This is a genomic window from Thermaerobacter sp. PB12/4term (assembly GCF_003403315.2).
Taxonomy (GTDB): domain Bacteria; phylum Bacillota; class Sulfobacillia; order Thermaerobacterales; family Thermaerobacteraceae; genus Thermaerobacter.
Window position 1 is genome coordinate 1,152,130 of the sequence record NZ_CP048407.1, and the last position, 56,187, is coordinate 1,208,316.

Genomic DNA, 56,187 nt, shown 5'->3' on the forward strand with positions numbered 1-56,187 from the left:
TGGGTCCCGCCACGGCCGCCGTGCCGAACATGCCCACGGCCACGGCTCCTGCCATGAACAGCGGGTCGGCGGTGTTGCTGAAGCTCATGAGCCGCTCGGCCTCGGTCTTGCTGAGCAGCCCCTGCTGGCGCATCCGGGCCGTGATCACCGCGCCCAGGGGGTAGCCGCTGGCCAGGCCGACGGCGACGACGAAGGCTCCCGTGCCGGGAACGTTGAACAGCGGGCGCATGAAGGGCTCCATCAGCACGCCCATGAAATGGACCACGCCCAGGGCCATGAGGATCTGGGCGCCGATGAAGAAGGGCAGCAGGGCCGGGAAGACCACGTCCCACCAGACCTTGAGTCCGGCCACGGCGGCCGCGAAGGCCGTCTCGGGATACACCACCATGGCGACCACCAGGCCCACCACGGCGGCCACCAGCAAATGGGTAAGGGGTGACTGGCGCACGGGCACTCCCCCGTACCGGACCCGCCCCACTCCCTTGCGCACGGCCCCCCGGGAGCGGAACTGCCGCCGGCGGCCCCGCCGGCAGGACGGGACCGGGATGCCGGCCGGGCCGCCTGCGGGTTCCTCCGGCAACGGGCCCGGGCATGCCCTGAGGTGGGGCGCACCAGCATGTATATGGACGGCCCGGAGGCGGTATACCGGGGTGCCCGGGGGCCCGGCGCGGGACCGGCGAGGGATCCCCGGCGGCGCCGGCGGCCGCGCCTTCACGCCGTTCGGGCCTGCGGGACCGGCGGGCGGGGATCCCGGCCCGGGAAGGCAGGGCGCGGTACAGCCGGGCCGGCCTGGGGGGCCGGCGGGAGCGGGGGCACCGGCGCCGCTACAGACCGACTACAACCCGGATGGAGGAGACGGGCGCGACGGAGGCCACGGATGCAGACGGAGGCGACGGGTGCAGTGGACGGAAAGCCGGCGCCCGGGGGCCGCCCCCAGGGCGGGTCCGGCCGGCAACGGGACGGCGGCGGCCGGGAACCCGGCGGGCCTGCCGCGCTGCCTGGCGTCTCCGGCCCGGGGCCGGGCGGCCGCGGCGGGAGGCCGGTCGATCCCGGCGGCGGGCAGGGCCGTGCCGGTGGGGGAGAGGGCCTCACCGGCGGCCCGGCAGGCCACCCGGGGCCGGCGGCGGCCGGGCCCGGCCCGGCCGGGCCCGCGCCGGTGCCGCGGTTCGTCCCCAGGCTGGGGCGACTTCTGGCCGCCCTGGCCGTGGCCGGCCTGATGGGGTTTTTGGCCGCCCGCCTGCCCACCCCCTGGCTTCTGGTGGAGCCCGGCCTGGCCGTGCCGGTGCCCGTGCAAGTGGTGCGGCCCCCAGGCACGCGCCCGGTGGTGACGACCCCCTTCTGGCTGGTCACCGTGGCGGCCCGCCCGGCCCGGCTGGGCGACGCCTGGACGGTGCTGCGCGATCCCGGGCGCAGCCTGGTCACGGCCCGGGCCCTGGGCGGGGGTTCCCTGGACGAGGTGATGGCCGCCCAGCGCGCCGCCCTGGCCGCCAGCAAGGAGGCGGCCGCCGCTGCGGCCGCGGAGCTCATGGGGGTGGAACCCGGCGCCGTGGCCGGGTTCCCCCTCCCCCCGGCCATTGCCGGTCCCTCCGGAGGCCTGGCCATGGGCCTGGCGGCGGTGGACGCCCTTGCTCCCGGGGACCTGGCCGGCGGGCGGCGGGTGGGCGCCACGGGCACCCTATCTCCCGACGGCCGGGTGGGGCCCGTGGAAGGGGTGGAGCAGAAGTGGCGTGCGGCGGCCATGGCGGGCCTGGACGTGCTGTTCGTGCCGGCTCGGGGACCCGGCCCGGCGCCGGGCAGCGCGCCCATGGTGGTGCGGGTACCGAGCCTGGCGGCCGCCGTGGCCTGGCTTTGCCAGCAGGGGGGCCAGGGCCCGCCGTGTGACTGAAGGGCAAGCGAAACGCGATGAAGGGGGAACCAGGAGGGCCGGCCCCCACCCTGTGAACCGCGCACCCTGTGGACCGGCAGCACCGGGCGCACCGGCCTTTTGACACCCCTGCCGCGCCTTTCTATAATGATCCCGTTGTGTAGCGAGGGACGAGGAACATGGCCGATCCGCTGGTCATCGATGTGGAAGCCCTGACCCGCCAGCGCGGGCTGCAGTCGACGGGCACCGTGGTGGCGCCCATCGAGCCCATTCCCGTGCCGGGCGGCGACATCGCCGCCCATGGGCCCATCCGCTTGCAGTACCGGCTGACCCACACCGGCGAGGGCCGCATCTGGCTGGAAGCGGACCTGGCCGCCAGGGCCAGGCTGACCTGCGATCGCTGCCTGGACTCCTTCGAGGCGAACCTGCACACCCGCTACGAAGAGGAGTTCCTGCCCCGGCCGGCGGGTGCCGGCGCCGGGGAGGAACCCGAGGACGCGGGCGACACGCGGGTCGCCTACTACGACAACCACCAGGTGGACCTGCGGGAGGGGATCCGCCAGAACCTGATCCTGGCGGTGCCCGCCAAGCAGCTCTGCCGGTTGGGATGCCGCGGCCTCTGTCCCCGCTGCGGCAAGAACCTGAACGAAGGGCCCTGCGACTGCCGGGATGAGGATCTGGATCCCCGGCTGGCGGCCCTGGACCAGTGGTTGCGCGAGCACGGCAAGGGGGAGGAAGGGGACCATGGCGGTTCCGAAGCATAAGACGTCCAAGTCCCGCCGGGACAAGCGGCGGACCCACTGGAAGCTGCAGGCCCCGGCAGTGGTGGAGTGCCCGCAGTGCCACCAGCCGAAGCGGCCGCACCGGGTGTGCCCCAACTGCGGCTACTACGACGGCCGGGTGGCGGTGCAGAAGGAATCCTGACGCCGGACGGACCCAGGATCCTGACCGGAGCCGCAGGCGGCCTGGGCCCGGGCTTCCAGGGCCAAGCCGGATGGGCCGGTGGGTGCCATCCGGTTTTGTTTTTTCTTAAGGGTGGTCGTGACCGGGTGGTCGTTACCGGGTTGCCGCCGGGCGGCGCCGGCGCCTGGAAGCCATTTCCCGGCTTGGCATGGCCGGTGGCCTCGCGTATACTGGCGGTGGTTTTGTCCGGGTTATAAGGGCAGGTATTAAAACCGGAGGTTATGACCAGGTGCGAAACACGCGGCCGCCCCTCAGCTTGACGGTGCCCTCCGGTTCGTCCGGGTCCCCGCCGGAAACCCCGGCCGGGTCCCCGCGCCGCGGGCTGCCCGGATCCGCAGGCGGCCGCGACTCCCGCGCCACGCGGCAGGCCCGGCTGGTGCAGGTTCTTCAGGAGAACCCCTTTCTGACCGACGAGGAACTGGCCGAGCGCTTTCACGTCAGCGTGGCCACCATCCGCCTGGACCGCATGCGCCTGGGCATTCCCGCGGTCCGGGAGCGGGTTCGGGCGGTGGCGGAACGGGTCCACGGCCGGGTCCGCGCCCTGCCCCTCCAGGAGATCGTCGGCGAGCTGGTCGACCTGGAACTGGGCAAGTTCGGCATCTCCATCCTGCAGACCACCCCTGAGATGGCCTTTGCCCGCACCCGCCTGGTCCGCAGCCAGTACATCCTGGCCCAGGCCGATTCCCTTGCCCTGGCCGTGGTGGACGCCGAGCTGGCCTGCATCTCCGTCGCCAACATCAAATACAAAAAGCCCGTCCAGGTCGGCCAGCGCCTGGTCGCCAGGGCCGTGGTGCTGCGCCACCGGCGGGACGGGGAGCCGGTGGTGCTGGTGCAGACCCGGGCCGGGGACGAGACGGTCTTCCGAGGCAAGTTCGTCGTCCAGGTGCTGGCGGGTCCGGGGGCCGGGCCCCGCGCGGCCGGGCCCCAGAAGTCCGGGGAGGAACCTGCGGGCGGCGCCGCCACCGGTGACGGGCGAGGGGAGGTGGAGCCATGACGGGGACGGATCCGGGGATCCCGCGCCGGTGGCGGGTGGCCGTGGACGTCATGGGCGGCGACGGCGCGCCCTCGGTGCCCGTGGCGGCCGGCCTGGCGGCCGCAGCCCGGTGGCCGGTGGACATCCTCTGGCTGGGCCCCCAGGAGCGGGTGGCGGCGGAGCTGCGCCGCCAGGGCGCAGGCTCGCCACCGCCCGGCCGGATCGTCCACGCCTCCCAGGTGATCGAGGCCGGCGATTCGCCGGTGGCGGCCCTGCGGCGCAAGCAGGACTCGTCCATCGCCGTGGGCATGCGCCTGCTGCGGGAGGGGGAGGCCGACGCCTTCGTCTCGGCGGGCAGCACCGGTGCCCTGATGGCCGCCGGCAAGCTCATGCTGGGGACCCTGCCGCGGGTGGCACGCCCTGCCCTGGCGGCCGTGCTGCCCACCCTGGACGGCCGCGGTTTCCTCATGCTGGATCTGGGCGCCAGTGCGGAAGCCGATCCCGAGCAGCTGGTCCAGTACGCCGTCATGGGCGCCGTCTATGCGCGGGAGGTGCTGGAGCGGCCCTCCCCGCGGGTGGCCCTGCTGAACATCGGCAGCGAGGCCGGCAAGGGGAACCGGCTCTACCGCGAGACCTATGAGCGCCTGGCCTCCAGCGGGCTCCACTTCGCCGGCAACGTGGAGGCCCGCGAGCTCTTCGCTGGCAAGGCTGATGTGGTGGTTTGCGACGGTTTTACCGGCAACGTCGCCCTCAAGGCCATGGAGGGTGCAGGAGAGGCCTGCTGGAAGCTGCTCAAGGCCGAGGTGGCGCGCCGGCCTCTCGCCCGGGTCGCCGCCCTGCTGCTGCGCCCCGTCCTTCTGGGCGTGCGCCGGCGGCTGGATTACGGCGAGTACGGGGCGGCGCTCTTCCTGGGCCTTGACGGCCTGGTGTTCAAGTGTCACGGCTCGTCGGACACCCGGGCCTTTGCCAACGGCATCGGGGTGGCGGTGAAGGCGTGCCAGGGACGCCTGCTCCACCGCATCGGCGAGTCCATCGGCAAGGAGGACGGTGAAGCCCTTGGTCGCGGCCGGTAGAGGGGTGACCATCGCCGGCATCGGCGCCTGCGTGCCGCCGGTGGTGGTGACCAACGACCACCTGGCTGAGGTGGTGGAGACGGACGACGAATGGATCCGCACCCGCACGGGGATCCGCCAGCGGCGGGTGGCCGATCCGGACACCGCCACGTCCGACCTGGCGGAGGTGGCGGCCCGGCGGGCCCTGGAGGAGGCCCAGGTCCGCCCGGAGCAGGTGGACCTGATCATCGTCGCCACGGTGACGCCGGACATGCCCTTCCCGTCGACGGCCTGCCTGCTGCAGGACCGCCTGGGCGCCACGCGCGCCGCCGGGTTCGACCTGGAAGCGGCCTGCTCGGGATTCGTTTATGCCCTGGCGGCGGGAGCCCAGTTCGTGGCGGCGGGCCTCTACGACACCGTGCTGGTGGTGGGGGCCGAGACCCTGTCCAAGATCATCGACTGGAGCGACCGGCGCACCTGTGTGCTGCTGGGTGACGGCGCGGGCGCGGCGGTCTTGCGCCCGGCGGCTCCCGGCGAGGGCATCCTGGGCCTCTACCTGGGCGCCGACGGCTCGGGGGGAGACCTGCTCAAGCAGCCGGCCGGCGGGTCGCGCCTCCCGGCGTCGCCCGAGACGGTGGCCCGGGGCCTCCACTACGTGCAGATGAACGGCCGGGAGGTCTTCAAGTTCGCGGTCAAGACGATGGGCGACGCCGCCCAGGCCGCCCTGGCCCAGGCCGGCCTGCGCTTTGAGGACGTGGACCTGTACATACCCCACCAGGCCAACTACCGCATCATCGAATCGTCGGCCCGGCGGTTCGACCTTCCCCTGGACCGGGTGGTGGTGAACATCGACCGCTACGGCAACACCTCGGCGGCTTCCATCCCGGTGGCCCTGGACGAGGCCCTGTCCGCAGGCCGCGTGCGGGCGGGGCAGACGGTGCTGCTGGTCGCCTTCGGCGGCGGCCTGACCTGGGGGGCCGCCGTCGTCCGCTGGGGCTATGACCGGCCCGCGGCCCGGCCGCTGGAGATGCCGGGCCGGCAGCCCGAGTACGGCCTGCCCGCCTGGATTCGCGAGCAGGCGGCCCGGGGCCGGGCGCGGCTGGACGGGACGAACCCGGCCCGGCCGGCCGTCGCTCCACCGGCAGCCGGCGCAGCCCTGGACCCGGCGGCGGCCGCCGCCGGCGGGTCCGGGTTCCGACCGGCCCCGGGGGGTGAGCAGGCGCCATGAGCGGCACCGCCGTGGTGTTCCCCGGGCAGGGCGCCCAGTACGTGGGCATGGGCAAGGACCTCTACGAGCAGTTCCCCGAGGCCCGGGAGGTCTTCGCGGAGGCTTCGGCCGCCGCCGGCTTCGACGTGGCCCGTCTCTGCTTCGAAGGTCCGGAGGACCAGCTGCAGCTGACCGAGTTCCAGCAGCCCGCCCTGCTGGCGGTGGGCGTCGCCTGCTGGCGGGTGCTGGCCGCCCGCGGGCTGGAGCCCGCCATGGCGGCAGGCCTCTCCCTGGGCGAGTACGGGGCCCTGGTGGTGGCGGGGGTGCTGGAGCTGGCCGATGCGGCCCGGGTGGTGCGGCTGCGGGGCAAGTTCATGCAGGAGGCGGTCCCGCCGGGCGAAGGGGCCATGGCCGCCCTGCTGGGCCTGGAGGCCGGCACCGTGGAGGACATCTGCCGCCAGGTGATGGACGCGGGCGCCGGGGTGGTGGAACCCGCCAACTACAATTGCCCCGGCCAGATCGTGGTGGCCGGCCAGCGGGCCGCCGTGGAGGCGGCGCTGGAGCGGGCCCGGGCGGCCGGAGCCCGCCGGGCGGTGCTCCTGCCCGTCAGCGCGCCCTTCCACTGCCGGCTGATGGAACCGGCCGCCCGGCGGCTGGCCGGCGTCTTGGCCGAGGTGCCCTTCCGGCCGGCCCGCATCCCGGTGGTGGCCAACGTGACGGCCGAGCCGGTGACGGACCCGGAGCGGATCCGGGAGCTTTTGGTCCAGCAGGTTTACCACCCTGTGCGCTGGGAGCAGTCGGTGCGCCGGATGCAACGGGAAGGGATCACGCGGCTGGTGGAGATGGGGCCCGGCAAGACCCTGACGGGTTTCGCCCGGCGCATCGACAAGCACCTTGACGCCGTCGCCGCCGGCACTGCGGAGGAAATCCTGGCGCTGGTTGCCCGTCCGGAAGGGGGTTTGCTAGCATGAACCTTGATCGCCGGACGGCCCTGGTGACGGGTGGCTCCCGCGGCATCGGGCGGGCCATCGCGGAGGCGCTGGCCGCGGCGGGGGCCCGGGTCGCCCTCAACTACCGGTCCTCGGCGGCCGCCGCCGAGGAGGTGGTCGCCGCGATCCGGGACCGGGGCGGCGAAGCCGTGGCCTTCCAGGCGGACGTGGCCGACGGGGATCAGGCCACGCGCCTGGTGGAGCAGGCGGCCGATGCCTTCGGTGGGCGCCTGGACATCCTGGTCAACAACGCCGGCATCACCCGGGACGGCCTGATCCTGCGGATGAAGCCGGAACAGTGGGACGAGGTGCTGAACACCAACCTGCGCAGCCTGTTCTTCACCTGCAAGGCGGCGGCGCGGGTCATGCTGCGGCAGCGCTCGGGGCGGATCATCAACATCACGTCGGTGGTGGGCCTGACCGGCAACGCTGGCCAGGCCAATTACGTGGCGGCCAAGGCGGGGGTCGTGGGCCTGACCAAGGCCCTGGCCCGGGAGCTGGGGTCCCGCGGCATCACCGTCAACGCCATCGCCCCGGGCCTGATCGCCACCGACATGACGGGCGAGCTGGCGCCGGAGTACCGGGACGCCCTCGCCCAGCGCATCGCCCTGGGGCGGCTGGGCACGCCGGAAGACGTCGCTCACGCCGCCGTTTTTCTGGCTTCCGATGCGGCCGCCTATATCACCGGACAGGTGCTGGTGGTGGACGGCGGCCTGTCCCTGGGGTGAGCCGGCCGGGAGCCCTGCCCCGCGCACCGCGGCGCCGGCAGCGGCGCCCGTCCGGGCCGTCCCGCCGGGCTGCGGTGCCCCCGGCACCGGGGAGGGGAAAGGAGGTGGCAACATGGCGGACGAGGCCCTTTTCCAGCGGGTCAAGGCCATCATCGTGGAGCAGCTGGGGGTCGATGAAGCCAGCGTGACGCCCGAAGCCCGGTTCATCGAGGATCTGGGCGCGGACTCGCTGGACATCGTGGAGCTGATCATGGCCCTCGAAGAGGAGTTCGACCTGGAGATCCCCGACGAGGATGCCGAGAAGATCGCCACCGTGGGGGATGCGATCCAGTACATCGAGTCCCACAAGTGACCACGCCGGGTCGCATCCCCGCGGCGGCCGGTGCGCCCCGCCCTGCGCGGGCGGGGCGCCCGCCGGCCGGAAAGGAGTGGAGGAGCCTTTATGCGGCACCGCGTGGTGATCACCGGTGTCGGGGCCATCACGCCCCTGGGCGTCGGCGTGGAGGCCCTGTGGGAGGGGGTCCTGGCCGGCCGCTCCGGGATCCGGCGCATCAGCCGGTTCGACCCGTCCCCCTTCCCATCCCAGATTGCGGGCGAGGTGCCCGACTTCGATCCCACCGCCTTCATCGACCGCAAGGAAGCCCGGCGCATGGACCGCTTCACCCAGTTCGCCATGGCCAGTGTGGCCATGGCCCTGGCAGACGCCGGCATCGACCCGGCAGCCATGGACGGGCGGCGGCTGGGCGTGGTGATGGGGACGGGCATCGGCGGCATCGAGACCTTCGTGGAACAGGCCGCGGTGATGGCCGAGCGGGGCCCGGACCGGGTCAGCCCCTTCTTCATCCCCATGATGATCGCCAATATGGCGGCCGGCCAGGTGGCCATCCGCTACGGTGCCCGCGGGCCCAACAGCACCCTGGTGACGGCCTGTGCGGCCTCGGCCCACGCCGTGGGCGAGGCTTTCCGGATCCTCCAGCGGGGCGAGGCCGACGTGATGATCACCGGCGGTGCCGAGGCGGCCATCGTGCCCCTGGGACTGGCCGGGTTCTGCGCCATGAAGGCCCTCTCCACCCGCAACGATGCGCCGGAGGCCGCGTCCCGGCCCTTTGATCGCGGCCGCGACGGGTTCGTCATGGCGGAGGGGGCGGGGGCCCTGATCCTGGAAACCCTGGAGCATGCCCGGAAGCGGGGCGCCCGCATCTATGCCGAGATCATCGGTTACGGCACGACGGCCGACGCCCACCACATCACCCAGCCCGCCCCGGGCGGGGAAGGCGGGGCCCGGGCCATGGAGGCGGCCATGGCCGACGCCGGCGTCGACCCCGGGGACGTGGACTACATCAACGCCCACGGGACCTCCACGCCCCAGGGGGACGTGGCGGAGACCCAGGCCATCAAGCGGGTCTTTGGGGATCACGCCTACCGGCTGGCGGTCAGTTCCACCAAGTCCATGACGGGCCACCTTCTGGGCGCGGCGGGAGCGGTGGAGTCCATCCTCACCGTCCTGGCCCTGCGGGACGGCGTGCTGCCGCCCACCATCAACCTGGACGATCCTGACCCGGAGTGCGACCTGGACTACGTGCCCAACCGGGCCCGGCCCCGGGCCATCCGCGTGGCGCTGTCCAATTCCTTCGGCTTCGGGGGTCAGAACGCGTGCCTGGCCTTCCGGCGCTACGAGGCGGGGGCGGAGGAACGTGGCGCTTGATCGCCCGCAGGATGGGTCCACCGCCCCGGCCGGTGGGGCCGGTGCCCCTGTTGCCGGTTCGGCCGCGCCCGCCGGCGCTGCGGACGCCGGCCGGCCGGCCGGGACGGCGCGCGGCGGCGGGATGAACCCGGCCGGGCCGGCGCTGGCCGGCGAGCCCTTCCCTGGGGGAGGGCAGGCGCCCCCCGCGGGGGCGGCGCGGGCGGACGGCGGAGAGACCCGGTTCCCGCGGGCAGGAGACCCGGGCTGGGTGGAGGCCGTGGCCGCCTTGACGGGGGTGGCGCCGGCCCGGCCCGATCCCTTCCTGGAGGCGCTGACCCACGCCTCCTACCGGGCCGAGCATCCCGATACGGCCGGGCCCGACAACGAGCGGCTGGAATTCCTGGGGGACGCCGTGCTCAATCTTTGCGTGACGGACTACATCTTCCGCACCTACCCCCAGCGGCCAGAAGGGGAGCTCAGCAAGCTGCGGGCGGCGGTGGTCCGGGCCGAGACCCTGGCCGCCACGGCGCAGCGCCTGGGCCTGGGGGAACTGCTGCGCCTCGGGCGGGGCGAGGAGGCTACGGGAGGCCGGCAGCGGCCGTCGGTGCTGGCCGACGCCTACGAGGCCATGGTGGCCGCGGTCTACCTGCAGGAGGGGCTGGAGGGCGCCCGGGCCTTCATCCTGCGCACCCTGGGCGACGACATCCGGCGCCTGGCGGAGAGCTCAGGGGCTTGTGACGACCCCAAGACGGCCCTGCAGGAGCTGTCCCGCCGCCTGGGCCTGGGGGAACCGACCTACCGGGTCATCGGTGCGGCCGGCCCCGAGCACGACCCGCGCTACACCGTGGAAGTGCGGGTGGGCGGCCGGCCCCTGGCCCAGGCCGTCGGGCGGAGCAAGAAGGTGGCCGAGCGGGAAGCGGCCCGCATTGCCCTGGCCGGGCTGGAAGAGCCGGCCGGCCCCGGGGGCGCCGCCCCGGAGCCGGAGGGGACCGCCTGACCTCGAGCCGGCACCTGCGGTCCGGGACCGGGCACCGGCCGGAGTGCCCGCCGGTGGCGCCTGCGGCCCGCCTTCGGCCCCGAAGGAGGCAGGGCCGGGTTCCCGTGCGGCCCGGCGGGGTCGCCTGCCCCGCACCCGGCCGGCCCCGAACCACCGGAGTCAGGTGCCGGGCGGGACCCGGTACTGGTGGAGCGCCTTTCGGGCCCCTGCCGCCGGAGTGGCGGAAGGAACCCCCTCCCATCCCGCCGAAACATCCTCCGAGACCTGCCTGCGACGAGGGTCGCCTGCGTTGCATCCGTTCAAGCACAGCCGTTTCCATGGCTCACTCTGGGGGAGGAGTCGCCGTGGTGCAGGTGCTGAGGGTCTCGGCCAACTCGCGGCCCAAGGCGGTTGCCGGGGCGCTGGCCGCGGTGCTGCGGGAAGACGGTGCCGCGGAGGTGCAGGCTATCGGGGCGGGGGCCGTCAACCAGGCGGTCAAGGCCATCGCCATCACCCGGGGGTATGTGGCGCCCAACGGCATCGACCTCGTGGTGATCCCGGCCTTTGCCGACATCGAGATCGACGGCCAGCAGCGCACGGCCATCAAGTTCATCATCGAGCCCCGCTAGCTATCGCCCGGTGCCCCGGGGCCGCGCCCGGGGCCGGGTTCGTCCTACGACCTGCCCGTTGGACCCGGTGCCACGGCAGGTTTTTTTCTGTCGGGGAGGCGGCCATGTACCTGAAACGGCTGGAGCTTTACGGGTTCAAGTCCTTCGCCGACCGCACGCGGCTGGAGTTCGGCCCGGGGATCACGGCCATCGTCGGCCCCAACGGCAGCGGCAAGAGCAACCTGGTCGACGCCGTGCGCTGGGTCCTGGGGGAGCAGAGCGCCCGCCAGCTGCGCGGCAGCAAGATGGAGGACGTGATCTTCGCCGGCACGGCCACCCGCAAGGGAGTGGGGCTGGCCGAGGTGGTGCTCGTCCTGGACAACGAGGACGGCCGGCTGCCCATCGATTACACCGAGGTGACGGTGGCGCGGCGGGTCGACCGGGCCGGGGGCAGCGACTACCTGCTCAACGGCCAGCGGGTGCGCCTGCGGGACGTGCAGGAGCTGCTCTACGACACCGCCATCGGCCGGGAAGCCTACTCGGTGGTGGGGCAGGGCAAGATCGACGAGATCCTCAGCGCCCGGGACGAGGACCGCCGCGGGCTGCTGGAGGAGGCGGCGGGCATCACCCGCTTCAAGGTGCGCAAGAAGGAGGCGCTGCGCCGGCTGGAAGACGCCGAGCACCGCCTGCTCCGCCTGGGGGACATCCTGCGCGAGCTGGAAGACCGCCTGGACGGCCTGACAGAGCAGGCCCGGCGGGCCCACCTCTACCGGCAGTGGCGGGACGAGCTGGTCGACCTGGAGGCCCGCATGGTCACGGCCCAGGCCGTCCAGGCCCAGCGGCGCCTGGCGGAACATGCCCGGCGGCTGGAGGCCGTGCGGCAGCAGGTGGCCGGCGCCCGCCGGCGGCTGGAGGAGGCGGAGGCGGCCCGGGACGGCCTGCGCGCCCAGGCCCGGCACCAGGAGCAGCAGGTGGAGGCGGCCCAGGCGGCCCTGGCCGAGGCCGAGCGGGCCCTGGAGGCGGTGCGCACCCGCCTGGCCGTGCTGGATGAGCGGGCCGCCCAGCTGGCGAGCCGGGAGCAGGAGCTGGGCCGGCGGGCGGAGGAACTGGCGGCCCAGCGCCAGGCGGGGGCTGCGGGTGCCGAGGAGGCTGCTCGCCGCCACCAGGCTCTGCTGGCCGAGCTGGAGGCGGCACGGCAGGCGGAGCAGGAAGCCCGGGCCGCGGTGGCGGAAGCGGGGGCGGCCGTGGCCCGGGCGGAAGGGGCGCTGGCTGCGGCCCGGGAGGCGCACCTGGAGGCCTTGCAGGAACTCAGCCGGCTGCGCAACGAGCAGCAGGCCCGCCAGCGGGAACAGGCCCAGGCTGCCCAGCGGGCCGAGCGGCTGCGCCAGCGCCTGGAGGGGCTTGAGGCCGAGGCCCGGCGCCTGGCCGAGGAGGAGGCCGGCGTCGAGGCGGAGCTGGAGCGCCTGGCGGCGGCCGCCGCGGAGGCCGCCCGCCGGGAGGAGGTGGCGCGCCGCGCCCTGGAAGCGGCCCAGGCGGAGGCCCGGGCCGCCGGCCGGGAGGCCCAGCAACTGCGCCAGCAGGCGGGGGAGGCCTCGTCCCGGCTGCGGGTGCTGGAGGAGATGGAACGGGAGCACGAGGGGTTCTTCGCCGGCGTCCGGGCCGTGCTGGCCGGTCGGGATGGAGGCGATCCGGCTTACCGGGAGGTCATCGGCGCCGTCGCGGAGCTGATCCAGGTGGAGCCGCGCCTGGAGCGGGCGGTGGAGGTCGCCCTGGGGCCGGCCCTGCAGCACCTGATCACGCGGACGGCGGCGGGGGCCGAGGCGGCCATCGAGGCGCTGAAGCGCGCCCGGGCCGGGCGGGCCACCTTCCTGCCCCTGGACACCATCCGCCCCTCGGCCCCGGCCGACGCCGATCGCCAACTGGACCGCCAGCCGGGCGCTGTGGCCTGGGGCATCGACGCGGTCCGGTTCGACCCGGTCCTGCGCCCCGCCCTGGCCAACCTGCTGGGCCGGATCCTGATCGCGGAAGACCTGCCCGCAGCCCGGCGGCTGGCGGCAGCCAGCGGCTACCGGTACCGGATCGTCACCCTGGAAGGCGACGTGATCCATCCCGGCGGTGCCATGACCGGCGGCCATGACAGCCGCCGGCAGGAGTCCGCCGGCCTTCTGGCCCGGCGGCGTCAGGTGGAGGCCCTGCGGCAGCGGGTCCAGCAGCTGGCCGGCGCCCTGGCCCAGGTGGAAGACCGCCGGCGCAGGGCGGAGGACGCGGCCGCCCGGGCCGCTGCAGACCTGGAGGCCGCGCGCCAGCAGCGGCAGCAGGGGGCGGTAAGCCGGGCCCGGCTGGAGCAGCAGCGCCAGGCCGCCGCCCAGCAGCGGCAGCGGCTGGAGCGCACCATGGCCGACGTCCAGGACGAGCTGGAGGAACTGGCCGTCCCGGCAAGGGACGGTGACGGGCTGGCTCCGGAACAGGTGGAAGCGGCCGAGGCCCGGGCCCGGGAGGCCGCCGCGGCGGTGGCCGCAGCGGAAACGGCCCTTCAGCAGGCCCGGGCCCGGCGGGACCAGGTGACCGGCGACCTGGTCCGGGCCACGGCCCGGGTGGAGGGCCTTACCCGGGAAGGGAGGCTGCTGGCCGAGCAGCTGGAGCGGGCGCGCCAGGAGGCCCGGCGCCTGGAACTGGACGAAGACCGGCGCCGGGAGGAGGCGGCCCAGCTGGCCCGGGAACAGGCTGAGGTGGCCGCCCAGCGGCAACGGCTCCAGGCGGCGGTGGCGGAGGGCGAAGCCCGGGTGGCCGCCTGCCGCCAGGCGCTGGCCGAAGCCCGGGACGCCCGGGCCCGGCTGGCGGCCCGGCTGGACGCGGTGGAAGGGGAGTCGGTCGCCGCCCGGGCCGAGCTGGACCGGCTGTCGGACGAGCTGCGGCGGCTGGAGGTGGAGGCGGCCCGGCTGGAGAGCGAGCGGGACCGGCTGGTCGCCCGGCTGGCCGAGGACTTTGGCGTCCAGGAGGTGCCCGACGAACCCCCGGCGGGCTGGCAGGAAGGGGAGCGACGGGTGGCCGAGCTGCGCCGGCGCATGGCGGCCCTGGGCGAGGTCAACCTGGCGGCGGTGGAGGAACACGAGCGGGTTTGCCAGCGGTACGCCTTCCTGGAGCGCCAGTACCGCGACCTGCAGCAAGCCCGCGAGGCGCTGCGCGCCGTCCTGGCCGAGATGGACCGGGAGATGGAGCGCATCTTCCGGGTGACCTATGAGCGGCTGCGGGCGGAGTTCCGCCAGGTGTTCCGGGAGCTCTTCGGCGGTGGCCACGCCGACCTGATCCTGGGCGAGGGGGACGCCCTGGAGGCCGGGGTCCAGGTGGTGGCACAGCCGCCGGGCAAGAAGCTGCAGCACCTGTCGCTGCTCTCCGGCGGCGAGCGGGCCCTCACCGCCATCGCCCTCTTGCTGGCGCTGATCCGGGTGAAGCCCACGCCCTTCTGCCTTCTGGACGAGATCGACGCCGCCCTGGACGACCGCAACGTGGACCGGTTCGCCCGTTACCTGCGGCGGTTCACCGGCACGCAGTTCATCGTGATCACCCACCAGAAGGGGACCATGGCCGCTGCGGATACCCTCTATGGGGTGACCATGCCCGAGTCGGGGGTGTCGCGGGTGGTGTCGGTCCGCTTGGCCGAGGTGGCCGCCGCGGGCGAGGGCGAAGGGCGCGGGGCGGTTCCTGGTGCGGCCGGGAGCGAGAGGGAAGCCCGCCGGCCGCCCGGTGCCGAGGACCAGGCCGGCGGGACCGCCGCGGGCCGGGGGGAGGCGGGTCGAGGCCGGAGCCCCGCGGGTGCGGCCCGCCAGGAAGCCATGGAGGCCGCGGGGGATTGACCCTGGGAGACGGGGGACGCGAACCCCCACGGGGCCTGGAAGAACGCGTCTTCAGAGAGGAAGGTCGGACCGTGATCTGGAGCAAGCTCAAGGCGGGCCTGGCCCGGACCCGGGAGCAGCTGGCCGGCCGGATCCGGGCCGTGGTCCAGGGGGCGGCCCTGGATGAAGCCCTGTTTGAAGAGCTGGAGGCCGTGCTGATTACCGCCGACGTGGGGGTGGCCACCACCCAGCGGCTGCTGGAGCGGCTGCGGGAGCGGGTGCGGGCGGAGGGGGTGCGGGATGCCGCCGCCGTGCCGGGACTCCTGGCCGAGGAGATGCGGGGCATGCTGGAAGCGGTGGCCGCCCCGCCCGCGGCGCCGGGCCGTCGCGCCGGTCCCCTGGTGATCCTGGTAGTAGGGGTCAACGGCAGCGGCAAGACCACCACCGTGGGCAAGCTGGCGGCCCGTTATCGCCAGGAGGGGTGGAAGGTGGTGGTGGGAGCGGCCGACACCTTCCGCGCCGCGGCCATCGACCAGCTGGAGCGCTGGTGCCAGCGGGCGGGGGCCGACCTGGTGCGCCAGCACCCGGGAGCGGATCCGGCGGCGGTGGCCTTCGACGCCCTGCAGGCGGCCCAGGCCCGGGGTGCCGACGTGCTGCTGGTCGACACGGCCGGCCGGCTCCATACCCGGGTCAACCTGATGGAAGAACTCCGCAAGACGCAACGGGTCCTGCAGCGCCTGGATCCCACGGCGCCCCATGAGGTGCTGCTGGTGCTGGACGCCACCACGGGCCAGAACGCCCTGGCTCAGGCACGGCACTTCACCGAGGCCGTGGGCGTGACCGGCATCGTCCTGACCAAGCTGGACGGAACGGCGCGGGGCGGCATGGTGGTGGCCATCGCCGACCAGTTGCGGCTGCCGGTGAAGTGGGTGGGCACCGGTGAGGGGGCCGACGACCTGGCGCCCTTTGACCCGGCGGAGTTCACCCGGGCCCTCTTCGAGGGCACGCCGGCCGGCGCGGAGGCCTGAGGGCTCCAGGACAGCCCGGCAGGGGCGGCCTCACGGCCCGTCAGGCCTGTCGGGGGTGTGTCAAGGATTTTTGCTTGACGCGTCGCAGGGCGTGGCGTACCATGGCTGGCGGTGCAGCCACCGGTTCGGCCCAGGTCGACGAGGAGGCGCGATCATGCCCGACGCCAGGGCTCCGGGCCGCAGGCCCCGATCCACCGGCGGGACGAACCCGGCGGCCGCTGGGGGAGCAGGCTCGGCGGAGCCGGCGCCGCCAGCGGCGGGCCCGGCAGGGGCAGGCGCCGGTGAACGGGCCGGCTGCTGCGGGCCTTCACCGGGCGGAGCGGTAGCCGGTTCCCTGGAGCCCCTGGAGCGGACCTTGCGCCTGCACCGGCTCTACGACCTCTACCGCGGGCTGCTCACGCCGCGCCAGCAGGACGTCTTCGAGCTGTACCACTGGCAGGACCTCTCCCTGGGGGAGGTGGCCGAGCACCTGGGCATCTCCCGCCAGGCGGTGCACGACCTGTTGCGGCGCAGCGAGGCCCTGCTGGAGGAAACGGAAGGCGCCCTGGGGCTGGGAGTGTGGCGGGAGCGGGCGGCCGGCCACCTGGACCGCCTGGAGGCCGCTCTGGGTGCCGCCGCGGCGGCGGCTGGGGCGGGTGGACCGGCCGGGAGGCCTCTTGAGGAGGCGCTGGCCATCGTGAGGGCGCTGCGCCGCGAGCTGGAGGCGGGGCCGGCTCCTCCCGGTGCGAAACCGGGCGGGGCGGAACGGCCGGGGCCGGCACCGGCGAGGTGAGGTGTGATCATGGCCTTCGAGGGCCTGGCGGAAAAGCTGCAGGCGGTCTTCAAACGGCTGCGCGGCAAGGGGAAGCTGACCGAGGCCGACGTGGAGGCGGCCCTGCGGGAGGTACGCCTCGCCCTGCTGGAGGCCGACGTCAACTTCAAGGTGGTCAAGGACTTCATCGCCCGGGTGCGGGAACGGGCGGTGGGCCAGGAGGTCCTGGAAAGCCTCACCCCGGCCCAGCAGGTCATCAAGATCGTCCACGACGAGCTGACCCAGCTGATGGGCGGCCAGCACGCCCGGCTCGACCTGGGCGGCGAGCTGCCCGCCGTGGTGATGCTGGTCGGGCTGCAGGGGTCGGGCAAGACGACCACCGCCGCCAAGCTGGCCCGGCTCCTCACCCGCCAGGGACGCCAGCCCCTCCTGGTGGCCGCCGACGTCTACCGTCCTGCGGCGGTGGAGCAGCTGGTCACCCTGGGCCAGCAGGTCCAGGTGCCCGTCTACGCGCCGGGCACCGACCGCGATCCGGTGGACATCGCCCGGGAAGGGGTTGCCGAGGCCCGGCGCCGGGGCCGGGACGTGGTGCTGATCGATACCGCCGGCCGGCTGCACATCGACGACGCCCTGATGGACGAGCTGGAGCGCATCCGGCAGGCGGTGGCACCGCGGGAGATCCTGCTGGTGGTCGACGCCATGACCGGCCAGGATGCCGTCAACGTGGCCGAGACCTTCCACCGGCGCCTGGGCATCGATGGCGTCATCCTGACCAAGCTGGACGGCGACGCCCGGGGCGGTGCGGCCCTATCGGTGCGGGCGGTGACGGGGCGGCCGATCAAGTTCGTCGGGCTGGGGGAGCGGGTCGACCAGCTCGAACCCTTCCACCCGGAGCGCATGGCCTCCCGCATCCTGGGCATGGGCGACGTGCTCTCGCTGATCGAAAAGGCCCAGGCGGCCTTCGACGCCCAGCAGGCCCAGCGGCTGGAGCGCAAGCTGCGGGAGCAGACCTTCGACCTGGAGGACTTTCTCGAGCAGCTGCGCCAGGTGCGCAAGATGGGCCCGCTGGACCAGCTGCTGGCCATGATCCCGGGGCTGGGCGGCCGGCTCAAGGACGTGACGGTGGACGAGCGGGAGCTGCGCCGGATCGAGGCCATCATCCAGTCCATGACGCCCGAAGAGCGGCGGCGGCCCGAGATCATCAACGCCAGCCGCCGCCGGCGGATCGCCATGGGCAGCGGTACCCGGGTGCAGGACGTCAACCGCCTGCTCAAGCAGTTCGCCGAGACCCAGCGCCTGATGAAGCAGGTGGCGGGAGCCGCCCGGCGGGGCCGGCGCGGTCTGGGCAACCTGCCCTTCCCCCGCTAGCGGGTCCGGTGCCGCCGGGGCCGGGGACCGGGCCATGGCCCGTCCGGCCGGCTGCGCCGGGGCGCCGGAAGCTGCTCCCGTCCAACCGGCCCTGCCGGGGTGACGGAGCGAGCCGAATCCAAGCGTTGCTGCGAGGTGATGCTGCGTGGCGCTGCGCATGCGCCTGCGCCGGATGGGCGCCAAGAACAATCCCTTCTACCGCGTGGTGGTGGCCGACGCCCGCTCGCCGCGGGACGGCCGGTTCGTCGACGAGATCGGGTATTACAACCCCACCACCGATCCGGCCACCATCAAGATCAACGAGGAGAAGGCCATCGAGTGGCTGCGCAAGGGAGCTCAGCCCACGGACATGGTCCGGGTGCTCCTGAAGCGCACGGGCGTGCTGGAGAAGTGGCAGCAGCGGCGGGCCGGTGCCTGACAGGCGGATGCCGCCGGGCCGGCCGAAGGGCGCGGGCGCTCCAGGTGAGCTCCGGCAGCAGGGTTCATCCCCTGCGGCGGGGCGGCCAGGGCCCGGGAGGCGATCGAGGTGACGCAGGATGAAGGAACTGGTGGAGTTTCTCGTCCGCTCCCTGGTGGACGATCCCGACCAGGTACGGGTCAACGAGGTGGCGGGCGAGCAGACGGTGATCCTCGAGGTGCGGGTGGCCCCGGAGGACGTGGGCAAGATCATCGGCAAGCAGGGCCGTATCGCCCGCGCCATCCGCACGGTGGCCCGGGCCGTGGGCGCCCGCGCCGGCAAGCGGGTGGAAGTGGAGATCCTGGACGGGGACGGGCGGGGGACGGCCGCCCGGTAACCCTGGCCGCCATCCTGGCGCCCTGGGGCATCCGCGGCGAGGTCAAGGTCGACCTGCTGAGCGACGACCCCCAGCGCCTGCAACCCGGTTTGGAGGTGCTGGTGGCGCCGCCGGATGGCGGGCCGTTGCGGCCCGAGCGGGTGGAATGGGCACGGCCCCAGGGCCGGTTCTGGCGGGTGAAGCTGGCCGGCTGCCCCGATCGGACGGCGGCCGAGGCGTTGCGGGGCGGGCGGCTGCAGGTGCCGGAGGACCAGGTGCCGCCCCTTCCGCCCGGCCAGTATTACGTCTTCCAGCTGGTGGGGCTCGACGTGGTGGACCCCGGTGGCCGGAAGGTGGGCCAGGTGCGGGATGTGCTGCGCTATCCGGCCAACGACGTCATCGTGGTGGATGGGGACGGGGGACGGGAGTTTCTGATCCCCGCCATCCGCCAGGCCGTGGCGGCCGTCGACCTGGAGCGCGGGCGCCTGGTCTTGGGCGACCTGCCCGGCCTGCTGGACTAGCGAGAGTCCCGGCCCCGGCCATGCGGTCCCGGCACGGCAAGGAGGCGCGGCGTGCGCATCGACGTGCTCACCCTGTTCCCGGAGATGGTGCGGGCGCCCCTGGAGACCAGCATGATGCGCAAGGCCCGGGAGCGGGGCGCGGTGCGCCTGTTCGTCCATGACCTGCGGGACTGGGCGGAGGGCAAGCACCACGTCACCGACGACCGGCCCTTCGGGGGCGGCCCGGGGATGGTGCTGAAGCCCGAGCCCATCTTCAGGGCGGTGGACGACCTGCTGGGTCCCGGCGGGGCCCGCAGCCGCGGCCCGGGGGTGGAGTTCATCCTGCTGGCCCCCCAGGGCCGGACCTTGACCCAGCAGGTGGCGGCCGACCTGGCCCGGCGGCACTGGCTGGTCCTGCTCTGCGGCCACTACGAGGGCGTGGACGAGCGAGTGCGCCAGGCCCTGGTCACCGACGAGATCTCCATCGGCGATTACGTTCTGACCGGGGGCGAGCTGGCGGCGCTTGTGCTGATCGACGCCGTGGTCCGGTTGCTGCCCGGGGTGCTGGCGGAGGGTGCCGCGGAGCAGGACTCCTTCGCCAGCGGGCTGCTGGAGGGCCCCCAGTACACCCGCCCGCGGGTGTACCGGGGCATGGCGGTGCCCGACATCCTGCTGACGGGGGACCACGGGGCCGTGGCCCGCTGGCGGCGGGAGCAGGCGCTGCTGCGGACCCTGGAGCGCCGGCCCGACCTGCTGGAGAGGGCCGAGCTCACCTCCGAAGACCGGCGGTTTCTCGCCCAGGCGGCCGCGCGGCTGGGGAGGAACCGGCCGCCGGTGTGATATAATCCCGCCGTGATCGACGCCGCCGTGCCGGCGCTTGAGCGGCAGGGCGGCAGGTCCATGGACAGGGTGGCAGTTTCACAAGCGGGTGAAGGAGCGAGACGGGATGGACCTGATCAAGAGCCTGCAGCAGGAGTACATGAAGCAGGACGTGCCCGATTTCGGTCCGGGCGATACGGTGCGGGTGCATTTGAAGGTGAAGGAAGGCGGCCGCGAGCGGATCCAGGTCTTTGAGGGCACGGTGATCGCCCGGCGGGGGGGTGGGCTGGACGAGACCTTCACCGTCCGGCGCATCGCCTCCGGGGTCGGCGTGGAGCGGGTGTTCCCCCTGCACTCGCCGGCCATCGAGCGGATCGAGGTCACCCGGCGCGGCAAGGTGCGGCGGGCGCGGCTCAACTACCTGCGCCAGCTGCGGGGCAAGGCGGCGCGGATCAAGGAGAAGCGGTAACGGTCGCCGCGGCGGCCGGTTCATCCAGGGACTGGGTATCCAGTCCTTTTCTCATTTTTGACCGTCCAGGCTTGGCATCCCCCGGTGCAGGGTCGGGGGCGGGCGGAGAGGAGTGACCCCCCAGGTGGCGTCGCGGGGAGGCGCCGCCCGCGAGGTCGTGCAGACCTTGCTGGTGGCGCTGGTGCTGGCGCTGGTCATTCGCGGGTTCGTCATCGAATCCTTTCTGGTGGACGGCATCTCCATGGAGCCTACCCTGCACGACGGCGAGCGCCTGCTGGTGGACAAGTTGACCTACCGCTGGCACCCGCCCCAGCGCTTTGACATCGTCGTCTTCCGCTATCCGCTGGACCCGGCCCGGGATTTCGTCAAGCGGGTGATCGGCCTGCCGGGCGAGACGGTGGAGATCCGCCAGGGACAGGTCTACGTCGATGGGCGCCCGCTGGAGGAACCCTATCTGAAACAGGCGGGCGAGGATTTCTACCCGCCCACCACGGTGCCGCCGGGCCACGTCTTCGTGCTGGGGGACAACCGCCCCCATTCCGATGACAGCCGCAGCGGGTGGACGGTGCCCGTGCGGGATATCATCGGCCGGGCCTGGCTGGTGTACTGGCCGCCGGCGGAGGCGGGGCTGGTTCCCCACCCCTGAAGGGGGGTGCCCGACCTCCGGGGGCGCGGAGCGGCAGGTCTCCGGGCCGGCAGGCCCCTTGGAAACCGGCGGGGTCATGGCCCCCGCGGTAGGGACCGCGCCGGCCGGCGGGCCACCGGCACGCGCATGGGGGCCGCTCCCGGCACGGGCACGGGGTGCGCTGGACCGGCGAGGGGTACCCGGCGGTGGCAAGCCGCCACCGGGAGGGCGCTCGGACCCGAACGCGGGAGGGAGCCCTATGGGCGCTTCCTCCGGTCCCGGGAAGGGGGGGTTGGGGTGGCCGAGGGCGGTGCACTGAAGGGGCATATGGCCCGGGCGCTGCGCCAGGTACGGCGCTACCTGGAGGCGGTGGACGCCGTGGTCGAAGTGGCGGACGCCCGGGCTCCCTTTACCTCCCGTTCCCCCCAGCTGGCCGCCATGATGGAGGGCCGGCTGCACCTGCTGGTCCTGTCCCGGGGTGACCTGGCCGATCCCGCCACCACCCGGGCCTGGGTCGACTGGTTTTCGTCCCAGGGCATTGAACCCTACGTGGGCGAGGGGCCGGGCGACGCCCGGCTGGTGAGCCGGCTGCGCCGGCGGCTGGCCCGGGCGCCGGCGGCCTTCAAGCCGCGGGTGCTGGTGGCGGGCCTGCCCAACGTGGGCAAGTCGACCCTGCTCAACGGCCTGGCGGGGCGGCGGCGGGCGCGGGTGGGCGCCCAGCCGGGGGTGACCCGGGGCAAGCAATGGGTCGACCTGGGCTCCTTCTGGCTGATGGACACGCCCGGCGTGCTGCCGCCGCGCCTGGGCGGCACCCGGCGGCTGGTGCTGGGCGCCCTGGGGCTGGTCGGCCCCGAGCTGGCGGGGCCGGAAGAGGTCACCGCCTTCTTGCTGGAGCGCCTGGGCGGCGCGCCGGCGTTCCGGCAGGCTCTGGCCCGCTGGGGGGTGGAAAGTCCCCGGTCGCCGGCTGCCGGGCCTGGGCAGGTCCCAGGCGGCCCGGGGCAGAACGGGGAGTCGCCTGCCGCCGTGGCAGGGCCGGGCCCTGGGCGGCCCGCGGCCGGGCGCACCTCGGCCGCCGGCGGGGCGGCAACGGGCGCCGATGGGCGGGTTCTGGCCCAGGTGGTCCTTGAGCAGGTGGCGCGGCAGCGGGGCCTGCTGGGGCCGGGCGGGCAGCCCGATGTGCACCGCGCCGCCGCGGTGCTGGTGGCCGCCTTTCGCGCTGGGGAGTTGGGCCGGTTTTCCCTGGAGCACCCCAGGATGCTGGCCGGTACGGGACAGGGCCCGTGAAGGCAGTCCTCCGGGAACCGGGAGGCCGGCAGCCCGCCTCCCGCGGCTGGCAGCTGGACGCCTGCAGCCGGTGGTCGCCACCGCCGGAAAGGGGCGGGCGGCAGGATGGACCCATCGCCCGGCGAAGACTAGAATTGGATAAACATGGAGAACGTTGGATTCGGAATGGAATGCCCATGGCCTCGGGATGGCCATGCAGCGAACATGCAGCCAACGGGACGTGACGGGAGGTGGGGCGATGGGGAGGGCAAGCCCGGCGTGAGAGCTGGTAGCCAGGACCGCCGGCCGGTGCGCCACCCCGCGGCCGCGGAGGGCAGGGTGCCCCTGGCCCGGCTGGCGGCGCGGCTGGAGGAGCTGGAGGATGAGCAGTTGCCCGCCCTGATCCGCCAGCTGGAGTCCGACCCCCGGGCAGGGGCCCGGGTCCTGCTACACCGGGCCCGGCGACGGTGGCTGCGCTGGCAGCAGGCGCGGGCACGGTGGGCCGAGCTGGCGGCGGCCCAGGACCAGGTAGCCGGCGGCCTGCAGGTTGCGGGCGTAGACGAGGTGGGGCGCGGCTGCCTGGCGGGCCCGGTGGTGGCCGCCGCCGTGATCCTGCCTGCCGGTGCCCACCTGCCGGGCCTGGACGATTCCAAGCGCCTGACCGCCGCCGCCCGGGAGCAACTGGCCGCCCGCATCCGCCAGCAGGCCGTGGCCTGGGCCGTCGGACTGGCCACGCCCCACGAGATCGATGCCCTCAACATCTGGCATGCCACCCGCCTGGCCATGCGCCGGGCGCTGGACGCCCTGGCGGTGATGCCCCAGCGGGTGCTGGTCGACGGCCGCCGGCCGGGGGACCTGGGGTATCCCCTGGACGCCCTGGTCGACGGCGATGCGCGGTATGCGGCCATCGCCGCCGCCTCGGTGGTGGCCAAGGTTTACCGTGATGCCTGGATGAGCCGGCTTGACCGGGAATACCCCGCCTACGGGTTCGCCCAGCACAAGGGGTACGCCACCGCCGCCCACCGCCGGGCCCTGGCGCGGTTCGGCCCGTGTCCCGAACACCGCCGCAGCTTTCTGGGGGCGGCGGGACGATGACGGGGCCGGTTCGTCCGCCGGAAATGGGCGGGGTGCCCGGAAGGGACCGGGATCCCGGGGAAGCCGGTGGCCGTGGGGCCGTGGGGATGCCCGGGGAGGGCGGGGGGCCGGAAGGCCCGCCAAGGCCCGTGGCCGGCGGGCCGTGGCGCCCGGAAGGCGAAGCCGCGGCCCCGGACCTGGGGGCCGGCTGCGGGCGGCCCGTCCGGGGGCAGGCGCCGGGTGCGGCGCCTAGCGGCCGCCCGGTGCGGGAGAACCGCCGGGAACTGGGGCGCCGGGCCGAAGAGCTGGCGGCCCGGCACCTGGCCGCCCTGGGCTACCGGATTGTCGCCCGCAACGTGCGCTGCCCGGCGGGCGAGGCCGACTTGATCTGCCGGGAAGGGGGCGAGTGGGTGGTGGTGGAGGTGCGATCCCGCCGCCGCCCGGCCCGGGGCGAGCCGTCCTTCGGCACCCCTGCCCAATCGGTGGACGACCGCAAGTTCCGCCGGCTGGTAACGGCCGGCCAGTGGTTCCTCGCCCGGGCGGGCGTGCCCGAGGCGCCGTGGCGGATCGACCTGGTGGCCGTGACCTGGCCGAGTACGCCGCAAGCCGCGGAAGTCCCGGAGATCACCGTGTTCCGCCGGCTCGAGGGCGGCGCCCAGCGCTGATGCACCCGCAGGTCCCGGGAGGGTTCCGGGCGGGACTCCCGACGGGGCCGGGTGCCTGCGGCCGGTGGAGCAGGGTGAGGGCCGGTCCCGCCGGCCGGAGCCGGCCGGGCAGCCGGCCTGCCGGCACGGGGGCCACGGGGCCGGGCCGGGCCGGGCTTCACCATCCCGGTGGAAAGCGGAACTCCGCAGCCAGTTCGATATCACCCACCGTCACCTCGTCGCGGCCCTCCAGGTCCGCCGCGGTGCGGGCCACGCGGAGAACCTTGACCAGCCCCCGGCTGGAGAGGCCAAGGCTCGCATCCCGGTAGAGGGTGTCCAGCAGGCGCCGGGCCGCCGGTCCCATGGGGGCCCAGCGCGCCGCGTCGCCCGCTTCCAGCCAGCGGTTGACCGGCGGCTGTCCTGGCGGGTGGCTCAGACCCAGCCGGTGGAACCGGAGGGCCTGAAGCTGTCGCGCCGCCTCGACCCGCTCCCGCACGGTCTGGGAGTCCTCCCTCGGGGCGGCGGCCGTGGAGGGCAGGGCAGCACGCCGGACCCGGACCTGCAGGTCGATGCGGTCCAGCAGGGGGCCCGACAGGGCCTGCCGGTACCGGGCCAGCTGCCGCTCCGAGCAGTGGCAGCGGTCACCGGGCTGGCCGCAGGGGCAGGGGTTGGCCGTGGCGACCAGCTGGAAGGCGGCGGGGAAGCGCTCGGCCCCGGCCAGCCGAGCCACGGTGACATAGCCCGCCTCCAGCGGCTCCCGCAGAGCCTCCAGGGTCTCCCGGCGGAATTCGGCCAGTTCGTCCAGAAGCAGCACGCCCCGGTGGGCCAGGCTGGCTTCTCCGGGCCGGGGGACCTTGCCCCCGCCCACCATGGCGGCCACCGGAGTGGCATGATGGGGTGCGCGCAGCGGCGGGCGCTGGATCAGGCCGGCGCCGGGCGGGAGCTGGCCGGCCACCGAGTGGATGGCCGTCACCTCGATGGCCGCCTCGCCGTCCAGCGGCGGCAGCAGGCCGGGCAGGCAGGAGGCCAGCAGCGTCTTGCCGGCCCCGGGCGGGCCCAACAGCAGCAGGTGATGGCCACCGGCGGCGGCCAGTTCCAGGGCCCGGCGGGCGCAGGGCTGGCCCCGCACGGACGCCAGATCGGGCAGGGGCGCGGGTGGGCCTAGAGCGCCGGGATCGTCACCGGCTTCCGGTAGCGGTACCGGCGGAGGCAGGCCCGGGCCGGCCAGCCAGTCCAGCAGGTCGTCCAGGCGCCGGGCGGGCAACGGCCGGATCCCGGGCAAGAGGGCCACCTCCCTCGCGTTGGCGGCGGGGCAGACCAGGTGGGTCACGCCCTGCTGGCGGGCCGCCACGGCCATGGACAGGGCGCCCCGCACCGGCCGCACGGATCCATCCAGCCCCAGCTCGCCGAAGACGGCCCATCCCGGCGGGGGCGCCGGGGCCTGCCCGCTGGCCGCCAGCAGTCCCAGGGCGACGGCCAGGTCCAGGGACGTGCCTTCCTTGGGCAGGTCGGCGGGGCTCAGGCTGACGGTGATGCGGTGGAGGGGGAAGCGCCGGCCCGACGCGCGGACGGCAGCCCGGACCCTCTCTCGTGCCTCCCGCACCGCCGTCGAGGGCAACCCCACGACGACAAAGTGGGGAAGGCCGCGGTCGACCACGGTCTCGACCAGCACGGGCATGGCGCGCCAGCCGGTGCACACCAGACCCAGGATGGTGGATGCGCCACAGGCCCAAGACGACGGAGGGCCGCCGCCCTCCCCGGCCTCCGGCAACCGCCGGCTCTCTGGGGCGGGGAGCACCGCCTCCTCCGTATCCGGCACGGGCCTCACCTCCCCGTTGACCACGGTGCTCATGCGATGTAATTATATGGATTGAAGGTAAAAATTGTAAACCCAGGCGCGGTGGAAAGGGGCCGGGGCATGGGGAGGTACGGGAGGGCGTATACATGCCCCGGCGGCGGAGGTGGGATCCATGGCGCCGGGGCGCTGGCGGTGGACGCTGGCCATGGCGGTGGTACTGCTCTTTGCCCTGGCCTGGTGGGGCGGGGGCCCGGCCCAGCCCGCAGGCCGGCGGCCGCCCGGGCAGCCTGGCGGCCGCTGGGTGGAGAGCGTCCCTGCTCTGCCCGCCTCCCTCGATCCGGCCCGCGCCCGGTCCGAGGTGGAGGTCCGGGTGGCCTCCCTGCTCTATGAGGGCCTGGTCCGCCTGGGACCCGACGGGAAGATCCGGCCGGCCCTGGCGCGGCGCTGGGAAGTGCGCGACGGCGGCCGGCGGTACGTCTTCTGGCTTCGCCCCGGCCTGCGCTTCCACAACGGGAGACCGCTGACGGCGGCGGATGTGGTCTTCAGCCTGACACGGCTGGCCGATCCCAGGCATCCTGCGCCGCGGGCCTGGGTCCTGGAAGGGGTGGAGGGGGTTTCTGAATACCGGCTGGGGCAGGCTCCCGCCATCCGCGGCATCCGGGCGCTGGGGCCCGATCGGGTGGAAATCCGCCTCAGCGGGCCCCGGCCGGCCTTTCTCTACCGCCTGGCCACGCCGGGGGCCGCCGTCCTGGATGCCGAGATCGTCCGGGCGTCCGGCCGCGGTGCCTTCGCACCGGTGGGGGCGGGCCCCTTCCGGCTGGTGGCGCAGGAGGGCCGGGAGCTGCGGCTGGCGGCCTTTCCGGACTACTACAGGGGCCGGCCGTACCTGGACGAGGTGCGGCTGGTGGCCGGCGGTCCCCGTTCCCAGGTCCTCGGCGCCTTCGCCGCCGGCCGGCTCTCCGCCATCCGGCTGCTGCCCCACGAGGTGCGGGAGCTGGCGGCCCGCGGGTGGGCAGGACCCCAGTGGCCGGCAAACCTGCCGGCCACGGTCTGGATCGACGTCAACGGGACCCGGCCGCCCCTGGACCGGCCCGCTGTGCGGCAAGCCCTGGCTTATGCCACCGACCGCGAGACCCTGATCGCCGGCCTGGCTCCCGGAGGCTACCGCCTGGCCGAAGGCTGGCTGCCGCCCGGCTGGCCGGGATTCCGGCCCACGCCGGTGCTACCGCCCTACCGGGTTCTGGAGGCCCGGGCCGCCCTGGAGCGGGCCGGCCTGAAGCCCGGCACCACCCTGCGCTGGCTCCAGCCCGGCGATCCCTTCTGGGCGGCGGTGTCGGGGCGCCTGGACTACTTGCTGGGCCGGGTGGGCCTGGAACTGGATGTGGCCACCGTGGCCTACGCCGACTTTCCCCTGACCGGAGGCCGGCGGGCACCCTATCACCTGGCACCCCGGACCCTGTGGGCCGAGTATCCCGACCCGGAGGCCGTCTTCCTGCCCTGGCTGCTCGGGGCGGAGGGCGGGCCGGCCGCGGCGCAGGATCCGGCGGTCCGGCAGGCGCTGGGTGAGCTGCTGACGGCTTCGGGAGGCCGGCGGGGCGAAGCGGCTGCACGGCTCGACCGCGCCCTGCTGGAGGCGATAGCGGGCCTGCCCCTCTACCACCCCGTGGCGGTCTGGGCGGTGCAGCCGGGAGTGCGCGGGTTCGTCCCCTCGCCCTTCCCGCAGGGGGCCGATCTCTGGGCCGTCTCCCTGGAAGAACCGGCCCGGTAGCCGGAACGCACGCACCGGCGCCGGGGCGCAGGCCGGCCGCGGGGACAAGCCCCATGACACCCGGCCGGAAAGATCCGCCAACCCGGCAAGATCCGCCAGCCCGAGGAGGAATCGCCCGTGGACCCTGCCCACGCATGGATGGGCCTGCTGGCCCTGCCGGGTCTCGGCCGGCAGCGAGCCCGGCAGCTGGCTGCGGCGCTGGGCGGCCCGGTACCGGCCTGGGAGGCCCCCGATGCCGCCTGGCGCGAGGTGGGCGCCGCGCCGGCAGGCGTGCTGGAGCGGGCCCTGGAGGCCCGCCGGCGCATCGATCCCGAGGCGCTGGCCGGAAGTGCCCGAGCCATGGGCATTCACTGGCTTACCTGGGAGGATCCCGCCTATCCGCGGCGGCTACGCGAGGTGGCCGATCCGCCGCTCATCCTTTATTACAGGGGGCGGTTGCCCTCCCAGGCGGTGCCCTGGGTGGCCGTGGTGGGTTCGCGTAGGGCCTCGGCGTACGGGACCCAGGTGGCCTTCCGGCTGGCCGCCGACATGGCGGCGGCGGGCTGGGTGGTGGTGTCGGGCCTGGCCGTGGGCATCGACGGCGCTGCCCACCGGGGGGCCCTGGCCGGCGGCGGGGTGACGGTGGCCGTCCTGGGCCACGGACCCGACCGGGTCTATCCGGAGGAGCACCGCCCGCTGGCGGCCCAGGTGGCGGCCCGGGGCTGGCTGGTGTCGGAGTACCCGCCTGGGACACCGGCGGAGGCCTTCCGCTTCCCCGAGCGGAACCGCATCCTGGCCGGCCTGTGCGACGGCGTGGTGGTGGTGGAGGCCGCCCCGCGCAGCGGGGCCCTGGTGACCGCCGACCTGGCCCTCGATGCCGGCAGGGCGGTGATGGCCGTGCCGGGCCCCGTGACGCGGCGCCAGGGTCAGGGGATCCTGGAGCTGTTGCGGGCGGGGGCGCCGCCGGTGGCCGGCCTGGAGGATGTGAAGGCGGTGCTGGCCGGACAAGGCTGGCCGGACTCGCCTTGGATCGGGGGTGCCAGCTCGTCCTGAAGGCGTCACCAGGAAATGCCACTGCGCGTTGCCCCCCGTCCCGTGCCAGTGCTACACTAAGTTGCAACGCGCCATGGCGCCGGAGTGTGATCCCATTGCCCAGGACGCTGATCATCGTCGAGTCGCCGGCCAAGGCGAAGACGATCAAGAAGTTTGTCGGGCGCGACTATGCCGTCGAGGCCTCCATGGGCCATGTGCGGGATCTTCCCAAGAGCCAGCTCGGGGTGGACATTGACGACCACTTCACCCCCCACTACATCACCATCCGCGGCAAGGGCAAGCTCATCGAGCGGCTGCGGCAGCAGGCGCGCCAGGTGGACCGGGTCCTCCTGGCCACCGACCCCGACCGGGAAGGCGAAGCCATCTCCTGGCACCTCTGCCAGCTTCTTGACATCGACGAGAACTCCCCGTGCCGGATCGTGTTCCATGAGATCACGCGGGAGGCGGTGCGCCGCGCCCTGAAGGAGCCGCGCCCCATCGATGAGAACCTGGTGGACGCCCAGCAGGCGCGGCGGGTGCTGGACCGCCTGGTGGGCTACAAATTGAGCCCGCTGCTCTGGCGGAAGGTGCGGCGCGGCCTCTCCGCCGGCCGGGTTCAGTCGGTGGCCGTGCGCCTCATCGTCGATCGGGAGGAAGAGATCGAGGCCTTCACGCCCCAGGAATACTGGACCCTGGAGGCCGATCTGGAGCGGCTGCCGGGCGGGGAAGCCTTCACCGCCCGTTATTACGGCGACGCCGAGGGAAAGAAGGAACTGCCGGACCGGGCTGCCGTCGACCGCCTGCTGGCCGATCTGGAGGGGCGGCCGTTCTCCGTCCTGGGGGTCGAACGCAAGGAACGGAAACGCAACCCGGCGCCGCCTTTCACCACCTCGACCCTGCAGCAGGAAGCGGCCCGCAAGCTGGGGTTCACCGTGCGCCGCACCATGCGCATCGCCCAGGAACTGTACGAAGGGATCGAACTGCGGGGCGAGGGCGCCGTGGGTCTGGTGACCTACATCCGCACGGACTCGACCCGCATCGCCGACCAGGCCCTGGACGAGGCGGCCGCCTACATCGCCGAGCGCTTTGGCGCCGAATTCTCGGCGCCCCGCAAGCAGGCGGGGCGGCGGGCGGCTCAGGCCCAGGATGCCCATGAGGCCATCCGCCCCACGTCGGTGGCCCGGGAACCCGACGCCATCAAGGACGATCTGACGCCCGACCAGTACAAGCTGTACCGGCTGATCTGGGAGCGGTTCGTCGCCAGCCAGATGGCCCCGGCGGTGCTGGACACCGTCACCGCGGAGATCGGGGCCGGTCCCCACCGCTTCCGGGCGACCGGTTCGACCGTCAAGTTCCCGGGCTTCATGAAGCTCTACGTGGAGGGCCGGGACGAGGGGGGCGAAGGGGAAGGCGAGGAGGCGGAGGGCATGCTGCCCGACCTGGCCGAGGGCGATGCCCTGGCGCTCAAGCAGCTGCGGCCGGAGCAGCACTTCACCCAGCCTCCGCCGCGCTACACCGAGGCCATGCTGGTCCGGGCGCTGGAGGAAAAGGGCATCGGCCGGCCCAGCACCTACGCGCCCATCATCGAAACCATCCAGGAGCGGGGCTACGTGGTGAAGGAAGACCGGCGCTTCCGGCCCACCGAGCTGGGCCGGGTGGTCACCGCGTTGCTGAAGGAGCACTTTCCCGACATCGTGGACGTGGAGTTCACCGCCCGCATGGAGGCCGACCTGGACCGCATCGAAGAGGGCCAGCGGGAATGGGAGGACGTGGTCCGGGAGTTCTACGAGCCCTTCAGCGCCACCCTGGCCCGGGCGGAAAGGGAGATCCAGCGCGTTGCCCTGCCCGTGGAGGAGACGGACGAGATCTGCGAGAAGTGCGGCCGGCGCATGGTGATCAAGCACGGGCGCTACGGCCGCTTTCTGGCCTGCCCGGGCTTTCCCGAGTGCCGCAATACCCGGCCCCTGGTGGAAAAGACCGGCGCCCGCTGCCCGCGCTGCGGCGGGGAGATGGTGCAGCGCCGGTCCCGCAAGGGCCGGGTCTTCTACGGGTGCAGCAACTATCCGGAGTGCGACTTCACCACCTGGGACCGGCCGACGGCGGAAACCTGCCCCGAGTGCGGCACCTTCCTGGTGGAGAAGCGGTCCCGCCAGGGGGTGCGCCTGGTGTGCGCCAACCCCCAGTGCACCTACCAGCGGGAAGGGGCCGCCGAGACCGCCGGTGCCGGTGCCGGGGCGGGGAGGCGTTGAGCATGGCGGAACGAGTCACGGTCATCGGCGGCGGCCTGGCGGGCAGCGAAGCCGCGTGGCAGGTCGCCCGCCGGGGCATTCCGGTGCGGCTTTACGAAATGCGGCCGGTGAAATCCACCCCGGCCCACCACACGGGCCAGCTGGCCGAACTGGTCTGCAGCAACTCCCTGCGGGGGAACCAGCTGGACCAGGCGCCGGGGTTATTAAAGGAAGAAATGCGGCGGCTGGGCAGCCTGATCATGGCGGCGGCCGACGCCAGCGCCATTCCGGCAGGGAGTGCCCTGGCCGTCGACCGGGAGGAGTTCGCCCGGCGCGTCACGGAGGCCATCACCGCCCACCCGCTGATCGAGGTGGTGCGGGAAGAGGTGACGGAGCCGCCCGCGGAAGGTCCCGTGATCATCGCGACCGGACCCCTGACCTCCGACGCCCTCTCCGCGTGGATCCGGTCCTTCACCGGCGAGGAGTACCTGGCGTTCTTCGATGCCGCCGCGCCCATCGTCACCTACGAGTCGTTGGATCTGTCCAAGCTGTTCCGCGCGTCCCGTTACGGCAAGGGCAGCGGCGACGACTACCTGAACAGCCCCATGACCCGGGAGGAGTACGAGGCCTTCTGGCAGGCCCTGGTCGAAGCGGAAAAGCACGTGCCCCACGACTTCGAACAGGGCCTGTTCTTTGAAGGCTGCCTGCCCATCGAGGAGATGGCCCGCCGGGGTCCGGACACCCTCCGCTACGGGCCGTTGAAGCCCGTGGGCCTGGTCGACCCGCGCACGGGCAAGGAGCCCTACGCCGTCGTCCAGCTGCGCCGGGACAACCGCTACGGCACCCTGTACAACCTGGTGGGCTTTCAGACGAGCCTCAAGTGGGGCGAGCAGAAGCGGGTCTTCCGCATGATCCCGGGCCTGGAGAACGCCGAGTTCGCCCGGTACGGGGTGATGCACCGCAACACCTTCATCTGCTCGCCCAAGGCGCTCAAGCCCACCATGCAGGCGCGGAAGCGCCCCGACCTGTTCTTCGCCGGCCAGATCACGGGCGTGGAAGGGTACATCGAATCGGCCGCCACGGGCATCGTGGCCGGCATCAACGCGGCCCGGCTGGTGCGCGGGGAAGAACCCGTCGCCTTTCCGGCCGAGACGGCCCATGGGGCCCTGACCCGGTACATCACCGAAGCGCATCCCGACCACTTCCAGCCGATGAACATCGCCTTCGGCCTGTTGCCGCCCCTGGAGCGGCGGGTGCGGGACCCGCGGCGCCGCAAGCTGCTCATGGCCGAGAGGGCCCTGGCCGCGCTGGAGCGGTTTGCCCCCGCCCGGCTCCCCGAGACGGTACCGGGGCCGGCGGTCCCGGGCGGTGACCCGGCGCCTGTGCCCGGGCGGTGAGACCGTGACCCGGATCCCTGCCGGTTCCCGTCCGGCTGCCGACGTGGTGGAGGCCTACCTGGATCACCTGCGCCTGGAGCGGGGTCTTTCCCCCCGCACGGTGGAGGCGTACGCGGGGGACCTGGCAGGCTGGCTTGAGTTCCTGGGCCTGGAGCCGCCCGTCGGGGCGGCGGCCCTGGCGGGCGTCAGCGGCCGTGACCTGCGCCGCTGGCTGGCCCATCTGGAAGAACGCGGCCTGGCCCGGGCGTCTGTGGCCCGCAAGCTGGCGGCGGTGCGGGGCCTTTTCCGCTACGCCGTGCGGGAGGGCTGGCTGGCCGCCAGTCCCGCCGCCCGTCTGGCCACGCCGCGGGTCCGGCGCCGGCTGCCGCGGGTGTACACCTCGGAGGAAGCCCAGGCCCTGCTGGAGGCGGCGGCCTGTGGCCAGGGTCCGGCGGCCCTGCGGGACCGGGCCATCTTGGAACTCCTCTACGGCTGCGGCCTGCGAGTGGCCGAGCTCAGCGGGCTCGACCTGGACGACGTGGACCTGGAGGGCGGCTGGCTGCGGGTGTACGGCAAGGGCGGAAAGGAGCGGATTCTGCCGCTGGCCGGTCCGGTGGCGGCGGCCCTCCGGGCGTACCTGGAGGAAGGGCGCCCCGGGTTCCTGGAGGGCCGGCGACACCGTCCCTGCCGGCCGGCCGATGCCCAGGCCGTGTTCCTCAACCGGTGGGGCGGCCGGCTCTCGCCCCGCGGCATCCAGGCCATCGTGCGGCGGGTGGGGGCGGTGGTGGCGCGGCTGCAGGCCCACCCCCACCTGCTGCGCCACACCTTCGCCACCCACCTGCTGGACGGCGGCGCGGGGCTCAGGGCGGTCCAGGAGCTGCTCGGCCACGCCAGCCTGGCCGCAACCCAGGTGTACACCCACGTGTCCCGGGCGCGGCTCTGGGCGGTCTACCAGCAGGCCCATCCCCGGGCCCGGGCCCGCCCTGCCCCGGCTGCGCCCGCGCCGGGGGCTGCGGCGCCGGGGCCGGAAGGCCTGGACGCCCCGCCCTCGGCAGGCGCACCCGGTTCCCCCGCCGGGTACGGGCCGGCAGGGGGGCGCCAGGGGCCGCGGCCGGGATCGTCGCCGTCCGGGTAGTCCCCGTCGCCGGGGTTCCCGGCACCGCCCGGGCGGGGTGGTCGCCGCCCGCGGCGGGCAACGGATCCGCGCCCTTCGGCAGGGCGGACCGGCACCGTCACCAGGCCCCAGCGCGAGCCGGAAGGCCGGCGGGCCAGAGCGAGGGATCAGCGCATGGGCGAGGGGCAACCCCGCTTTCACGGCACCACCATCCTGGCCGTGCGCCGCAACGGCCGGGTGGCCATGGCCGGCGACGGCCAGGTGACCCTGCAGCAGCACATGGTGATGAAGCACCGGGCCCGCAAGGTGCGGCGGCTCTACCACGGGCGGGTGCTGGCCGGGTTCGCGGGCAGCGTGGCCGACGCCGTGGCCTTGATGGAGCGCTTCGAGGGGAAACTGGAGGAACACGGCGGCCAGCTGGTCCGGGCGGCGGTGGAACTGGCCAAGGACTGGCGCACCGACAGGCTGCTGCGCCGCCTGGAAGCCCTGCTGGTGGTGGCCGACGCCGACCACCTGCTGCTGGTGTCGGGGTCGGGGGAAGTGCTCGAGCCCGACGACGGGATCGTGGCCGTGGGTTCGGGCGGCGGTTTTGCCCTGGCGGCGGCCCGGGCCCTGGCCCGGCACACCGGCCTGGATGCCGCCGCCATCTGCCGGGAGGCGATGCGCATCGCCGCCGAGCTCTGCGTCTACACCAACGACCAGCTGGTGATTGAGGAGCTCTAGCCGTGCTCTCGCCGTACTCTCGCCGTACTCCAGCCGCACGGGCCCGGGCCGGGGGCCGGCCCGATCCGGGCGGCCACCCGCCAGGGGGAGGGACGACCGTGGAACGGGGAGCCGTCCAGGGCGCTGCGTGGGAACCCGACCGGCTGACCCCCCGCCAGATCGTGGCGGAGCTGGACCGGTACATCGTCGGCCAGGCGGAGGCCAAGCGGGCGGTGGCCATTGCCCTGCGCAACCGCTGGCGGCGGCAGCAGCTGCCGCCGCACCTGCGGGACGAGGTGGCGCCGAAGAACATCCTGATGATCGGCCCCACCGGGGTGGGCAAGACGGAGATCGCCCGGCGGCTGGCCCGGCTGACGGGAGCTCCCTTCATCAAGGTCGAGGCGACCAAGTTCACCGAAGTGGGCTATGTGGGCCGCGACGTGGAGTCCATCATCCGGGACCTCTTGGAGACGGCCATCCGCATGGTCAAGGCGGAGCGGGTGGCCGCCGTCGAGGACCGGGCCCGGGCGGCGGCCGACGACCGCCTGCTGGACGTGCTGGTTCCGCCGCCCCGGCGGCGCCCCCAGCGCGCCGGGTCGCCCTGGGAGATGCTGCTGGGGTCCCTGGGGGCCGGGATGCCGGGTCCGGCCGAGCCCGCCCGGCCCGAGGAAGAGGAGGACTGGCGCCGGCGCCGCCAGGAGGCGGCTGCGCGGCTGCGCAGCGGGCAACTGGAGGACCAGGTGGTCGAAATCGAGGTGGAAGACCAGGCGCCGCCCATGGTCGACATCCTGGGCGGGCCGGGTCTGGAAGAAGTCACCCTGAACGTGCAGGACCTGCTCAAGGACTGGCTGCCCCGGCGCAAGCGCCGGCGCCGCCTGCCGGTGCGGGAGGCCCGGGAGGTGCTGGCCCAGGAAGAGGCCCAGAAGCTGATCGACATGGACCAGGTGGTGGCCGAGGCCATCCGGCGCACGGAGCAGGCGGGCATCGTCTTCATCGACGAGATCGACAAGATCGCCGGCCGGGAGCGGGGCCACGGGCCCGACGTCTCCCGGGAAGGGGTGCAGCGGGACATCCTGCCCATCGTCGAGGGCTCCACGGTGATGACCCGGCACGGCCCGGTGCGCACGGACCACATCCTGTTCATCGCGGCGGGAGCCTTCCACATCGCCAGGCCCTCGGACCTGATCCCCGAGCTGCAGGGCCGGTTCCCCATCCGGGTGGAGCTCCAGCCCCTCACCCGGGACGATTTCAAGCGCATCCTGACCGAGCCGGACAATGCCCTGCTGCGCCAGTACCAGGCCCTGCTGGCCACCGACGGGGTGGAGCTGGAGTTCACCCCGGACGCGGTGGAGGCCCTGGCGGACATGGCGGCCCGGGCCAACCAGCAGGCGGAGAATATCGGTGCCCGGCGCCTGCACACCCTGCTGGAACGGCTGCTGGAGCCGGTGGCCTTCGACGCCCCGGACGCCCTCCAGGGCAAGGTGGTGGTGGATGCTGCGTTCGTCCGCCAGCGGCTGGAGGGAGTCCTCCAGGATCAGGATCTGAGCCGGTACATCCTCTGATGGGGCCTGCCCCCTGGTGGTGGCGCCGGGGGTCCCGGGGCCGGCCGGGGAGCCGGCCGGCGAGCTCCAGGCGGTCTGCGCGGGCGAAATCCTGACCGCCCACCGCCTGGGGGCGAGCGAAGGAGCCAGGGCAAGCGATGCCTGGCTGGCAAAACCCACCCTGTCGCAAGAGGGACCCAAAACCAGGACCCGGGTCCCAAATTTTTTGTCGCCGATAGAAGGAATGACCAGTTCCGGTGCAGAATCATGTCGACCAGTGCCGGCTGGAAAGCCGCTACAACTGGATAAGCTTCGGGGGTGAGCCGCGGTTTCTGTCCCGGTTGAAACGGCCAGAGCCCGGCCACCCCCCGCGGCAGCGACAAAGGCACCCCTGTCGAAAGGCAGGCTCGCAAAGTCACGGGTCTACGGCCCCGCTGGGGCGGGGCTATGACGGCCGGACTGCCGAACGCCGCACGGTTGAGTTTGCTCAACCCTGGCGTCCGCCCGTGGTGCCCCTGCGCGCCGCGGGCGCCTTTCTTTTCCAGCGGCGGGAGGGGGTGGACCCGTGTGGGGGCGCATCAACGATGAACTGGCTGCCGGGCTGGAGGTTCTGGCCCTCCGCCAGCGGCTGCTGGCCCAGAACGTAGCCAACGCCGAGACGCCCGGCTACAAGCGGTATGACCTGGACTTCGCCCGGGCCCTGGAGGCGGCGCTGACCGGCCGCGGGCCGGCGGGAGGCCAGGCCGCGGGGTGGGCAGCCGGGGCCGGTGAGGCCGGTGGGGCCGGCGGGGTAGAGCCGGCCGGGGCCGCCGCACCGGTCACCGGGGCCGGGGGGATGGGGGCCGCCGGCGCGGGCGGGGTGGCGGCCGGGCCCGCCGTGCCCGGTGGCCCGCTGCCCCTGGCCGTCACCCACCCGGGCCACCTGCCGGGCCGGTGGGCGTCGGGGGATCCGGCGGCGGCGGTGTACCGGGAGACCGGTTCCTCCCTGCGCAACGACGGCAACAACGTCGACCTGGACGTGGAGATGGCGCGGATGGCCGAAAACGGCGTTCACTACCAGGCCCTGGTGCGGCAACTGTCCGATCGCATCGCCCTGCTGCGCACGGTCATCGCCGAGGGGAGGCGGTAAGCGGTGCCGGGCGGGATGTTCAGCACCTTCGACATCGCGGCCAGCGGCATGACGGCCCAGCGGCTGCGCCTCGACCTGATCGCCAGCAACCTGGCCAACGTGGACTCCACCCGCACCCCCCAGGGCGGGCCCTACCGCCGGCTGGTGCCGGTCTTCCAGGAGCGGGCGACGCCCTTCGCCCGGATCCTCCGGGAACGGGGTGCGGTGCCGGGGCCGGTTCCGCAGGCGGGTGCCGCGGCCGGCTGGGCACGTCCCGCCGTGGCCGGCGTAGCGGGCGGGCCGGTGCCGGCCGTAGCCGGTCGGGGAGTGGCGGGTCCGGGCGGGACCGGAGCCGCCCCCGGCGGGGTCCAGGTGGCGGCAGTGGTCGCCGATCCCTCGCCGCCCCGGCTGGTGTACGACCCGGCCCATCCCGATGCGGGCCCGGATGGTTACGTGGCGTACCCCAACGTGGACCCCCTGGCGGAGATGGTCAACCTGCTGGCGGCCACCCGGGCCTACGAGGCCAATGTGGCGGTCTTCGCCGCGGCCCGCACCCTGGCCCTGCGGGCCCTGGACATTGGCCGCGGCTGAACGGCCTTGCGGCTACCGGACGCCCCTGGGGCCGCCAGGGTCCCGGCAACTCCGCGGCTTCGACGGAGGAGGTTTGAGCCATGAACCCATGGGGAGTCCAGCCCTCCGGCAACGCCGCCTGGCCCGGCCCATCCACGGCTACCGGCCTGGGCGGGACCGCCGGCTCGTCCGGAAGGGCGGCGGTTGCCGCCGCGGGCGACGGTACGGCGGCCGGTTCCACCGGGCCGGGTGGCGTGGGAGCCAGCTTTCTGCAGGAGCTGGCCCGAGCCCTCCAGCAGCTGGAGGGAGCGGCCGGCGAGGCCGACGCCATGGCCCGGCGCCTGGTGACGGGCCAGGTCCAGGACCTGTCCCAGGTCATGGTGGCCAGCGAGAAAGCCCGGCTGGCCATCGAACTGGCGGTGCAGCTGCGCAACAAGGCGCTCGAGGCCTACCAGGAGATCATGCGCATGCCCGTGTGACGGGCACGGCCCTGCGGCGGCAGGCGGGATGAGCGGAACGGGGCCGGAAGGCAGGGTCGCGGTCGGTCGAGGAGGCGGCGGAATCCTTCATGCCCCTGGCACAGGTGCGGCAGATTCCCCAGCAATTCATGGCCTGGTTCCGGCAGCTTAGGCCGGCAGCCCGGTGGGTGGTGGTCTCGGCGGCGGCTCTGGCCCTGGCCGGCCTGGTGGCGCTGGCCCTGGCAGGGCGCAGCGGGCCCCAGTGGGCCCCCCTCTTCACTCAGCTGGACCCCACCGACGCCGCGGCCATCGCCGGCCAGCTTGAGGAGCAAGGCATCCCCTTCCAGCTGGCCCAGGGCGGCCAGGCCATTCTGGTGCCGGCGGAACAGGTCGACCGGCTGCGCCTGGACCTGGCCGCCCAGGGACTGCCGCGCCAGGGGACGGTGGGCCTGGAGCTTCTGGAGAACATGCCGATGGGCGCCACGGAGTTCGAGCGGCAGGTGCAGTACTTGCGGGGGCTCCAGGGCGAGCTGGCCCGCACCATCGGCCGGCTGGAGGGGGTGGAGGCGGCGCGGGTGCATGTGGTGCTGCCCGAGCGCAGCCCCTTCGTCAGCCAGCAGCGGCCTGCCACCGCGGCGGTGCTGGTCCAGCTGAAACCAGGGGCAGAGCTCGAGCCGGAGCAGGTGCGGTCCATCATGCACCTGGTCGCCTCGGCGGTGGAAGGCCTGAAGCCCGAAGACGTGACGGTGGTGGATACCACCGGCCGCCTGCTCTCGGCCGGGGTCGAGCCGGCCCAGGAAGGGAGCGCCGTGGTGCCGGGTGACCGCTTCGAGGTGGAACGCCGCTTCGAGGCGGAGCTGCAGCGCAGCCTCCAGACCCTGCTGGAACAGGTCCTGGGTCCGGGCAACGTCATCGCCCGGGTCAATGCCGAGCTCAACTTCGACCAGCAGGTGGTGGAACGTCACCTCTTCGAGCCCCCGGCCGACGGCGGCCAGGGCATCCTGCGGTCCATCCAGGAGCTGCAGGAAACCTTCACCGGCCGGCCCGCACCGGGCGGGGTGCCGGGGGACAGCAACATCCCCACCTACCCCCAGGTGGGCGGCGGCACCGGCGACTACCAGCGCAGCGAGCGGACGGCCAACTACGAGGTCAACCAGGTGGTCGACCGGGTGCAGGTGGCCCCGGGCGCGGTAAGGCGCCTGTCGGTGGCCGTGGTGGTCAATGGCGATCTCACCCCCGAGCGGCGGCAGGCCCTCCAGCAGGCGGTGGCCGCGGCCATCGGCAGCGACCCCCAGCGCCAGGACCAGGTCGAGGTGGTGGCCATGCCCTTCGACACCACGGTGGCCGACCGCCTGCAGCAGTCCCTGGAGGAGGAGCGGCAGGCCCGGGAAGCGACCCGGCGGATGGCCCTGCTGGCCGGCGCGGCCGGGCTGGCGCTGCTGGCCCTGGTCCTCCTGGTGGTCGCCTGGCGGCGCCGGCGGCTGGCCCGCCGGCTCCTGGAAGCACAAGCCGCCGGTCACGGGTTGCCAGCCGCGCCGGGGAGCACCGCCGGCACGGTGGCGGCCGGTCCGGCCGGGCGGGGCACCGCGGCCGTACCCGGCCCCGGCGGGCCCGTTCCGGGACCGGCCGGGGCCGCGGCGACGGGTGCCAACGGCAGGGCGGCGGAGGCCACGGTCCTCGAGCAGGTCAGCGAGCTGGTGAAGAACCAGCCGGAGCACGTGGCCCAGGTGATCCGCAGCTGGCTGGCCGAGCGGTCCGCCAACTGACGGCGGCGGCAGCCGGGACGGCCAGACCCGGCGCGGGCGGGGAAGGAGGCGATGGCCATGGCGACAAGGCAGGTTGCGGTGGCAACGGCCGGCACGGCGGCGGCCGGGGGTACCCCCCGGGGTGGAATCAGGGCCCCGGCAGCGCCGGTCGCCGGGGAGGTGGCCGAGGGTCTGGAGGGCGGGATCGCGGCGGAGCCGGGGGCCGGTGCGGCGGCCGCCGGTGCCCGGCCTGCCCTCCGGGAGGCGGCCCGCGACCTGTCGCCGCGGCGCAAGGCCGCCATCCTGATGATCTCCCTGGGACCGGAGCTGGCCGCCCGGGTCTTCCGCTACCTGCGGGAGGAGGAGATCGAACAGCTCACCCTGGAGATCGCCAACACCGACCGGGTCGCTCCCGAACAGCGGCTGGCGGTGCTGGAGGAGTGCCGGGATCTGGCCCTGGCCCACGCCTACATCGCCCAGGGCGGCATCGACTATGCCAGGGAGCTGCTGGTGCAGGCCTTGGGCCACCAGCGGGCGGCGGAGGTGATCAACCGCCTCACCTCGACCCTGCAGGTCCGGCCCTTCGAGTTCGTGCGCCGGGCCGACCCGCTGCAGATCCTGAACTTCATCCAGCAGGAGCACCCCCAGACCATCGCCCTGATCCTCGCCTACCTCCATCCGGAGCAGGCCGCCGTCGTCCTCAGCGGCCTGCCGCCCGAGCGCCGGGCCGACGTGGCCCGCCGCCTGGCCCTGATGGAGCGCACCTCGCCCGAACTGATCCGCGAGGTGGAGCGGGTCCTGGAACGCAAGCTGTCGTCGGTCCTGGGCGAGGAGGGCACCGTCGCGGGCGGGCTGCAGGCTGTGGTCCAGGTGCTGAACAACGTGGACCGCGGCACCGAGCGCAGCATCATGGAGGTCCTGGAGGTCACCGATCCCGAGCTGGCCGAGGAGATCAAGAAGCGGATGTTCGTCTTCGAGGACATCGTGCTGCTGGACGACCGGTCCCTCCAGCGGGTGCTCCGGGAGGTCGACCTCAACGAGGATTTGCCCCTGGCCCTCAAGGCCGTCAGCGAGGACGTCAAGCAGAAGATCTTCCGCAACCTGTCCCAGCGGGCCGTGGAGATCCTCCAGGAAAACCTGTCGTACCTCGGGCCCGTGCGCCTCCGCGACGTGGAAGAGGCCCAGCAGAAGATCGTCAACATCATCCGCCGCCTGGAGGAAGAGGGCGAGATCGTCATCGCACGGGGTGGCCAGGATGAAGTGGTCGTCTAGGGTGGGAGACGCCCGGCGGCCGGTTCCCGCCCGCTGGCCGGTGCTGGGGCCCCTGCCCGGCCCCGGCACGGCGGCCCCCGGGCTCCGGCCGGTGAACTGGCAGCCCGTGGGCCCGGCGGGCGGGACGGTGGCCCCCGCCGCTGCGGGCGAGGCCGCTGCCCCAGCGGAGGCCGCACCGGCTGCCGGACCGTTGCCGGCAGCTGCCCAGGCGGCGGCCGGCCGGCGGGCCCGCCGCTGGCTCCGGAGGGCCAGGCGGGCGGCGGCCGCCCACCTGGAGAAGGCCCGGCGGGAGGCTGACGCCCTGTGCCGTCAGGCGCGGGAGGAGGGCTTCCGCCGGGGCGAGCAGGAAGGCCGGGCGCGGTGGGAGACGGCCTGCCGGCAACTGGAGGAACAGGCAGCCCGCCAGCGGGAGGAACTGGCCGCCGCCTACCGGCAGCTGGTGGAGGCTTCCGCAGGGCCCGTGCTGGAGCTGGTCCTGGTCCTGGCCCGCCGGGTGGCGGGCGAGGCCCTGGCGGTCGATGCCGCCGCCCTGCGCCGCCAGATCGAGGCGGCCCTGGCCCGGCTGGGGAGCGAGGGGGCCCGGGTGCTGGTGCATCCCGAGAGCCTGGCCCGGCTGGAGGAGGCGTCGCCCCTGCCCGCTGGCGTGGAGCTGGTGGCCGACCTGACCCTGGCGCCCGGCGACTACCGGGTGGACACACCCCGGGGGCTCATCGACGGCCGGGTGGAGGCCCAGATGCAGCGCCTCGGTCGGGCCCTCCGGGAGGCCCGGCCCGGGGGCGGGGCGGGCTCCGGGTCGGATGTCACCGCCGGCGAGGAGGCCGCCGGGGTCCGGACCGATGCCGCCCCGGAGGGGAGGGAAGGAGCATGACGGTGCCGGCCGCCCCGACCCGGCCCGGTCCCCCGGGCCGGGTCGGAGCTGGGGCTACATCGGGTCCTGGCCTTCAAGGCGCGCAGGGGACCGGTGGGCTCCTGGACTGGGACCGGCTGAAGGCGGCCGTGCAGGCGGCCGAACCTCGCCCCTGCCAGGGCTGGGTGGAACAGGTGGTCGGCCTGGCGGTCGAGGCCCGGGGCCCCGTGAGCTCCCTGGGGGAGCTTTGCTGGATCGACCGGCCGGGACGGCCGCCGGTGCCGGCCGAAGTGGTGGGGTTTCGCGGCGCCCGCACCCTGCTGATGCCCCTGGGTGATGCCCGGGCCATCCGGCCGGGCAGCCGGGTGGAGGCCACGGGCCAGGGGTTCCGGGTGGCCGTGGGCGAGGGCCTGCTGGGCCGGGTGCTGGACGGGCTCGGCCGGCCCCTGGACGGCGGGGGTCCGGTGGCGGCGGAAGCCTGGTACCCGGCGGAAGCCGACCCCCCGCCGCCCCTGGCCCGCCGGCCCATCCGGGAGCCCTTGCCCGTGGGGGTTCGCGCCATCGACGCCCTGCTGACCTGCGGCCGGGGCCAGCGGGTGGGCATCTTCGCCGGCAGCGGCGTGGGCAAGAGCACCCTCCTGGCCATGATGACCCGGCACACGGCGGCGGACGTGGTGGTGGTGGCCCTGATCGGCGAGCGGAACCGGGAGGTGCGGGACTTCGTCGACCACCATCTGGCCGGTAGCCGCCGGCGCACGGTGGTGGTGGCGGCCACCGCCGACCGGCCGGCCCTGGTGCGCATCAAGGCGGCCCAGGTGGCCACGGCCATTGCCGAGTTCTTCCGCGACCGGGGCCGCCACGTGCTGCTGGTGATGGATTCGGTGACCCGCTACGCCATGGCCCTGCGGGAGGTGGGCCTGGCCGTGGGCGAGCCGCCGGCCACCCGCGGCTACCCGCCGTCGGTCTTCGCCGCCCTGCCGCGGCTGCTGGAGCGGGCGGGGACCGGGGACCGCGGCAGCATCACCGGCTTCTACACGGTGCTGGTGGACGGGGACGACTTCAACGAGCCCGTCGCCGACGCGGTGCGGGGAACGCTGGACGGCCACATCGTCCTTTCCCGCCAGCTGGCCGAGGAGGGCCAGTTCCCCGCGGTGGACGTGCTGGCCAGCGTCAGCCGCCTGATGCCGGAGCTGGTCGATGCGGCCCACTGGGCGGCGGCCCAGCGGCTGCGGCGGTGGCTGGGCGCCTACCGGGAGGCCCGCGACCTGGTGGAGATCGGCGCCTACCAGCGGGGCACCAACCCCGATGTCGACCGGGCCCTGGAGCGCATGCCGGCCATCCGGGCCTTTCTCTCCCAGGGGCGCGACGAGGCGGCTTCCTTTTCCGAGGCGGTGGCCCGGCTCCAGGAGGTGGCCGGCGGGGACGCCGCCGGCGAGCAGCGTGCCTGAGGATCCAGGAGCAGCAGCAGGGGTGGGGGGATGGCCATGGCAAGCGGGGAGCCGTTCCGCTTGCAACGGGTATGGGATGTACGCCGCCTGGAGGCCCTGGCCCGGCTGGGGGAGTGGGGTCGCTGGCAGGCCCGGGCCCGGCAGGCGCAAGAGGAAGCGACCCTGCTGGAAGCCCAGCGGCGGCAGGCGGCGGGCGAGCTGGCGGCCGTGGGACCGGCCCGGCCGGCCTTGGAGATGGTGGCCCGCTGGCGGGAGCTGGAGCAGCTGGGACGGCGCTGCCAGGCGGCGGCCGGGCGGGCCCAGGTCCTGCGGCGGGAAGCCGAAACCCGCCAGCAGGCGGCCGTCGCGGCCCGGCGGGAGGAACAGGCCTACGAGCGACTCCACGACCGGCACCAGCGGCGGCAGCGCCAGGAGGCGGCGAGGCGGGAGCAAGCCCATCTGGACGAGGTGGCGGGCCGCCGGCCGGCGAGGGAGGAGGTGACGGGCCATGACCCGTGGTGATGGGCCGGTGGCGGTGCCGGTGCGATGGGGGTCTGCCGCCGCAGGTGCCGCGGGAACGGGGGCGGCGGTCCCGGGTGGCATTCGTACCGCCGGGGGCCCCCAGGGGCAGGCGGCGGGCCGGCGGCCGGGAGAGGTATTCGCCGAGCTGCTGGACCAGGCCCGGGCCGGGCGGGGCAGTTCCCCTGGTCCGGCGGGCGGTACGGCTCCCGCCGGCTCCGGCAGTGCGGGATCTGGAGAGGACAGCGGCCGTGACACCCGCCGTGCCGCCGGCGGAGAGGTCATGGGGCTGGTCGTGCCTGCCCTGTTTCCCCTGAGTCCCATGCCGGCCCCCGGCGACCAGGTTGGGGCCGGCCTCGAATCCCGTGCCCGGGGTCACGGGACCGAGGCGGTTGCGGTGGAAGGGTGGTTCGGCACCCGTGAAGCTGCCGGGCCGCGGCCGGCAGGGCTACCGGCGCGGGGGGGTGCAGCGGGCGGATTCGAACCCCGGGAGGCTGCCGCCAGGTCCGGTACGGCGCCGGAGGCCGGGACGGAAAGCGAAGGCAGCGGCCGGCTGGGGGTCGCGAAGGCGCAGGACAGCGGTCCTGGCGCCGGGCACAACGGCGCCCCCGGTGGGGCACCGGGGGCGGGAGGGGCCGAAGGAGCGGGGCGTGACGCCCCGGCGACAGGGGGACCGGATCCCACTGCCGCCGGCGGGACGGCGGCAGGCCGGAGCCCGTCTCCTGCCCCCGAGGCCGGCAGCGCCTCCCAGGGCAAGGCCGGCCCGGCGGAATCCGCAGGGCCCTCGACCGGCCGCGCCCAGCCCGTCGCGGGGACCACCGGGGCGGCCGCCACCGCCGCTTCCGGCTCCGGCACGACCTCGGGCCCCACCGCCCCGGCTGCCGGCCCGGTGTCGGGAACCGGGGCGATGGTTGGGGCAGGGGCGTTCCTTGAGCCGCCGGGAAGCGGAACGCCGGTTTCGGCGGCGGGTGGCCCGGACGCGGCCACGGGTCCGGGTGCTGCCGCCGGCGGAGCCGCCGGACCCGGCGGCGTCCCGGGTAGCGGCCGGCCGGAGACGCCGGCGCCGGCCCCGGCCTTGTTGCCCGGACAACCCGGTGGCGGGCTCCTGGCCGGAGGCGGCGAACCGGCGGCAGGGGATGGCAAGGCCGGGACCACCTCGCCGGCGATGACGGGTGCGATGGCTGCCGCGGCCGGCGGGGCACCGGTCCCCGCCGCCGCGGGGCCGGGGGCCGGGGCGGAAGCTTACGGCGCAGGGTGGCCTGGGCCGGCCTCCGGCCAAGCGGCGGCCGTAGCCGGCATGGCGAGCCTGCCTGCGGGACAGGGTGGGCCGCTGCTGCCGGGGACAGCCGGGGTCGTGGTGCCGGCGTCCCAGGGGACCGGCATCCCCGAGGGCACGGCCGCGGCGGGAGCGGCCGGCCCGGGCCGGCCGCTCCCGCCGCCGGGGAGGGGTGAAGGGGAGCCCCTGGCGCCTGCGGCTGCGGCGGCCAGGGGGATGGCATCGCCGGCGGCGGCCGCGCTGCCGGGAGCGGCCGGTGGCGGCCCCGTGGACGCCGGCCGGTGGGCGGCGGCGGTGGCCCGCTGGATTGAAGGGCTCGAGTGGCACCGGGCCGGCGACCGGCACCGGTTGCGGCTGGAACTGGCTCCGGCCCACCTGGGACCCCTGCACGTGGAGGTAGCGGGGGACGGCAGCGCGCTGGCGGCCCGGCTCACGGTGTTCCACCCCGACACCCTGGCCCTGGTCCAGCGTCACCTGGACGAACTCCGCCAGGCCCTGACCGCCCGCGGCTACCAGGTACAGGGTCTCGAAGTGGGGCTGGCGGCCGGCGGGACTCCCGGTCAATCCGGGCAGCAGGGGCCGGGCGGCCAGGGTGGCCAGGGCACGGCCTGGGCCTGGGCCGCAGGCGGGGTCCCGAGCGCGGCCGGCCCCAGCCCGAGGGACGTTCCTTCTGCCGGCCCGGGCACGGCGGCCTTCCCGGGAGGGGGCGGCGGGCGGCTGGACGTCCGGATCTAGGACGTGGGGAGGTGGGGACGTGGCCGGGATGGCCATCACCAGCAGCACGGCGCAAGCGGCGGCCGCGGCGGCGGGTTCCGGCCCGGGCAGCGCCGGCGGCGCGGCCGGCCGGGCCGGCCCGGGCGGTCCGGGCGGCCTGGCACCCGACGCCTTCTTTCGGTTGCTGGCGGCCCAGCTGCGCTATCAGGACCCGCTGCAGCCCATGCAGGACACCGCCTTTGTGGCCCAGCTGGCCCAGCTCACCCAGCTGGAGGAGACCCGGGCCCTGCGGGCGGCCCTCAGCGGGCTTTCGGCCCTGCCCCTGCTGGGCCGGACGGTGGAGATCACCACCGCCCAGGGGACCCGGACCGGCACGGTCACGGGGGTGCGGATGGATCCTGCCGCACCGGGCCTGATGATCGACGGCCAGCCCGTGGCCTGGGCCGACGTGCTGGCCCTGCGCCTGGCGGGTGAGGCGGAGCCCGCGGGCGGGCCGCCGGGGCGCCCGGTGACGGCGTGAGGCGGCGGGCACCGGCGGGAGAGCGGTGAGGAACGGGCCCGCCTGGGGCCGCCGGAGGCCCCGGCGGGAGCCGGGGCCGGCCACGGGGCCGGGCCGGCCGCGTGGGGGAAGGCCCGGCAGGGGGATGACCTTGAGGGAGGGTGAGGCGCCATGATGCGCTCGCTGTACGCCGGCATCTCTGGGCTTCAGAACCACCAGCTCCGGATGGATGTGGTCGGCAACAACATCGCCAACGTCAACACCGTGGGCTACAAGTCGAGCCGCGTGACCTTCAAGGAGCTGTTCAACCAGACCCTGCGGGGGGCCTCGGCGCCCGCCGGGCCGGCCCGGGGCGGGACGAACCCGATCCAGATCGGCCTGGGCACGGCCCTGGGCGGGATCGACGTGATCCACCAAGCCGGCAACCCCCAGGTGACGGGCGTGGTCACGGACATGGCCATCCAGGGCGACGGGTTCTTCGTGCTGCAGGACGCCACGGGCGGCTACGCCTACACCCGGGCCGGCGACTTCCGGCTGGATGCCGAGGGTTACCTGGTGAATGCCGATGGCCTGCGGGTGCTCGGCTGGCAGGCCCAGGGCGGTGTGCTGCCGGCCCGGGACGCCCTCAACCTGGGCGCCGTCCGCGTCCCCGTGGACCTGGCCGTACCGGCCCAGGCCAGCACCCGGGTGACGTGGTCCAGCAACCTGGATGCCACGGCACCCACGTCCAGTCCCCTGACCCAGGCCATCGACGTCTACGACTCGCTGGGGAATTCCCATACGCTGATCTTCACCTTCACCCGTACCGGGCCGAACCAGTGGTCGTGGGACGCCGCCGCGGCCGCCGACCCGGTCACCTCCCTCGGCTCGGGCACCCTGACCTTCAGCAGCGCGGGACTTCTCACGGCCGGCAGCCCGGGCACCGTGAACTTCAACCCGCCCGGCGCCGACCCCATGACCCTGACCGTCGACTTTGCCGGCTTGACCCAGTACGCCGGGCCGTCCACCGCCGAGGCCACGGCCGACGGTTATCCCGCCGGGCAGCTGACGTCCTTCAGCGTCGATGCATCGGGCACCATCACCGGCACCTTCTCCAACGGGATGACCCAGCCCATCGCCCAGGTGGCGCTGGCCGCCTTCGCCAACCCGGCCGGCCTGCTGCGCGACGGCAACCTCTACTGGGAATCCAACAACTCCGGGGTGGCCCGGATCGGGGAGGCGGGCATCGGCGGGCGCGGCTCCATCACCCCGGGGGCCCTGGAGATGTCCAACGTCGACCTGTCCCGGGAGTTCGTCGACATGATCGTGACCCAGCGGGGCTTCCAGGCCAACTCCCGGGTCATCACCACCTCCGACGAGATGCTGCAGGAGCTGGTCAACCTCAAGCGGTAAGCCGGCCGGCTGAGAGCCCGGCCCGCCGGATGCCGCGGCGGGGACCCGGCCTCAGCGGCCTCAGGTGACGGGAGGGAGCCCCGGTGGTGCCGGTGACCCGCCTGGACGGCCGGGAAGTGGTGGTCAACGCGGAGCTGATCGAGACCCTGGAGGCCACGCCCGATACGGTGATCACGCTGACCACGGGCCGGCGCCTGGTGGTGCGGGAACCCGTGGAACGGGTGATCGAGCGGGTGGTGGCCTACCGGCGGCGCATCCTGGCGCCGGCCGGGGGACCGGGAGGGGCAGGGGCGTCCTGCGCCCCGGCCTCGCCCGCCCCGGCCGCCGGGTCCACCGGGCACGAGGACGGTGACCCCAGGTGAAAGGCAAACTCCGGTTGCTGTTGATCGTGGTGGTGACGGCGGTGGCCGCCGCTGCGGGCACCTGGTGGGCCGCCACCCGGGCGGGGGCGGGGGAGCCCCCGCCCCCGCCGGAGCCGGTGGACGTGGCCCTGGAGCCCTTTACCACCAACCTGCGGGACGGTCGGGTGGTGCAGGTGGCCCTGGTCCTCCGGGTGGCAGGGGAAGAGGCGGCCCAGGCGCTGGAGCACGGCCGCACGGCCGAGGTGCGCCATCAGGTCTACCGGGTCCTGCGCGGGATGACCGCGGCCGACCTGGCCGGAGCCGGCGGCATGGACCGGCTGCAGCAGGCGCTGCGGGCCGTCCTGGCGGGACAGGGCGGCGGGTCCGGCCCCGGGGAGGGCGACCCGGGGGCGGGGTCCGGCCTGCCTGCCGGATCCGGGCCCGGTGGACATGCCCCCGGGGGCGGGTTGCCCATTCAGGACGTGTTGATCACGGACCTGATCGTCCAGTAGGGGCCTGCAGAGCACGGGCAGGAGGAGGGCTGCGGGTTGAACCAGGGCGTGCGCCGCAAGGGCAGCCGGAGGACGCCGGTGGTCCGGCTCTATGACTTCCGGCGCCCGGACAAGTTCTCCAAGGAGCAGTTGCGCACCCTGGCCATGGTGCACGAGAACGTGGCCCGGCTGGCAACGGGCTTCTTGTCGGGCCAGCTGCGCACGGTGGTCGAGGTGGCGGTGCTGGAGGTGGAGGAGACGACCTACGGTGAGTTCATCACCGGGCTCTCCAACCCCACGGTGCTGGCGGTCTTCAACCTGCCGCCCCTGGAGAGCAGCGCCGTCATGGACGTGGAGCCCTCCATCGCCTTTCCCATGGTGGACCGCCTGTTCGGCGGGCCGGGCACGGGGGCGGCCACCGGCCGCGGCCTGACGGAGATCGAGACGGTGGTCATGCGGGCCATCCTGCAGGGGCTTCTGGGATCCGTCGCCGAGGGGTGGAGCCAGCTCGTCCAGGTGCAGGGCGAACTGGTCACGGTGGCGGCCAATCCCCTGTTCGTCCAGGTTCAGGCGCCCAACGAGATCGTCGTGCGGGTGGTGCTGTCGGTCCGGTTCGGCCAGCAGTCCGGAGCCTGGCGGATCTGCCTGCCTTATCCCCTGCTGGAGCCCCTGCTGCCGCGGCTGGCCGTGCACCAGTACTACGCCCGGGAGACCCGCAGCCAGGCGCGGTCCCGGGAGCGGTGGGAAGAAGGCTTGCGCCAGGTGCCGCTGCCGGTGCAGGTGGTCCTGGGGCGGGCTCAGCTGACGGTCCGGCAGCTGCTGGACCTGGCGCCGGGGCACGTGCTGCCGCTGGATACCCGGGCCGGAAGCCTGGTCGACATCCTGGTGGGCGGCCGGCTCAAGTTCCGGGGCCTGCCCGGGCAGCACGGGCAGCGGCTGGCGGTGCAGGTGGTGGAACGGGTGGTAGAGGAGGAACGCGGCCATGGGCACGGGCGAGTGGGAGATGCTGTCGCAGGAGGAAATTGATGCCCTGTTGCGCAGCCTGGCCGAGGAGGGGAGCGGGGCCGGCCCCGCCGGCGGCGACGACCCGGCGCGGGGCGCCCCAGGCGGTGCGGAAGGCGCGTCCGGAGGTGCTGCCGGATCCGACGCCCCTCCCCCCGCAGCTTCCGGGTCCGCCGGCGGGGCATCGGGGTCCGTTGAGCCCCAGGAGGCCTCCCCCATCGCGACGGGCCCCTCCGCCGGAGCCGGGGAGGCCACGGGCAGGCGCCCATCCGCTCTGCCGGCCGCGACCCCGTCGGCCACCTTCCAGGAGGAGGCGCTTCCGGCGGGCAGGCCGGGCGCGGAGGGGCCGGCCGGTGCCGGCCGGGGTAGTGGCCCGGCCCAGGCGGCGGCCGCAGCCGAGCCGGCCCCGGCGGGCATCACGGGGGCCGGTAGCCGCCCGGCGGCCGGGTTCTACCCCCTGCACGGCGGTCCCGAGGCCGGCGAGGGCTGGCCGCCGGAAGGGGAAGGCGGCGCCGGGCCGGCCCTGGCCCGGGGAACCTTGGATCTTCTGCTGGATGTCCCCCTGCAACTGACGGTGGAGCTGGGCCAGACCCAGCGCACGGTGCGGGAACTGCTGGAGATGGCGCCGGGCACGGTGGTGGAACTGGACCGACTGGCGGGCGAGCCGGTGGACCTGCTGGTGAACGGCCGCCTGATCGCCCGGGGCGAGGTGGTGGTGATCGATGAGAACTTCGGCATCCGCATCACCGACATCGTCAGCCCCGGCGAGCGCCTCCGTCGCCTCCGTTGAGGGGGTGCCGGGGGAGGGCGTTCGGGGGGGACCGGAGCCCGCGGTGGTGGTCATCGACCCCGCCGCCTTTGCCCGGCGCCAGGTCCGGGCCCAGCTGGCTCCCCTGGGGTGCGTGGTGCTGGAGCTTTCCGGGTCCGAACCCGAGCCCGTGGTCCGCCGCCAGCTCCAGCGGGCCCGGGTGGTCCTGGCCGAACCGGCTCCGTGGGGCCGGGACGCCGGCCGGTGGCTGGCTGCCCTGAAGGCGATGAATCCCGCCGCCACCCTGGTGGTGTGCACGGCCCTGACCACCCGGGCGGCCGTGGTGGCCTACCGGCGGGCGGGAGCGGCCGACGTGGTGGCCAAACCGTGGGATCCGGCCCGCCTGCAGGCCGCGGTGCGGTTTGCCCTGGCGGCCCGGGGGCCGGCGGGAAGGCTGGATCCCCGCGCCAGCCGGGGCGCCGCAACGTCGCCGGGCGGGGAGTCGCCGGGCCGGGCCTGCCAGGGGGCGGGGCCGGTCCAGGGGGAGACCGGGGGGACGGGGGAACCTTGTGGACAGGCCTGATCCAGTTTCTCGTTGCTTCGCTGCTGGTGATCGCAGCGGCCGCGTGGGGGAGCCGGGCCCTGGCCCGGTGGTTGAAGCCTGCTCAGGGGGGGCGCGATCTGGAAATCCGGTCCGTGGTGTCCCTGGGCGGCCGGCGGGTCCTGTGCGTGGTGCGCTGGCACGGGGATGAGCTCCTGCTCGGGGTGACCGACCAGGGCGTGAGCCTGCTGGACCGGCGGGCGGCCCGGGAGGATGAGCCGGCATGATGCCCCAGGTGAACGTCACCCTGCAGCCGGCCACGGGCCCGGAAGGCCTGGGCGCCGCCCTGCAGATCCTGCTTCTGCTCACCGTGCTGTCCCTGGCGCCGGCGCTGCTGGTGATGATGACGGGCTTCACCCGCATCGTGGTCGCCCTGTCCTTCCTGCGCGGCGCCCTGGGTACCCAGCAGGCCCCGCCCAACCAGGTGCTGGTGGGGCTGGCACTGTTCCTGACCGTGTTCGTCATGGCACCGGTCTGGCAGCAGGTCTACCAGGACGCCTGGATACCCTACCGGGACGGCCGGATCGGCCAGGTCGAGGCCCTGCAGCGGGCGCAGGAACCGGTGCGGGAGTTCATGTTCCGCTACACCCGGGAACGGGACCTGGCCCTGTTCCTGGAACTGTCGGGGCGGGGGCCGGTGGCGTCGCCCGACCAGGTCCCGACCTACGTGCTGATTCCTGCCTTTGCCATCAGCGAGCTCAAGACGGCCTTCCAGATCGGTTTCATCCTTTACGTACCCTTTCTGGTCATCGACATGGTGGTGGCCAGCACCCTGATGTCCATGGGCATGTTGATGGTTCCGCCCATGCTGGTGTCGCTGCCGTTCAAGATCCTGCTGTTCGTGCTGGTCGACGGCTGGAACCTGGTGGTCCGGTCCCTGCTGGCGTCCTTCGGCATGCCGGGCTAGAGGCCGGGCTGGAGACCGGGCCAGGGCACGGCCCGTGGTCCCCCGTACCGGCGGCTGGGCCGGAGAGGGGCCGGGGGAGCCGCCGGGCGGGTCCGGTAGACGAGGGGGAAAGGGATCATGACCGACGCCATGGTGCTTACGGTGGGGCGGGAAGCCCTGTGGACGGGCCTTCTGGTGGCCGCCCCCGTGCTCCTCCTGACGGTGGCCGTCGGGGTGGCGATCAGCATTCTGCAGGCGGCCACCCAGGTGACGGAGCAGACCCTGGTCTTTGTTCCCAAGATCCTGGCGGCAGCGGCGGCCCTCCTGCTCTTCGGGCCGTGGATGCTGGCGACCCTGGTGCGCTACACGGTGCAGCTGTACGAATCCATCCCCGGCGTCCTGGGATGATCCCGGCCGGGGACCGGGGATGCGGGGGAGGGGCCGTGCCCCGCGGCCGTGGCGGCGGCCCGGCCGGCCCCGGCCCAGCAGCCGGGGCCGGTGACCGGCGGCGCCTGCCCGTAGCCCGGGGGTGCGCGGCGGATAGGACCGGCGGCGGAGGTGATCCGGTGGACCTGGCGGCCATCGCCACCACAGAACTCAACCGGTTCCTGCTCTGCCTGGGCCGGACCAGCGGCCTGGTGGTCGCCTCGCCGGCCTTCGGCGGGGGCCTGGTGCCGGCGCCTGCGCGGGCGCTGCTGGCGGTGCTTCTGGCCCTGGTGGTATACCCGGTGATGCCGCCCGCCCGGCCGCCCGCCACGGCCCTGGGTTACGGGGCCGCCCTGCTGGCCGAGGTGGCCGCGGGGCTTGCCCTGGGGCTGGTCACCGCCCTGGTCTTCGCCGCCGTCCAGCTGGCGGGCCAGCTGCTCGACCTGTCGGCGGGCTTCGGCCTGAGCGGGGTCTTCGATCCCGTCTCGAGCCAGTCCATGCCCGTCCTGGGGCACTTTCTCTACCTGGTCATGTGGGTTCTGCTGCTGGCCACCGACGGCCACCACCTGATCCTGCGGGCCCTGGCTGACAGCTACCGCCACCTGCCACCGGGGGGAGCCGGCCTGGCCGGCGGTGCCCCGGTGCTGCTCGACCTGGCGGGCTGGATGTTCGCCACCGGCCTCCTGTTGAGCCTCCCCGTCCTGGCCGTGCTGGTGGCCGTGATGGTGGCGCTGGGCCTGGTGTCCCGGGCGGTGCCCCAGCTCAACGTGTTCATCACGGGCCTGCCGGTGCAGGTGGCCGTGGCCCTGGTAGCCCTGCTGGCCGCCCTGCCGGCGCTGGCCGGAGCCCTGGCCGGCCTGGCCCGGCCTCTGGGCGAGTTCCTGGCCCGGCTGCTGGAGGCGATGGGCCCATGACCCCGCCTGCCCTCGTGCGCCCGGCGGGCCCGGCGGTCCCGGCCGGTGTTTCCGCGGCGGCCCGCCTCGATCCCAGGGCGGCCGGGCGGGCCGGCCGGGAGAGCGGCGGGACCGCCTGGCCAGCCCGAGGGGCAGCCGCCGGGGCAGGGGCCCCCCTCCGCCGGATCCGGCTCCAGCTCTTTGCCGGCGAGCGGGTGCTGCCCCCGTCCCCCCGGCGACTCAGGGAGGCCCGCCGCCGGGGCCAGGTGGCCCGCAGCGCGGACCTGCCGGCAGCCCTGGTGCTGCTGGCGCTGGCGGCCCTGGCGGGCACGCTGGTGCCCCTGGCCGCCCGGCAGGTGGCGGGGCTGGCGCGGCGGCTGTGGGCGCCATCCCCGGCCCCGCTGCCGGGGGACTGGACGGTGGCCCAGGCGGCGGATCTGGGGCGGGTGGTGCTGCTGGGAACCCTGGCCGCCGCCGGCCCCCTGGCCCTGGCGGGCTGGGTGGTCGCGGCGGCGGCCGGGTTCGTCCAGGCAGGGGGGCTGTTTCAACCGGGTCTGGCCGCTCCCCGCTGGGAGCGGGTGAACCCCCTGGCCGGCCTGCAGCGGCTGGTGTCCCGCCGCGCCCTGGTGGAGCTGCTGAAGGCGCCGGTCAAGCTGGCGGTGATGGCCGCCGCCCTGGGACCCGCCTTGCTGGGTGCCGGGATGCAGCTGATCACGGCCACGGGAGCGCCGCTGCCGGCGATGCTGGGCCTGGCGGGCCGGTCCCTGCAGGGGTTGCTCTGGCGAGGGGCCCTGGCCTACCTGGTGGTAGCCCTGGCTGATTACGCCTACCAGTGGTGGGAGCACCAGCAGTCCCTGCGGATGACGGTCCAGGAGTGGAAGCAGGACCAGAAGGAAGCCGAAGGCGACCCGGTGCTGCGCCAGCGGATCCGCCAGCGGCAGCGGTACCTGGCCCGCCGCCGCATGCTCCAGGAAGTACCCCGGGCCGACGTGGTGGTGACCAACCCGACCCACGTGGCCGTGGCCCTGCGCTACGACCCGGCCCGCATGGGGGCGCCGGTCGTGGTGGCCAAGGGGGTGGACTTCCTGGCCCTGCGCATCCGGGCCCTGGCCGAGCAGCACGGCGTGCCCGTGATGGAAGAACCGGCCCTGGCCCGGGCCCTCTACCGGGCGGTGGAGGTGGGGCGCGAGATCCCCGCTGCGTTCTACGTGGCCGTGGCGGAAGTGCTGGCCTTCGTGTGGCGGCTGCGCGGCAGAGCAGGGCCCGCCGGCGGCCAGGACACCGCGGGGCCGGGACGCGGGCCCGGTCCCGCGGTCCCGGCCGGGGTGCCCTCTCCCGGGGCCGAGGGGAGCGGGGAGGGGGCCCGGCGGGCGGCGGGCCCAGGCGGGTGGGGCTCCGGCGAGCCGGGCGCCGGGGAGCCGGGCCGCCGGCCGCCGGTTCGTCCCGGCCGAGGGGAGGTGAGGTGAGATGGCCCGCCCTTTGACGGGCAGGGCAGGAGGCCTGGCGGCTGCCGGGCAGTGGCTGGCCGGTTCCGCCGACGCGGTGGTGGCGGGACTGGTGGTCACCATCGTGGTGATGATGGTGGTGCCCCTGCCCACGGCGCTGCTGGATCTGCTGATCGCGGCCAACCTGACCTTTGCCCTGGTGGTCCTCCTGATGACCATGTACACCCAGGAGCCGCTGGAGATCGCCGTCTTCCCGTCGTTGCTGCTCCTGGCCACCCTCTTTCGCCTGGCGCTGAACGTCTCGTCCACGCGGCTCATCCTGCTGCAGGGTGACGCGGGGGCCATCATCCGCCAGTTCGGGCACTTCGTGGTGGGCGGCGACCTGGTGGTCGGCCTGGTGGTCTTCCTCATCCTGGTGGTGATCCAGTTCGTCGTCATCACCCGCGGGGCCGAGCGGGTGGCGGAGGTGGCGGCCCGCTTCACCCTGGATGCCCTGCCGGGCAAGCAGATGAGCATCGACGCCGACCTGGCGGCGGGCCTGATCGACGAGCAGGAGGCCCGCCGCCGCCGGCAGCAGGTGGCCCGGGAGGCGGACTTCTACGGCGCCATGGACGGTGCCAGCAAGTTCGTCAAGGGCGACGCCATCGCCGGGCTCATCATCACCGTGATCAACCTGGTGGGGGGCGTGCTGATCGGCGTCCTGCGGGACGGCCGGCCGGCGGCCGAGGCGTTGCAGGTCTACTCCCTGCTGACGGTGGGCGACGGGCTGGTCTCCCAGATCCCGGCCCTGCTCTTGTCGACCGCCACCGGTATCGTGGTGACCCGGGCGGCGGGGGACGACCACCTGGGCGGCGAGCTGCGCCGGCAGGTGTTTTCCAATCCCCGGGTGCTGGCCGTGGCGGCGGTGTTCCTGGTGCTGCTGGGGCTGGTGCCGGGGCTGCCCAGGGTGCCCTTCTTCGTCCTGGCGGGCATCGCCGCCGCCGGGGCCCGGGGGCTGCAGCTACAGGCCCGGCGCCAGGCGGAAGAAGAGGCCGCCCGGGCGCGAGCGGAAGCGGCGGCAGCACGGGCGGAGCCGGAGCCCGTCCACGCCGTGCCGGTCGACCCCATTGAAATCGAGCTGGGGTACGGTCTGCTGGCCCTGGCGGACGAGGGCCGGGGTGGCGACCTTTTGGCCCGCATCGCCGCCATCCGCCGGCAGATGGCCCAGGAGCTGGGCGTGGTGGTGCCCCTGGTGCGGGTCCGGGACAACGTGCTGCTGGAAAGCCATACCTATGTCATCCGCCTGCGGGGGGCCGAGGTGGGGCGGGGCCGGCTGCTGCCCGACCACTACCTGGCCATGGCCACGGGCCTGGAAACGGAACGGGTGGAAGGGATCGAGACCACCGAGCCGGCCTTCGGCCTGCCGGCCCTGTGGGTGCCGGCCGAAACCCGCCAGCGGGCCGAGCTGGCGGGTTACACGGTGGTCGATCCGGCCTCGGTCCTGGCCACCCACCTGTCGGAGCTCTTGCGGCAGAACGCCTACCGGCTGCTCACCCGGCAGGACACCCGCCAGCTGCTGGACGGGCTGCGCCAGGTGGCCCCGGCCCTGGTGGACGAGCTGCAGCAGCACCTGAGCCTGGGCGAGATCCAGAAGGTCCTGCAGAACCTGCTGCGGGAGGGCGTGGCCATCCGCGACCTGGTCACCATCGGCGAGGCCCTGGCCGACCAGGCGCCCGTCACCCGGGACACCGACCTCTTGACGGAGTTCGTCCGGCACCGCCTGGCGGCCCAGATCTCCGAGTCCCTGCCGGTGCGGGAC

56 protein-coding genes and 1 riboswitch (2 of these 57 cut by a window edge) are annotated in these 56,187 nt (G+C 74.4%); of the genes, 54 read left to right on the top strand and 2 right to left on the bottom strand.

Going from position 1 to position 56,187, the window contains the following annotated elements:
- Nucleotides 1–490, bottom strand: partial view of a sporulation integral membrane protein YlbJ gene (gene ylbJ / locus DYI95_RS13015; RefSeq protein ID WP_305849877.1) — the beginning only. Its footprint begins 764 nt before the window's first position; only the first 490 of its 1,254 coding nucleotides appear in the window; it begins with the start codon at nucleotides 488–490; its stop codon lies off the left edge, out of view.
- A gap of 387 nt (nucleotides 491–877) precedes the next feature.
- Between ylbJ and DYI95_RS13020 the strand changes: the two genes are divergently transcribed.
- The 25 genes from DYI95_RS13020 (at nucleotide 878) to DYI95_RS04800 (ending at nucleotide 24,212) form a co-directional block, all read left to right on the top strand.
- Nucleotides 878–1,885 (top strand): S16 family serine protease, encoded by a 1,008-nt coding sequence (locus tag DYI95_RS13020; RefSeq protein ID WP_305849878.1) that lies wholly within the window; start codon nucleotides 878–880, stop codon nucleotides 1,883–1,885.
- Nucleotides 1,886–2,043: 158 nt separating this feature from the next.
- Entirely contained in the window at nucleotides 2,044–2,628 is a 585-nt protein-coding gene (locus DYI95_RS04685) for a DUF177 domain-containing protein (RefSeq protein ID WP_116901567.1), read from the top strand.
- Nucleotides 2,609–2,788, top strand: a complete 180-nt coding sequence (rpmF, locus tag DYI95_RS04690) for a 50S ribosomal protein L32 (RefSeq protein WP_116901566.1) — start codon at nucleotides 2,609–2,611, stop codon at nucleotides 2,786–2,788. Before DYI95_RS04685 ends, rpmF begins: the two co-directional genes overlap by 20 nt.
- A 268-nt stretch (nucleotides 2,789–3,056) precedes the next feature.
- Entirely contained in the window at nucleotides 3,057–3,821 is a 765-nt protein-coding gene (gene fapR, locus DYI95_RS04695) for a transcription factor FapR (RefSeq protein ID WP_116901565.1), read from the top strand.
- Nucleotides 3,818–4,873 carry a phosphate acyltransferase PlsX gene (gene plsX / locus DYI95_RS04700; protein ID WP_116901564.1) on the top strand — a complete coding sequence of 352 codons (1,056 nt, stop codon included), beginning with the start codon at nucleotides 3,818–3,820 and terminating at the stop codon, nucleotides 4,871–4,873. Before fapR ends, plsX begins: the two co-directional genes overlap by 4 nt.
- Nucleotides 4,848–6,080 (top strand): beta-ketoacyl-ACP synthase III, encoded by a 1,233-nt coding sequence (locus tag DYI95_RS04705; protein WP_371731888.1) that lies wholly within the window; start codon nucleotides 4,848–4,850, stop codon nucleotides 6,078–6,080. The genes plsX and DYI95_RS04705 overlap by 26 nt, the downstream gene beginning before the upstream one ends.
- Entirely contained in the window at nucleotides 6,077–7,030 is a 954-nt protein-coding gene (gene fabD / locus DYI95_RS04710) for an ACP S-malonyltransferase (protein ID WP_116901563.1), read from the top strand. Before DYI95_RS04705 ends, fabD begins: the two co-directional genes overlap by 4 nt.
- Complete coding sequence (fabG, locus tag DYI95_RS04715) at nucleotides 7,027–7,776, top strand: 3-oxoacyl-[acyl-carrier-protein] reductase (RefSeq protein ID WP_006905002.1); 750 nt, start codon at nucleotides 7,027–7,029, stop codon at nucleotides 7,774–7,776. Before fabD ends, fabG begins: the two co-directional genes overlap by 4 nt.
- A gap of 112 nt (nucleotides 7,777–7,888) precedes the next feature.
- Nucleotides 7,889–8,128: an acyl carrier protein gene (acpP, locus tag DYI95_RS04720; protein ID WP_006905001.1), complete on the top strand. Its 240-nt coding sequence runs from the start codon at nucleotides 7,889–7,891 to the stop codon at nucleotides 8,126–8,128.
- Between the two features lie 90 nt (nucleotides 8,129–8,218).
- Nucleotides 8,219–9,481 carry a beta-ketoacyl-ACP synthase II gene (gene fabF, locus DYI95_RS04725; RefSeq protein ID WP_116901562.1) on the top strand — a complete coding sequence of 421 codons (1,263 nt, stop codon included), beginning with the start codon at nucleotides 8,219–8,221 and terminating at the stop codon, nucleotides 9,479–9,481.
- 247 nt (nucleotides 9,482–9,728) lie between these two features.
- Nucleotides 9,729–10,457 carry a ribonuclease III gene (gene rnc / locus DYI95_RS04730; protein ID WP_243149868.1) on the top strand — a complete coding sequence of 243 codons (729 nt, stop codon included), beginning with the start codon at nucleotides 9,729–9,731 and terminating at the stop codon, nucleotides 10,455–10,457.
- A gap of 347 nt (nucleotides 10,458–10,804) precedes the next feature.
- Nucleotides 10,805–11,065, top strand: a complete 261-nt coding sequence (locus DYI95_RS04735; protein WP_040827856.1) for a stage V sporulation protein S — start codon at nucleotides 10,805–10,807, stop codon at nucleotides 11,063–11,065.
- A 104-nt stretch (nucleotides 11,066–11,169) separates the two neighbouring features.
- Nucleotides 11,170–14,898: a chromosome segregation protein SMC gene (gene smc / locus DYI95_RS04740; RefSeq protein ID WP_116901561.1), complete on the top strand. Its 3,729-nt coding sequence runs from the start codon at nucleotides 11,170–11,172 to the stop codon at nucleotides 14,896–14,898.
- A 71-nt stretch (nucleotides 14,899–14,969) separates the two neighbouring features.
- Nucleotides 14,970–15,905, top strand: coding sequence for a signal recognition particle-docking protein FtsY (gene ftsY, locus DYI95_RS04745; RefSeq protein ID WP_207710008.1), 936 nt, complete (start codon nucleotides 14,970–14,972; stop codon nucleotides 15,903–15,905).
- A gap of 154 nt (nucleotides 15,906–16,059) precedes the next feature.
- Nucleotides 16,060–16,677 carry a YlxM family DNA-binding protein gene (ylxM, locus tag DYI95_RS04750; RefSeq protein WP_243149869.1) on the top strand — a complete coding sequence of 206 codons (618 nt, stop codon included), beginning with the start codon at nucleotides 16,060–16,062 and terminating at the stop codon, nucleotides 16,675–16,677.
- Between the two features lie 9 nt (nucleotides 16,678–16,686).
- Complete coding sequence (gene ffh, locus DYI95_RS04755) at nucleotides 16,687–18,024, top strand: signal recognition particle protein (protein WP_116901592.1); 1,338 nt, start codon at nucleotides 16,687–16,689, stop codon at nucleotides 18,022–18,024.
- A gap of 145 nt (nucleotides 18,025–18,169) precedes the next feature.
- Nucleotides 18,170–18,442, top strand: a complete 273-nt coding sequence (rpsP, locus tag DYI95_RS04760; protein ID WP_006904993.1) for a 30S ribosomal protein S16 — start codon at nucleotides 18,170–18,172, stop codon at nucleotides 18,440–18,442.
- A gap of 118 nt (nucleotides 18,443–18,560) precedes the next feature.
- Nucleotides 18,561–18,818 carry a KH domain-containing protein gene (locus tag DYI95_RS04765; protein WP_006904992.1) on the top strand — a complete coding sequence of 86 codons (258 nt, stop codon included), beginning with the start codon at nucleotides 18,561–18,563 and terminating at the stop codon, nucleotides 18,816–18,818.
- A 14-nt stretch (nucleotides 18,819–18,832) separates the two neighbouring features.
- Nucleotides 18,833–19,318, top strand: coding sequence for a ribosome maturation factor RimM (gene rimM, locus DYI95_RS04770; RefSeq protein WP_256366271.1), 486 nt, complete (start codon nucleotides 18,833–18,835; stop codon nucleotides 19,316–19,318).
- Between the two features lie 51 nt (nucleotides 19,319–19,369).
- Entirely contained in the window at nucleotides 19,370–20,137 is a 768-nt protein-coding gene (trmD, locus tag DYI95_RS04775; protein ID WP_116901560.1) for a tRNA (guanosine(37)-N1)-methyltransferase TrmD, read from the top strand.
- Between the two features lie 106 nt (nucleotides 20,138–20,243).
- Nucleotides 20,244–20,585, top strand: a complete 342-nt coding sequence (rplS, locus tag DYI95_RS04780; RefSeq protein WP_006904989.1) for a 50S ribosomal protein L19 — start codon at nucleotides 20,244–20,246, stop codon at nucleotides 20,583–20,585.
- A gap of 124 nt (nucleotides 20,586–20,709) precedes the next feature.
- A complete protein-coding gene (gene lepB / locus DYI95_RS04785) occupies nucleotides 20,710–21,231 on the top strand; it encodes a signal peptidase I (protein ID WP_116901590.1) in 522 nt (173 codons plus the stop codon).
- 276 nt (nucleotides 21,232–21,507) lie between these two features.
- Entirely contained in the window at nucleotides 21,508–22,494 is a 987-nt protein-coding gene (locus DYI95_RS04790; protein ID WP_116901559.1) for a GTPase, read from the top strand.
- A 258-nt stretch (nucleotides 22,495–22,752) separates the two neighbouring features.
- The gene (locus DYI95_RS04795; protein ID WP_116901558.1) at nucleotides 22,753–23,568 is read left to right on the top strand and encodes a ribonuclease HII; all 816 of its coding nucleotides are present in this window, start codon (nucleotides 22,753–22,755) and stop codon (nucleotides 23,566–23,568) included.
- A gap of 242 nt (nucleotides 23,569–23,810) precedes the next feature.
- Nucleotides 23,811–24,212 carry a YraN family protein gene (locus DYI95_RS04800; RefSeq protein ID WP_203530714.1) on the top strand — a complete coding sequence of 134 codons (402 nt, stop codon included), beginning with the start codon at nucleotides 23,811–23,813 and terminating at the stop codon, nucleotides 24,210–24,212.
- A 157-nt stretch (nucleotides 24,213–24,369) separates the two neighbouring features.
- Here DYI95_RS04800 and DYI95_RS04805 read toward each other — a convergent pair whose 3' ends face one another.
- Nucleotides 24,370–26,010, bottom strand: coding sequence for a YifB family Mg chelatase-like AAA ATPase (locus DYI95_RS04805; protein WP_116901557.1), 1,641 nt, complete (start codon nucleotides 26,008–26,010; stop codon nucleotides 24,370–24,372).
- Nucleotides 26,011–26,161: 151 nt separating this feature from the next.
- On the opposite strand from DYI95_RS04805, the gene DYI95_RS04810 reads away from it, so the two are divergent.
- From DYI95_RS04810 to flhA, 29 genes are all read left to right on the top strand, one after another.
- Complete coding sequence (locus DYI95_RS04810; protein WP_116901556.1) at nucleotides 26,162–27,757, top strand: ABC transporter substrate-binding protein; 1,596 nt, start codon at nucleotides 26,162–26,164, stop codon at nucleotides 27,755–27,757.
- 117 nt (nucleotides 27,758–27,874) lie between these two features.
- The gene (gene dprA / locus DYI95_RS04815) at nucleotides 27,875–28,789 is read left to right on the top strand and encodes a DNA-processing protein DprA (RefSeq protein ID WP_116901555.1); all 915 of its coding nucleotides are present in this window, start codon (nucleotides 27,875–27,877) and stop codon (nucleotides 28,787–28,789) included.
- A 95-nt stretch (nucleotides 28,790–28,884) separates the two neighbouring features.
- On the top strand, nucleotides 28,885–31,017 hold the full coding sequence (gene topA / locus DYI95_RS04820) for a type I DNA topoisomerase (protein WP_116901554.1): 2,133 nt from the start codon (nucleotides 28,885–28,887) through the stop codon (nucleotides 31,015–31,017).
- A 2-nt stretch (nucleotides 31,018–31,019) separates the two neighbouring features.
- Complete coding sequence (trmFO, locus tag DYI95_RS04825; protein ID WP_116901553.1) at nucleotides 31,020–32,393, top strand: FADH(2)-oxidizing methylenetetrahydrofolate--tRNA-(uracil(54)-C(5))-methyltransferase TrmFO; 1,374 nt, start codon at nucleotides 31,020–31,022, stop codon at nucleotides 32,391–32,393.
- A 4-nt stretch (nucleotides 32,394–32,397) separates the two neighbouring features.
- The gene (locus tag DYI95_RS04830; RefSeq protein ID WP_243149870.1) at nucleotides 32,398–33,507 is read left to right on the top strand and encodes a tyrosine recombinase; all 1,110 of its coding nucleotides are present in this window, start codon (nucleotides 32,398–32,400) and stop codon (nucleotides 33,505–33,507) included.
- 153 nt (nucleotides 33,508–33,660) lie between these two features.
- A complete protein-coding gene (hslV, locus tag DYI95_RS04835) occupies nucleotides 33,661–34,209 on the top strand; it encodes an ATP-dependent protease subunit HslV (protein WP_006904978.1) in 549 nt (182 codons plus the stop codon).
- 98 nt (nucleotides 34,210–34,307) lie between these two features.
- Nucleotides 34,308–35,750 carry an ATP-dependent protease ATPase subunit HslU gene (hslU, locus tag DYI95_RS04840; protein WP_116901551.1) on the top strand — a complete coding sequence of 481 codons (1,443 nt, stop codon included), beginning with the start codon at nucleotides 34,308–34,310 and terminating at the stop codon, nucleotides 35,748–35,750.
- A 353-nt stretch (nucleotides 35,751–36,103) separates the two neighbouring features.
- A riboswitch (cyclic di-GMP riboswitch) is annotated at nucleotides 36,104–36,196 on the top strand.
- A 98-nt stretch (nucleotides 36,197–36,294) separates the two neighbouring features.
- Complete coding sequence (locus DYI95_RS04845) at nucleotides 36,295–36,858, top strand: flagellar biosynthesis protein FlgB (protein WP_116901550.1); 564 nt, start codon at nucleotides 36,295–36,297, stop codon at nucleotides 36,856–36,858.
- Between the two features lie 3 nt (nucleotides 36,859–36,861).
- Nucleotides 36,862–37,428 carry a flagellar basal body rod protein FlgC gene (gene flgC, locus DYI95_RS04850; protein ID WP_116901549.1) on the top strand — a complete coding sequence of 189 codons (567 nt, stop codon included), beginning with the start codon at nucleotides 36,862–36,864 and terminating at the stop codon, nucleotides 37,426–37,428.
- An 80-nt stretch (nucleotides 37,429–37,508) separates the two neighbouring features.
- The gene (gene fliE, locus DYI95_RS04855; protein ID WP_116901548.1) at nucleotides 37,509–37,886 is read left to right on the top strand and encodes a flagellar hook-basal body complex protein FliE; all 378 of its coding nucleotides are present in this window, start codon (nucleotides 37,509–37,511) and stop codon (nucleotides 37,884–37,886) included.
- Nucleotides 37,887–37,975: 89 nt separating this feature from the next.
- Nucleotides 37,976–39,631, top strand: a complete 1,656-nt coding sequence (fliF, locus tag DYI95_RS04860) for a flagellar basal-body MS-ring/collar protein FliF (protein WP_116901547.1) — start codon at nucleotides 37,976–37,978, stop codon at nucleotides 39,629–39,631.
- Between the two features lie 57 nt (nucleotides 39,632–39,688).
- On the top strand, nucleotides 39,689–40,882 hold the full coding sequence (gene fliG, locus DYI95_RS04865) for a flagellar motor switch protein FliG (RefSeq protein ID WP_256366259.1): 1,194 nt from the start codon (nucleotides 39,689–39,691) through the stop codon (nucleotides 40,880–40,882).
- Nucleotides 40,866–41,750 (top strand): FliH/SctL family protein, encoded by an 885-nt coding sequence (locus DYI95_RS04870; RefSeq protein WP_116901546.1) that lies wholly within the window; start codon nucleotides 40,866–40,868, stop codon nucleotides 41,748–41,750. Before fliG ends, DYI95_RS04870 begins: the two co-directional genes overlap by 17 nt.
- Complete coding sequence (locus DYI95_RS04875) at nucleotides 41,747–43,177, top strand: FliI/YscN family ATPase (protein ID WP_116901545.1); 1,431 nt, start codon at nucleotides 41,747–41,749, stop codon at nucleotides 43,175–43,177. Before DYI95_RS04870 ends, DYI95_RS04875 begins: the two co-directional genes overlap by 4 nt.
- Before the next feature lie 30 nt (nucleotides 43,178–43,207).
- The gene (locus DYI95_RS04880; protein WP_116901544.1) at nucleotides 43,208–43,678 is read left to right on the top strand and encodes a flagellar FliJ family protein; all 471 of its coding nucleotides are present in this window, start codon (nucleotides 43,208–43,210) and stop codon (nucleotides 43,676–43,678) included.
- On the top strand, nucleotides 43,665–45,686 hold the full coding sequence (locus DYI95_RS11950; protein WP_116901543.1) for a flagellar hook-length control protein FliK: 2,022 nt from the start codon (nucleotides 43,665–43,667) through the stop codon (nucleotides 45,684–45,686). Before DYI95_RS04880 ends, DYI95_RS11950 begins: the two co-directional genes overlap by 14 nt.
- Nucleotides 45,687–45,714: 28 nt before the next feature.
- On the top strand, nucleotides 45,715–46,185 hold the full coding sequence (locus tag DYI95_RS04890; RefSeq protein ID WP_116901587.1) for a flagellar hook capping FlgD N-terminal domain-containing protein: 471 nt from the start codon (nucleotides 45,715–45,717) through the stop codon (nucleotides 46,183–46,185).
- Between the two features lie 150 nt (nucleotides 46,186–46,335).
- Nucleotides 46,336–47,556, top strand: coding sequence for a flagellar hook protein FlgE (locus DYI95_RS04895; RefSeq protein WP_116901542.1), 1,221 nt, complete (start codon nucleotides 46,336–46,338; stop codon nucleotides 47,554–47,556).
- A gap of 83 nt (nucleotides 47,557–47,639) precedes the next feature.
- Nucleotides 47,640–47,918, top strand: a complete 279-nt coding sequence (locus tag DYI95_RS04900) for a flagellar FlbD family protein (protein WP_116901541.1) — start codon at nucleotides 47,640–47,642, stop codon at nucleotides 47,916–47,918.
- A complete protein-coding gene (gene fliL / locus DYI95_RS04905) occupies nucleotides 47,915–48,409 on the top strand; it encodes a flagellar basal body-associated protein FliL (protein ID WP_116901540.1) in 495 nt (164 codons plus the stop codon). The genes DYI95_RS04900 and fliL overlap by 4 nt, the downstream gene beginning before the upstream one ends.
- A gap of 36 nt (nucleotides 48,410–48,445) precedes the next feature.
- A complete protein-coding gene (gene fliM / locus DYI95_RS04910) occupies nucleotides 48,446–49,414 on the top strand; it encodes a flagellar motor switch protein FliM (protein ID WP_116901539.1) in 969 nt (322 codons plus the stop codon).
- Complete coding sequence (gene fliN, locus DYI95_RS13230; RefSeq protein WP_371731889.1) at nucleotides 49,371–50,180, top strand: flagellar motor switch protein FliN; 810 nt, start codon at nucleotides 49,371–49,373, stop codon at nucleotides 50,178–50,180. The genes fliM and fliN overlap by 44 nt, the downstream gene beginning before the upstream one ends.
- Nucleotides 50,181–50,223: 43 nt before the next feature.
- Entirely contained in the window at nucleotides 50,224–50,721 is a 498-nt protein-coding gene (locus tag DYI95_RS04920; protein ID WP_116901538.1) for a response regulator, read from the top strand.
- Nucleotides 50,706–50,966 carry a flagellar biosynthetic protein FliO gene (locus DYI95_RS04925; protein WP_158556089.1) on the top strand — a complete coding sequence of 87 codons (261 nt, stop codon included), beginning with the start codon at nucleotides 50,706–50,708 and terminating at the stop codon, nucleotides 50,964–50,966. The genes DYI95_RS04920 and DYI95_RS04925 overlap by 16 nt, the downstream gene beginning before the upstream one ends.
- The gene (fliP, locus tag DYI95_RS04930) at nucleotides 50,963–51,646 is read left to right on the top strand and encodes a flagellar type III secretion system pore protein FliP (RefSeq protein WP_006904960.1); all 684 of its coding nucleotides are present in this window, start codon (nucleotides 50,963–50,965) and stop codon (nucleotides 51,644–51,646) included. The genes DYI95_RS04925 and fliP overlap by 4 nt, the downstream gene beginning before the upstream one ends.
- A 117-nt stretch (nucleotides 51,647–51,763) precedes the next feature.
- Complete coding sequence (gene fliQ / locus DYI95_RS04935) at nucleotides 51,764–52,033, top strand: flagellar biosynthesis protein FliQ (protein WP_040827671.1); 270 nt, start codon at nucleotides 51,764–51,766, stop codon at nucleotides 52,031–52,033.
- A 158-nt stretch (nucleotides 52,034–52,191) separates the two neighbouring features.
- A complete protein-coding gene (gene fliR / locus DYI95_RS04940) occupies nucleotides 52,192–52,965 on the top strand; it encodes a flagellar biosynthetic protein FliR (RefSeq protein ID WP_116901536.1) in 774 nt (257 codons plus the stop codon).
- Nucleotides 52,962–54,410 (top strand): flagellar biosynthesis protein FlhB, encoded by a 1,449-nt coding sequence (locus DYI95_RS04945; protein WP_116901535.1) that lies wholly within the window; start codon nucleotides 52,962–52,964, stop codon nucleotides 54,408–54,410. The genes fliR and DYI95_RS04945 overlap by 4 nt, the downstream gene beginning before the upstream one ends.
- A gap of 1 nt (nucleotide 54,411) precedes the next feature.
- Nucleotides 54,412–56,187, top strand: partial view of a flagellar biosynthesis protein FlhA gene (flhA, locus tag DYI95_RS04950; RefSeq protein ID WP_116901534.1) — the 5' portion only. It continues 309 nt past the right edge of the window; only the first 1,776 of its 2,085 coding nucleotides appear in the window; its start codon is at nucleotides 54,412–54,414; its stop codon lies off the right edge, out of view.

Excerpts from the sequence above, each read along its gene's own strand:
- hslV (WP_006904978.1), top strand. The coding sequence starts at position 33,661 with ATGGGCGAGGGGCAACCCCGCTTTCACGGCACCACCATCCTGGCCGTG.
- ylxM (WP_243149869.1), top strand. The coding sequence starts at position 16,060 with ATGCCCGACGCCAGGGCTCCGGGCCGCAGGCCCCGATCCACCGGCGGG.
- ffh (WP_116901592.1), top strand. The coding sequence starts at position 16,687 with ATGGCCTTCGAGGGCCTGGCGGAAAAGCTGCAGGCGGTCTTCAAACGG.
- smc (WP_116901561.1), top strand. The coding sequence starts at position 11,170 with ATGTACCTGAAACGGCTGGAGCTTTACGGGTTCAAGTCCTTCGCCGAC.
- DYI95_RS04890 (WP_116901587.1), top strand. The coding sequence starts at position 45,715 with ATGGCCATCACCAGCAGCACGGCGCAAGCGGCGGCCGCGGCGGCGGGT.
- fliQ (WP_040827671.1), top strand. The coding sequence starts at position 51,764 with ATGACCGACGCCATGGTGCTTACGGTGGGGCGGGAAGCCCTGTGGACG.
- rplS (WP_006904989.1), top strand. The coding sequence starts at position 20,244 with ATGGACCTGATCAAGAGCCTGCAGCAGGAGTACATGAAGCAGGACGTG.
- fabD (WP_116901563.1), top strand. The coding sequence starts at position 6,077 with ATGAGCGGCACCGCCGTGGTGTTCCCCGGGCAGGGCGCCCAGTACGTG.
- rpmF (WP_116901566.1), top strand. The coding sequence starts at position 2,609 with ATGGCGGTTCCGAAGCATAAGACGTCCAAGTCCCGCCGGGACAAGCGG.
- DYI95_RS04870 (WP_116901546.1), top strand. The coding sequence starts at position 40,866 with ATGAAGTGGTCGTCTAGGGTGGGAGACGCCCGGCGGCCGGTTCCCGCC.
- fliE (WP_116901548.1), top strand. The coding sequence starts at position 37,509 with ATGAACCCATGGGGAGTCCAGCCCTCCGGCAACGCCGCCTGGCCCGGC.
- fliF (WP_116901547.1), top strand. The coding sequence starts at position 37,976 with ATGCCCCTGGCACAGGTGCGGCAGATTCCCCAGCAATTCATGGCCTGG.
- DYI95_RS04880 (WP_116901544.1), top strand. The coding sequence starts at position 43,208 with ATGGCCATGGCAAGCGGGGAGCCGTTCCGCTTGCAACGGGTATGGGAT.
- fabF (WP_116901562.1), top strand. The coding sequence starts at position 8,219 with ATGCGGCACCGCGTGGTGATCACCGGTGTCGGGGCCATCACGCCCCTG.
- DYI95_RS04945 (WP_116901535.1), top strand. The coding sequence starts at position 52,962 with ATGACCCCGCCTGCCCTCGTGCGCCCGGCGGGCCCGGCGGTCCCGGCC.
- plsX (WP_116901564.1), top strand. The coding sequence starts at position 3,818 with ATGACGGGGACGGATCCGGGGATCCCGCGCCGGTGGCGGGTGGCCGTG.
- acpP (WP_006905001.1), top strand. The coding sequence starts at position 7,889 with ATGGCGGACGAGGCCCTTTTCCAGCGGGTCAAGGCCATCATCGTGGAG.
- fliN (WP_371731889.1), top strand. The coding sequence starts at position 49,371 with ATGGGCACGGGCGAGTGGGAGATGCTGTCGCAGGAGGAAATTGATGCC.
- DYI95_RS04685 (WP_116901567.1), top strand. The coding sequence starts at position 2,044 with ATGGCCGATCCGCTGGTCATCGATGTGGAAGCCCTGACCCGCCAGCGC.
- DYI95_RS04810 (WP_116901556.1), top strand. The coding sequence starts at position 26,162 with ATGGCGCCGGGGCGCTGGCGGTGGACGCTGGCCATGGCGGTGGTACTG.
- fabG (WP_006905002.1), top strand. The coding sequence starts at position 7,027 with ATGAACCTTGATCGCCGGACGGCCCTGGTGACGGGTGGCTCCCGCGGC.
- fliP (WP_006904960.1), top strand. The coding sequence starts at position 50,963 with ATGATGCCCCAGGTGAACGTCACCCTGCAGCCGGCCACGGGCCCGGAA.
- DYI95_RS11950 (WP_116901543.1), top strand. The coding sequence starts at position 43,665 with ATGACCCGTGGTGATGGGCCGGTGGCGGTGCCGGTGCGATGGGGGTCT.
- DYI95_RS04895 (WP_116901542.1), top strand. The coding sequence starts at position 46,336 with ATGATGCGCTCGCTGTACGCCGGCATCTCTGGGCTTCAGAACCACCAG.
- trmFO (WP_116901553.1), top strand. The coding sequence starts at position 31,020 with ATGGCGGAACGAGTCACGGTCATCGGCGGCGGCCTGGCGGGCAGCGAA.
- DYI95_RS04875 (WP_116901545.1), top strand. The coding sequence starts at position 41,747 with ATGACGGTGCCGGCCGCCCCGACCCGGCCCGGTCCCCCGGGCCGGGTC.
- DYI95_RS13020 (WP_305849878.1), top strand. The coding sequence starts at position 878 with ATGCAGACGGAGGCGACGGGTGCAGTGGACGGAAAGCCGGCGCCCGGG.
- fliG (WP_256366259.1), top strand. The coding sequence starts at position 39,689 with ATGGCGACAAGGCAGGTTGCGGTGGCAACGGCCGGCACGGCGGCGGCC.
- DYI95_RS04765 (WP_006904992.1), top strand. The coding sequence starts at position 18,561 with ATGAAGGAACTGGTGGAGTTTCTCGTCCGCTCCCTGGTGGACGATCCC.